General features: G+C 67.5%; 60 protein-coding genes (2 of these 60 running past the window's edge). 21 read left to right on the top strand and 39 right to left on the bottom strand.

Annotated elements, in window-relative coordinates; translation table 11 throughout:
- The 5 genes from A5708_RS14995 to A5708_RS14975 form a co-directional block, all read right to left on the bottom strand.
- Positions 1–1,004 carry the 5' portion of a cytochrome P450 gene (locus A5708_RS14995; RefSeq protein WP_065029376.1) on the bottom strand. 217 nt of this gene lie to the left of the window's left edge, so the window shows 1,004 of its 1,221 coding nt (coding positions 1–1,004); its start codon is at positions 1,002–1,004; its stop codon lies off the left edge, out of view.
- 17 nt (positions 1,005–1,021) lie between these two features.
- Positions 1,022–1,726 (bottom strand): NIPSNAP family protein, encoded by a 705-nt coding sequence (locus A5708_RS14990; RefSeq protein ID WP_065029375.1) that lies wholly within the window; start codon positions 1,724–1,726, stop codon positions 1,022–1,024.
- 3 nt (positions 1,727–1,729) lie between these two features.
- Entirely contained in the window at positions 1,730–2,293 is a 564-nt protein-coding gene (locus A5708_RS14985; RefSeq protein ID WP_065029374.1) for a hypothetical protein, read from the bottom strand.
- A 161-nt stretch (positions 2,294–2,454) separates the two neighbouring features.
- Positions 2,455–3,624 carry a CaiB/BaiF CoA transferase family protein gene (locus A5708_RS14980; protein WP_065029373.1) on the bottom strand — a complete coding sequence of 390 codons (1,170 nt, stop codon included), beginning with the start codon at positions 3,622–3,624 and terminating at the stop codon, positions 2,455–2,457.
- A gap of 64 nt (positions 3,625–3,688) precedes the next feature.
- Complete coding sequence (locus tag A5708_RS14975; protein ID WP_065029372.1) at positions 3,689–4,609, bottom strand: NmrA family NAD(P)-binding protein; 921 nt, start codon at positions 4,607–4,609, stop codon at positions 3,689–3,691.
- Between the two features lie 90 nt (positions 4,610–4,699).
- On the opposite strand from A5708_RS14975, the gene A5708_RS14970 reads away from it, so the two are divergent.
- The gene (locus A5708_RS14970; RefSeq protein WP_065029371.1) at positions 4,700–5,188 is read left to right on the top strand and encodes a winged helix-turn-helix transcriptional regulator; all 489 of its coding nucleotides are present in this window, start codon (positions 4,700–4,702) and stop codon (positions 5,186–5,188) included.
- Between the two features lie 36 nt (positions 5,189–5,224).
- A complete protein-coding gene (locus A5708_RS14965; RefSeq protein ID WP_065029370.1) occupies positions 5,225–5,911 on the top strand; it encodes a DUF427 domain-containing protein in 687 nt (228 codons plus the stop codon).
- Here A5708_RS14965 and A5708_RS14960 read toward each other — a convergent pair.
- From A5708_RS14960 to A5708_RS14950, 3 genes are read right to left on the bottom strand one after another with little or no spacing between them, the layout of a single operon-like run.
- Positions 5,895–7,070, bottom strand: a complete 1,176-nt coding sequence (locus A5708_RS14960; RefSeq protein ID WP_065029369.1) for an acyl-CoA dehydrogenase family protein — start codon at positions 7,068–7,070, stop codon at positions 5,895–5,897. The two genes, A5708_RS14965 and A5708_RS14960, sit on opposite strands and share 17 nt — an antisense overlap.
- Before the next feature lie 18 nt (positions 7,071–7,088).
- Positions 7,089–8,009, bottom strand: a complete 921-nt coding sequence (locus A5708_RS14955; RefSeq protein WP_065029368.1) for an LLM class F420-dependent oxidoreductase — start codon at positions 8,007–8,009, stop codon at positions 7,089–7,091.
- A 5-nt stretch (positions 8,010–8,014) separates the two neighbouring features.
- Entirely contained in the window at positions 8,015–8,905 is an 891-nt protein-coding gene (locus tag A5708_RS14950; RefSeq protein WP_065029367.1) for an acyl-CoA thioesterase, read from the bottom strand.
- A gap of 131 nt (positions 8,906–9,036) precedes the next feature.
- Between A5708_RS14950 and A5708_RS14945 the strand changes: the two genes are divergently transcribed.
- The 4 genes from A5708_RS14945 to A5708_RS14930 all read left to right on the top strand — a co-directional run bounded on the left by A5708_RS14945 (position 9,037) and on the right by A5708_RS14930 (position 11,858).
- On the top strand, positions 9,037–9,522 hold the full coding sequence (locus A5708_RS14945; RefSeq protein ID WP_065029366.1) for an SRPBCC family protein: 486 nt from the start codon (positions 9,037–9,039) through the stop codon (positions 9,520–9,522).
- A gap of 73 nt (positions 9,523–9,595) precedes the next feature.
- Positions 9,596–10,414 carry an SMP-30/gluconolactonase/LRE family protein gene (locus A5708_RS14940; RefSeq protein WP_065029365.1) on the top strand — a complete coding sequence of 273 codons (819 nt, stop codon included), beginning with the start codon at positions 9,596–9,598 and terminating at the stop codon, positions 10,412–10,414.
- Positions 10,415–10,429: 15 nt separating this feature from the next.
- Positions 10,430–11,260, top strand: a complete 831-nt coding sequence (locus A5708_RS14935; RefSeq protein ID WP_065029364.1) for a thioesterase family protein — start codon at positions 10,430–10,432, stop codon at positions 11,258–11,260.
- A 52-nt stretch (positions 11,261–11,312) separates the two neighbouring features.
- On the top strand, positions 11,313–11,858 hold the full coding sequence (locus A5708_RS14930; protein ID WP_065029363.1) for a TetR/AcrR family transcriptional regulator: 546 nt from the start codon (positions 11,313–11,315) through the stop codon (positions 11,856–11,858).
- Here the strand turns inward: A5708_RS14930 and A5708_RS14925 are convergent.
- The 4 genes from A5708_RS14925 to A5708_RS14910 all read right to left on the bottom strand — a co-directional run bounded on the left by A5708_RS14925 (position 11,855) and on the right by A5708_RS14910 (position 15,927).
- Positions 11,855–13,195 carry an FAD-binding oxidoreductase gene (locus A5708_RS14925; RefSeq protein WP_065029362.1) on the bottom strand — a complete coding sequence of 447 codons (1,341 nt, stop codon included), beginning with the start codon at positions 13,193–13,195 and terminating at the stop codon, positions 11,855–11,857. The genes A5708_RS14930 and A5708_RS14925 overlap by 4 nt on opposite strands.
- Positions 13,196–13,254: 59 nt before the next feature.
- Positions 13,255–13,860 carry a DNA-3-methyladenine glycosylase I gene (locus A5708_RS14920; RefSeq protein WP_065029401.1) on the bottom strand — a complete coding sequence of 202 codons (606 nt, stop codon included), beginning with the start codon at positions 13,858–13,860 and terminating at the stop codon, positions 13,255–13,257.
- 208 nt (positions 13,861–14,068) lie between these two features.
- A complete protein-coding gene (locus tag A5708_RS14915) occupies positions 14,069–14,809 on the bottom strand; it encodes a glucose 1-dehydrogenase (RefSeq protein WP_007769272.1) in 741 nt (246 codons plus the stop codon).
- A 17-nt stretch (positions 14,810–14,826) separates the two neighbouring features.
- Positions 14,827–15,927: a diacylglycerol kinase gene (locus tag A5708_RS14910; RefSeq protein WP_065029361.1), complete on the bottom strand. Its 1,101-nt coding sequence runs from the start codon at positions 15,925–15,927 to the stop codon at positions 14,827–14,829.
- Positions 15,928–16,039: 112 nt separating this feature from the next.
- On the opposite strand from A5708_RS14910, the gene A5708_RS14905 reads away from it, so the two are divergent.
- Complete coding sequence (locus A5708_RS14905; protein WP_065029360.1) at positions 16,040–16,930, top strand: alpha/beta hydrolase; 891 nt, start codon at positions 16,040–16,042, stop codon at positions 16,928–16,930.
- Here the strand turns inward: A5708_RS14905 and A5708_RS14900 are convergent.
- Positions 16,927–17,562, bottom strand: a complete 636-nt coding sequence (locus A5708_RS14900) for a TetR/AcrR family transcriptional regulator (protein WP_065029359.1) — start codon at positions 17,560–17,562, stop codon at positions 16,927–16,929. The two genes, A5708_RS14905 and A5708_RS14900, sit on opposite strands and share 4 nt — an antisense overlap.
- A gap of 158 nt (positions 17,563–17,720) precedes the next feature.
- Here A5708_RS14900 and A5708_RS26855 point away from each other — a divergent pair, with 158 nt between their 5' ends.
- Positions 17,721–17,846: a hypothetical protein gene (locus A5708_RS26855; protein ID WP_003874194.1), complete on the top strand. Its 126-nt coding sequence runs from the start codon at positions 17,721–17,723 to the stop codon at positions 17,844–17,846.
- 27 nt (positions 17,847–17,873) lie between these two features.
- On the opposite strand, the gene A5708_RS14895 is transcribed toward A5708_RS26855, so the two are convergent.
- The 4 genes from A5708_RS14895 to A5708_RS14880 all read right to left on the bottom strand — a co-directional run bounded on the left by A5708_RS14895 (position 17,874) and on the right by A5708_RS14880 (position 21,549).
- A complete protein-coding gene (locus tag A5708_RS14895) occupies positions 17,874–19,298 on the bottom strand; it encodes an NAD(P)(+) transhydrogenase (Re/Si-specific) subunit beta (protein ID WP_065029358.1) in 1,425 nt (474 codons plus the stop codon).
- Positions 19,295–19,624: an NAD(P) transhydrogenase subunit alpha gene (locus A5708_RS14890; protein WP_065029357.1), complete on the bottom strand. Its 330-nt coding sequence runs from the start codon at positions 19,622–19,624 to the stop codon at positions 19,295–19,297. Before A5708_RS14890 ends, A5708_RS14895 begins: the two co-directional genes overlap by 4 nt.
- Complete coding sequence (locus A5708_RS14885) at positions 19,625–20,731, bottom strand: Re/Si-specific NAD(P)(+) transhydrogenase subunit alpha (RefSeq protein WP_065029356.1); 1,107 nt, start codon at positions 20,729–20,731, stop codon at positions 19,625–19,627.
- A 356-nt stretch (positions 20,732–21,087) separates the two neighbouring features.
- On the bottom strand, positions 21,088–21,549 hold the full coding sequence (locus tag A5708_RS14880) for a DUF1348 family protein (protein WP_065029400.1): 462 nt from the start codon (positions 21,547–21,549) through the stop codon (positions 21,088–21,090).
- A 116-nt stretch (positions 21,550–21,665) separates the two neighbouring features.
- Between A5708_RS14880 and A5708_RS14875 the strand changes: the two genes are divergently transcribed.
- A complete protein-coding gene (locus A5708_RS14875; protein WP_065029399.1) occupies positions 21,666–22,886 on the top strand; it encodes an acyl-CoA dehydrogenase family protein in 1,221 nt (406 codons plus the stop codon).
- On the top strand, positions 22,879–23,703 hold the full coding sequence (locus A5708_RS14870; protein ID WP_065029355.1) for a tyrosine-protein phosphatase: 825 nt from the start codon (positions 22,879–22,881) through the stop codon (positions 23,701–23,703). Before A5708_RS14875 ends, A5708_RS14870 begins: the two co-directional genes overlap by 8 nt.
- Positions 23,704–23,730: 27 nt before the next feature.
- On the opposite strand, the gene A5708_RS14865 is transcribed toward A5708_RS14870, so the two are convergent.
- The 7 genes from A5708_RS14865 to A5708_RS14835 all read right to left on the bottom strand — a co-directional run bounded on the left by A5708_RS14865 (position 23,731) and on the right by A5708_RS14835 (position 31,531).
- Positions 23,731–24,594: an SDR family oxidoreductase gene (locus A5708_RS14865; protein WP_065029354.1), complete on the bottom strand. Its 864-nt coding sequence runs from the start codon at positions 24,592–24,594 to the stop codon at positions 23,731–23,733.
- Positions 24,595–24,649: 55 nt separating this feature from the next.
- Positions 24,650–26,074 carry an aldehyde dehydrogenase family protein gene (locus A5708_RS14860; RefSeq protein ID WP_065029353.1) on the bottom strand — a complete coding sequence of 475 codons (1,425 nt, stop codon included), beginning with the start codon at positions 26,072–26,074 and terminating at the stop codon, positions 24,650–24,652.
- Positions 26,075–26,237: 163 nt separating this feature from the next.
- Entirely contained in the window at positions 26,238–27,803 is a 1,566-nt protein-coding gene (locus A5708_RS14855) for an LCP family protein (RefSeq protein WP_065029352.1), read from the bottom strand.
- Between the two features lie 111 nt (positions 27,804–27,914).
- Positions 27,915–28,856 (bottom strand): class I SAM-dependent methyltransferase, encoded by a 942-nt coding sequence (locus tag A5708_RS14850; RefSeq protein WP_065029351.1) that lies wholly within the window; start codon positions 28,854–28,856, stop codon positions 27,915–27,917.
- A gap of 27 nt (positions 28,857–28,883) precedes the next feature.
- Complete coding sequence (locus tag A5708_RS14845; protein ID WP_065029350.1) at positions 28,884–29,825, bottom strand: class I SAM-dependent methyltransferase; 942 nt, start codon at positions 29,823–29,825, stop codon at positions 28,884–28,886.
- A 75-nt stretch (positions 29,826–29,900) separates the two neighbouring features.
- A complete protein-coding gene (locus tag A5708_RS14840) occupies positions 29,901–30,536 on the bottom strand; it encodes a TetR/AcrR family transcriptional regulator (RefSeq protein WP_065029349.1) in 636 nt (211 codons plus the stop codon).
- Positions 30,537–30,538: 2 nt separating this feature from the next.
- Positions 30,539–31,531 (bottom strand): pirin family protein, encoded by a 993-nt coding sequence (locus A5708_RS14835; protein ID WP_065029348.1) that lies wholly within the window; start codon positions 31,529–31,531, stop codon positions 30,539–30,541.
- 252 nt (positions 31,532–31,783) lie between these two features.
- Between A5708_RS14835 and A5708_RS14830 the strand changes: the two genes are divergently transcribed.
- Positions 31,784–33,739, top strand: a complete 1,956-nt coding sequence (locus A5708_RS14830) for a chloride channel protein (RefSeq protein WP_231117916.1) — start codon at positions 31,784–31,786, stop codon at positions 33,737–33,739.
- A gap of 9 nt (positions 33,740–33,748) precedes the next feature.
- Here the strand turns inward: A5708_RS14830 and A5708_RS14825 are convergent, their stop codons facing one another.
- Positions 33,749–34,297 carry a Dps family protein gene (locus tag A5708_RS14825; RefSeq protein ID WP_065029347.1) on the bottom strand — a complete coding sequence of 183 codons (549 nt, stop codon included), beginning with the start codon at positions 34,295–34,297 and terminating at the stop codon, positions 33,749–33,751.
- A gap of 87 nt (positions 34,298–34,384) precedes the next feature.
- A complete protein-coding gene (locus A5708_RS14820; protein WP_065029346.1) occupies positions 34,385–35,296 on the bottom strand; it encodes a DNA-3-methyladenine glycosylase family protein in 912 nt (303 codons plus the stop codon).
- 60 nt (positions 35,297–35,356) lie between these two features.
- Between A5708_RS14820 and A5708_RS14815 the strand changes: the two genes are divergently transcribed.
- The gene (locus A5708_RS14815) at positions 35,357–35,758 is read left to right on the top strand and encodes a nuclear transport factor 2 family protein (RefSeq protein WP_065029345.1); all 402 of its coding nucleotides are present in this window, start codon (positions 35,357–35,359) and stop codon (positions 35,756–35,758) included.
- Here the strand turns inward: A5708_RS14815 and A5708_RS14810 are convergent.
- From A5708_RS14810 to A5708_RS14795, 4 genes are all read right to left on the bottom strand, one after another.
- Positions 35,752–36,132, bottom strand: coding sequence for a DUF427 domain-containing protein (locus tag A5708_RS14810; RefSeq protein ID WP_065029344.1), 381 nt, complete (start codon positions 36,130–36,132; stop codon positions 35,752–35,754). The two genes, A5708_RS14815 and A5708_RS14810, sit on opposite strands and share 7 nt — an antisense overlap.
- Before the next feature lie 45 nt (positions 36,133–36,177).
- Positions 36,178–37,005 (bottom strand): class I SAM-dependent methyltransferase, encoded by an 828-nt coding sequence (locus tag A5708_RS14805; protein ID WP_065029343.1) that lies wholly within the window; start codon positions 37,003–37,005, stop codon positions 36,178–36,180.
- Between the two features lie 78 nt (positions 37,006–37,083).
- On the bottom strand, positions 37,084–38,103 hold the full coding sequence (locus A5708_RS14800) for an NAD-dependent epimerase/dehydratase family protein (RefSeq protein ID WP_065029342.1): 1,020 nt from the start codon (positions 38,101–38,103) through the stop codon (positions 37,084–37,086).
- Positions 38,100–38,606: a nuclear transport factor 2 family protein gene (locus tag A5708_RS14795; protein ID WP_065029341.1), complete on the bottom strand. Its 507-nt coding sequence runs from the start codon at positions 38,604–38,606 to the stop codon at positions 38,100–38,102. Before A5708_RS14795 ends, A5708_RS14800 begins: the two co-directional genes overlap by 4 nt.
- 128 nt (positions 38,607–38,734) lie before the next feature.
- On the opposite strand from A5708_RS14795, the gene msrA reads away from it, so the two are divergent.
- Positions 38,735–39,250, top strand: coding sequence for a peptide-methionine (S)-S-oxide reductase MsrA (msrA, locus tag A5708_RS14790; protein WP_065029340.1), 516 nt, complete (start codon positions 38,735–38,737; stop codon positions 39,248–39,250).
- A 189-nt stretch (positions 39,251–39,439) separates the two neighbouring features.
- Complete coding sequence (mdlC, locus tag A5708_RS14785; protein WP_065029339.1) at positions 39,440–41,053, top strand: benzoylformate decarboxylase; 1,614 nt, start codon at positions 39,440–39,442, stop codon at positions 41,051–41,053.
- Positions 41,054–41,336: 283 nt separating this feature from the next.
- On the opposite strand, the gene A5708_RS14780 is transcribed toward mdlC, so the two are convergent.
- Positions 41,337–42,653, bottom strand: coding sequence for a cytochrome P450 (locus tag A5708_RS14780; RefSeq protein ID WP_065029397.1), 1,317 nt, complete (start codon positions 42,651–42,653; stop codon positions 41,337–41,339).
- A 143-nt stretch (positions 42,654–42,796) separates the two neighbouring features.
- On the opposite strand from A5708_RS14780, the gene A5708_RS14775 reads away from it, so the two are divergent.
- Together A5708_RS14775 and A5708_RS14770 are read left to right on the top strand one after the other, a co-directional pair.
- Complete coding sequence (locus A5708_RS14775) at positions 42,797–43,414, top strand: TetR/AcrR family transcriptional regulator (RefSeq protein ID WP_065029338.1); 618 nt, start codon at positions 42,797–42,799, stop codon at positions 43,412–43,414.
- 105 nt (positions 43,415–43,519) lie between these two features.
- The gene (locus tag A5708_RS14770; protein ID WP_065029337.1) at positions 43,520–43,732 is read left to right on the top strand and encodes a TOBE domain-containing protein; all 213 of its coding nucleotides are present in this window, start codon (positions 43,520–43,522) and stop codon (positions 43,730–43,732) included.
- 28 nt (positions 43,733–43,760) lie between these two features.
- Here A5708_RS14770 and A5708_RS14765 read toward each other — a convergent pair whose 3' ends face one another.
- Positions 43,761–44,648: an alpha/beta fold hydrolase gene (locus A5708_RS14765; RefSeq protein ID WP_065029336.1), complete on the bottom strand. Its 888-nt coding sequence runs from the start codon at positions 44,646–44,648 to the stop codon at positions 43,761–43,763.
- A gap of 29 nt (positions 44,649–44,677) precedes the next feature.
- On the bottom strand, positions 44,678–45,841 hold the full coding sequence (locus A5708_RS14760) for a sulfotransferase family protein (protein WP_231117917.1): 1,164 nt from the start codon (positions 45,839–45,841) through the stop codon (positions 44,678–44,680).
- Positions 45,842–45,944: 103 nt separating this feature from the next.
- Between A5708_RS14760 and A5708_RS14755 the strand changes: the two genes are divergently transcribed.
- Positions 45,945–46,520 (top strand): TetR/AcrR family transcriptional regulator, encoded by a 576-nt coding sequence (locus tag A5708_RS14755; protein ID WP_065029334.1) that lies wholly within the window; start codon positions 45,945–45,947, stop codon positions 46,518–46,520.
- Complete coding sequence (locus A5708_RS14750; protein WP_065029333.1) at positions 46,517–47,620, top strand: DUF1214 domain-containing protein; 1,104 nt, start codon at positions 46,517–46,519, stop codon at positions 47,618–47,620. The genes A5708_RS14755 and A5708_RS14750 overlap by 4 nt, the downstream gene beginning before the upstream one ends.
- Here the strand turns inward: A5708_RS14750 and A5708_RS14745 are convergent.
- Genes A5708_RS14745 through A5708_RS14730 form a run of 4 tightly spaced genes read right to left on the bottom strand, consistent with a single transcriptional unit; the run spans position 47,617 to position 51,496 of the window.
- The gene (locus A5708_RS14745; protein WP_065029332.1) at positions 47,617–48,666 is read right to left on the bottom strand and encodes an LLM class flavin-dependent oxidoreductase; all 1,050 of its coding nucleotides are present in this window, start codon (positions 48,664–48,666) and stop codon (positions 47,617–47,619) included. The two genes, A5708_RS14750 and A5708_RS14745, sit on opposite strands and share 4 nt — an antisense overlap.
- A complete protein-coding gene (locus A5708_RS14740; protein WP_196772644.1) occupies positions 48,666–49,190 on the bottom strand; it encodes an SRPBCC family protein in 525 nt (174 codons plus the stop codon). Before A5708_RS14740 ends, A5708_RS14745 begins: the two co-directional genes overlap by 1 nt.
- 44 nt (positions 49,191–49,234) lie before the next feature.
- Complete coding sequence (locus tag A5708_RS14735; RefSeq protein WP_065029330.1) at positions 49,235–50,350, bottom strand: fatty acid desaturase family protein; 1,116 nt, start codon at positions 50,348–50,350, stop codon at positions 49,235–49,237.
- Between the two features lie 42 nt (positions 50,351–50,392).
- Positions 50,393–51,496 (bottom strand): ferredoxin reductase, encoded by a 1,104-nt coding sequence (locus tag A5708_RS14730; RefSeq protein WP_065029329.1) that lies wholly within the window; start codon positions 51,494–51,496, stop codon positions 50,393–50,395.
- A gap of 70 nt (positions 51,497–51,566) precedes the next feature.
- On the opposite strand from A5708_RS14730, the gene A5708_RS14725 reads away from it, so the two are divergent.
- A complete protein-coding gene (locus A5708_RS14725) occupies positions 51,567–52,241 on the top strand; it encodes a TetR family transcriptional regulator (protein WP_065029328.1) in 675 nt (224 codons plus the stop codon).
- A 34-nt stretch (positions 52,242–52,275) separates the two neighbouring features.
- Here A5708_RS14725 and A5708_RS14720 read toward each other — a convergent pair whose 3' ends face one another.
- Together A5708_RS14720 and A5708_RS14715 are read right to left on the bottom strand one after the other, a co-directional pair.
- The gene (locus A5708_RS14720) at positions 52,276–52,629 is read right to left on the bottom strand and encodes a hypothetical protein (protein ID WP_065029327.1); all 354 of its coding nucleotides are present in this window, start codon (positions 52,627–52,629) and stop codon (positions 52,276–52,278) included.
- A 64-nt stretch (positions 52,630–52,693) separates the two neighbouring features.
- Entirely contained in the window at positions 52,694–53,299 is a 606-nt protein-coding gene (locus tag A5708_RS14715) for a GNAT family N-acetyltransferase (RefSeq protein ID WP_065029396.1), read from the bottom strand.
- Between the two features lie 51 nt (positions 53,300–53,350).
- On the opposite strand from A5708_RS14715, the gene A5708_RS14710 reads away from it, so the two are divergent.
- Together A5708_RS14710 and A5708_RS14705 are read left to right on the top strand one after the other, a co-directional pair.
- Positions 53,351–54,445 carry a F420-dependent hydroxymycolic acid dehydrogenase gene (locus A5708_RS14710; protein ID WP_065029326.1) on the top strand — a complete coding sequence of 365 codons (1,095 nt, stop codon included), beginning with the start codon at positions 53,351–53,353 and terminating at the stop codon, positions 54,443–54,445.
- Positions 54,446–54,495: 50 nt separating this feature from the next.
- A protein-coding gene (locus A5708_RS14705) for a GAF and ANTAR domain-containing protein (RefSeq protein WP_065029325.1) crosses the window boundary here: on the top strand, positions 54,496–54,861 show its 5' portion. The gene runs 336 nt beyond the window's last position; 366 of the gene's 702 nt are visible here — the first part of the coding sequence; its start codon is at positions 54,496–54,498; its stop codon lies off the right edge, out of view.

The raw sequence follows: 54,861 nt of genomic DNA, 5'->3' as shown, positions 1-54,861 counted from the left end.
GGTTCGGGGTATTCCCGCTCGTCGCGGTTGGCCGACGCGAGCAGGGTGATGACGCGCTGGCCCGGATTCAGGGTCTGGCCGTGAATCTCGAAGGGCTTGCGCACCGTTCGGGCGAACCACTGCGCCGGCGCACAGAATCGGATCATCTCGTCGCGCGCGACGAGCACGTTGTTGTCCAGGTCGGCGCGCACGGCGGCCAGTTGGTCGGGCCGCCGGCTGAGCTCCCAGAGTCCGTGCGCGACGATTTTGGGCACCGTCTCGGTCCCCCCGATGAAGATGCACAGCATCTGGGTCGCCACTTCCATGTCGTCGAGGGCACTGCCATCGGGCAGGTGATAGCCGAGCAGGCCATCGACCACGTCGAGCGGTGCCCCGGACGGATCGGCGCGGCGGCGCTGCACCGCGGGCAGTAGATACTCGAAGTAGTTGGGCCGCGCCTGGCCGGTGTCCACGCCTTCGCCGGGCTGCGCAAGGCTGCCTGCGTTGACCGTCGCGAGAACCTGCGGCGCGAGATCCGTGGGGATACCGCACAATTCGCAGACGATGGCGGCCACCACGATGCCGCCGTAGTCCTGGGTCAGGTCGAACGAACCGCCCGGGAGCAGGGCGTCCAGGCGTTCGGTGGCGAGCGCGCGGATCCGGCCCTCCAGGTCCGTGACCGACCGTGGCCGGAACGGGCGCGAGTGGGTGCGCCGGATCTCGCCGTACAGGTCCGCGTCGAACATGGCGTGAAACGGCAGCGGATGAAGCGGCGGATCGTCGACCGGGCCGCTGTTGTGTTGCGCGAGAACCGATGCCGGTGGCAGTGTGCCTTCCGACGCGACGAACGTGCCGTTGTTGACTTCGAGTACCTTCCAGATGTCCTCGAAGCGCGACAGCGCGAAGGTGTCCCACTGCGGCATGTAGTACACCGGGTGGTGGTCGCGCAGGATCCGGTAGTACGGCAACGGATTCGCCATCACCGCCGGGTCGAAGGGGTCGTAGTGGAAGTCGGTCATGTTCATGGGGTTTCGTCGCTCCGTCATTGCAGTGGCGATGGCGGGAGGGCCTGCAGAATGGAGTCCTCCCAGCCGTCGCGCAACGCGGGAGCCACGCTCATCCACGTGACGATCTCGGCCGGTGGGCTGTCCTTCCAGGACGGATAGTGTTCGGCGAAGCAGTCCCAGCCGCCGTCCAGCGCCCAGTAGTGGATGACTTCGTTGTAGCGGAAGGTCGTGGTGAACGAACCGAGCCAGCGCTTGCCGGTACGTTCCGACCACGGAACGTAGAGCCGCTCCAGTTCGCGGATGTAGTCGTCCTGACGCCCCGGCTTGGTCTGCATGATCTCTTGAATCACCAGCGGTGCAGTGAAATTCGCGTCACGAAGCTGGGCGAGCGTCTTGTTGCTGGGGCCGGGGTACATGATGCGGCCCTCGCCCGAGGCGCCGATGTCGGCCAGGAACGCCGACCATTTGCCGGACGCGGCCTCGTGGCTGCCGCCGCGGGCCTGGGCGGCGCCGATCCTGGCGTAGTCGGCGAATCCGTCGATCTCCCAGATGACCGTCACCTGTGGCCAGTGACCGTTGTACGGCGTGGATTCCCAGATCGCGAACAGCCGGGCGCCGAGTTGCTCCATCATCGGCTGATAGGTGTCGGCGAAGATTTCGGTGAAGCGGTCGCTTCGTCCGGATCCCAGCGAGATCGTCTCGTGCAAGTAGAGCAGTGTGTGGCCGAAGTATTTCTTCATGGGCTAGTCGAGCCGGATCAGCTCTGAGTCGGCCCCCGAGCCCACGTCGCACAGCAGCGTCTCGGTGGCGTCGACCGTCGCGCCCGGAATGCCCGCCGCCGCAAGCGCATAGCCCTTGAACATCCGCGCCGCGCCGCTGAGGAGGTGCTGCGCCCGGGTCGTCGCACGGTTGACGCCCAGAGGCCATCCCTCACCCCACAACGCGACCTCGATCAGCCGGTTGTCCAGCGATGCGAACACCGCGTCGCGCACGCGGGCGTCGGCTGTGAACACCTCGGCGCCGACGGCCAGGCTGGTCGAGCCCGTCCCCAGCACGGCGAGCTCCGGCTCGAGCTCGGCTGCCCGCACCCCCAGGATCCGCAGCGGCCGGGTGTCGCAGCCCCGCGGCAGCAGCACGGTCACTTCCCAGCCGGCCATGGCCCGGTCGTAGAGCCAGCCGCCGGCCGATTGCACGACGTCCACGGCATTGGCCGCGACGACGTCGAGCCGGTAACGCAGACCCTCGCCGTTCGCGCGGGTTGCCTTCGCGGCGCCGGTCTTGCTGATGTCGAACGTCGGAGCGACCATCGATCCATTCCTCACCACCACCCGCCGCCGGTCGGCCGGCGGGTCTCAAGCGCTTGTCATGGGCTTTCCCAAGGGCTGGAGCCGCGTCACGCCTCGGGCGATGCGGCTCACCGGACAGCGTGACACTTCTGACGAAATTTGTAAAGGTCCCCAGCCGCCCCTCAGGACCCGCGGCGCGCCTCGAGGTCGGCCAGGACTTCCTCGGTGTGCTGCCCGAGTTCCGGTGCCGCAGAACGCGGTGCCCACGGCGTCCCATGGAAATCCGCGGGTGTGGCCACCATCGGCACGGCGGCGTCGCCGTCGGGGACGTCGACGATGCCGCCCGCGGCGTGGAACTGTTCGTCGGCGACGACGTCCTCCAGGGTGTTGATCGGTGACCAGAAGAAATCCGGTTCGCCGGCGAAGACCTGCGCCCACTCGTCGAGGGGCCGCGTCGCGAAGATCTCGTCCAGCGCAGCGATCAGCACCGTCGAGTTGACGGCGCGGGCGCGGGCATCGGCGAACCGGGGGTCGTCGCGCCACTCGGGCCGGCCCACCGCACGACACAGCGCCGGCCAGTGCCGCTCGGGCTCCAGGCCGACGATCCAGAACCGCCGCCCATCGGCGGCGGCGTAGTTGTTCATGCACGGGTTGCCCATCGTTTCGCGCTGGCCGATCGCGATCGGCTGCCCGCTCATCAGATAGGTGTTGAGGTCGAAGCTGACGGTGTAGGCGCCCTGCCGGTAGAGCGAGGTGGTCACCAGTTGGCCCGTCCCGGTGCGTTCGCGCGCGAGCAAGGCCGCGCACACCGCCGCGGCCATCGTCATCCCGGCGGAGTGGTCGCCCATGCCGCCGCGCTGAAACGGGGGCGTGTCGCCGGGACGGGTGAGCAGGTGAGCCACCCCGGCCCGGGACCAGAACGCGGCGACGTCGAACGCGGCGCGGTCGGCGTCGGGCCCGTCTTCGCCGTACCCGGTGATGAGCCCGTAGACCAGCCGCGGGTTGGCGGCCGACACCGTCTCGAAGTCCAGCCCGAGGCGCCGCAGTGCGCCGGGGCGCACGTTGGTCAGGAAAACGTCTGCGTTGGTGAGCAATTCGAACGCGGTCCCCCGGCCCTCGTCGGTACCCAGGTCCAGCACGACGCTGCGCTTGGACCGGTTATCCATCTCGAACGGCGGGTTGAGGCCCAGATCGCAACCCAGCATCCGGCCGAACATGCGCGCCGGATCGCCGGTGGGCGGTTCGATTTTGATCACGTCGGCGCCCCAGTCCGCCAGGATGCCGCCGGCGGCGGGTCCGGCCACCCAGACCCCGAGTTCGACGATCTTGACGCCTGCTACCGGTCCCGCCATGGGTAAGTTCCTACCCTGTCGGCGCGCCGGGGCGCACGCATCCCCCCGATTCGGCGGTGCGTGCTCAGCTGGCCGCGCGCTGGTCGCGCACCGCGAAGGTGCCGTCGTGGTCGAAGGCGGCGCGGTTGGCGTCGACGTAGTCGCCGACGGTCATCGGTTTGTGCCCGCTGATCACCTCGACCAGGTTGTTCTCTCCCGCGAAGACGCCGTCCTGGTAGTCCTGCGCGACGCTGCTGATGTGCTGGACGAAGAAGTCCGGTCGGCCCTGCGACGTGAGCGCCGCGGCGAAGGCGGGGATGCCGATCGGCTCGTAGCGGACGGCGATGCCGAGCGCATCCGACATCTGCTCGGCGATGCGGTAGTGGTCGAGCTCTTCGGCGCCCACCAGAGGATAGATCTGCCGATCGTGCGGGGCCGGGTTTTGCAGAATGGCGGCGATGACGCCGGCCTGGTCGCGCCCGGCGATGGGAGCGTGGCGCCCGTTGCCGAAGGGCAGCCGCAGCACGCCCCCGTCGCCGCTGCGCGCCCACTGCCACTTGAGCCACTCGGCGAAGAAGGTCGGGCGCAGATGCGTGGTGCCGAAGGCGAACCGGTCCAGCAGTCGCTCGGCGATCCAGTGCTGCTGGGCGGCATGGCTTTTCGCCTCGCGGCGCGCGGAGATCTGCGACATGTTGACCACCGCCCGCACGCCCGCCTCGCTGGCGGCCTGGGCGAAGATGGCCGTGGCCGGCAGCAGGCTGCCCGGGGCGATCGGGTAGCAGAAGTAGGCGGCGCTGACGCCGGTCATCGCCGAGCTGACGGCGTGGAAGTCGAGCAGATCGCCTTCGACGATCTCGGCGCCCAGGCCGGCCAGCGCCTTGGAGCGCTGGTCGCTGCGGTGCACGAACGCGCGTACCCGGTGCCCGGCGTCGAGCAGCATCTCGACGGTGGGCGCACCGGTGTTGCCGGTCGCCCCGGTGATGAGAAACAGCTGATCCGATGACATTCTCTTGACTCCTTGCTGACTAACGATGGCGTTAGTAAGATACAAGCACGATACGCTGGATAACGCAAGCGTTAGCCAAAGGGGAGAGCGATGGAGTTCGAGAACCGGCTGCGGGACCGCCGGCAGTGGTCGATCGGCGAGGGCTGCTCGATGTCGAAGGTCCTCGAACTGCTGAGCACCAAGACCGCCTTTCAGGTTGTCCGCGAATTGTTCTTCGGCACAACGCGGTTCGAGGATTTCACGGAACGCATCGCGGCGTCGGCGCCGGCGGTGTCGCGCGCACTCAAGCAACTCGAGACGGCGGGCATCGTCGCCCGCGTTCCCTATCAAGAGCCGGGGCAGCGCGCTCGCGACGAGTATCGGCTGACCCAGGCCGGGGAGGACTTTCTGCCGGTGTTCATGTCGCTGGTGCAGTGGGGAGACACCTACCTGCAGGACGGCCCCGCCCCGCTGGCGTTCGTCGACGCCGACACCGGCCGGACCGTCGGGGTGCGCGTGACGACCGACACCGGCGCACCGGGAAAGCGCTCCGCCGACATCCGGATCCGCCGCGCCACCCCAGCCGGGGGCCGCACATGATTGGGTAGACCGGGGGCAAGCAACCGGGAGGAACGCATGACTCTGGTGGCCGGGCGTGGTCCGCTCAGCAGCGATCCCGCGGGGCGCTTCTCGCCCCCGATACCCGACGGCGTCGTCTACGTCGAACCGCATCCCCGGCGTGTGCAGGCCGTCAAGGACGGCCGCGTGGTGATCGACACCGAACGCGCGCTGATGGTGCACCGGCGCGGCCGGCCGCTCAGCTACGCCTTCGCGGCCGGCGAGGTCGGCGACCTACCCAGCGAGCCGGAACCCGAGGCACCCGGTTTCGTCCAGGTGCCCTGGGACGCGGTCGACGCCTGGCTGGAAGAGGGGCGCAGGCTCGTGCACTACCCGCCCAATCCCTATCACCGGGTCGATTGCCGTCCGACCCAACGCCGGCTGCGCGTCCGCGTCGCCGGCACCACGCTGGTGGACACCGACGACACGGTGATCGTGTTCGAGACCGCGCTCGCCCCGAGGCTCTACGTCGATCCGGCACACGTGCGCACCGATTTGTTGCAGCAGTCCGAGACGGAGAGTTACTGCAATTACAAGGGTTTCGCGACGTATTGGTCGTTCGTCTCGGGCGAGGACGTCGTCTCCGACGTCGCGTGGTGCTATCCGGGCCCGCCGCCGGAAAGCCTGCCCATCAGGGGATTTCTGAGCTTCGACGAAACCCGCGTCGAGATGTCGGCCGAGCTGCCGGTCAGCGGCCGTAGCTAGGCCGCCCGAGCCCCAGCTCGTGCTGGGCGATCATGTTGCGGAACACCTCCATGGTGCCGCCGTAGATGCCGGCGGGCACGCCGTGCCGGAAGATGAACTCGATGGCGCCAGCGTCGGCGGAACCCGTTGTGTCGGTGGGCAATGCCGAGGCCGTGCCCAGCAGGTCCATCAATTCCTGGGAGACGTCACGCATGGTCTGGATGAGCGCCACCCGTCCGTACATTCCGGGAGTGGACATGGCCGCCTCGATGCGGGCCATGCTGCGCCCGAGCCGGTATTTCGTCGCGTCGTCGTCGATCGGGCGCCGTCCGGCCGCATCGGGTGTGGCCAGCACCGCCGCTACCCCGTCGGCCGCCTCGGCCATCAGGTGGCCGTGTTCTGACAGCATCGAAATGTTCTGCAGGCCATGGTCTTGCGGGTCGGTGATGCCGTGTTCGGCGTCGAGGGCGAACCGCATCACCGTCCAGCCGCCGTTGACCTCACCGATCCGGTAGAGGTCATCGACACGCACATCGCTGTAGTACACGATGTTGGTGCGGTCACCGTCCACCGTGCGGATGCCCTGGATCTCGATGCCGTCGGAATCCAGCGGCACCAGAAACATGGTCAGGTTCTTGTGTTTGCGGCCCTGGGGATCGGTGTTGGTGAGCAGGAAGACGTACTTGGCGTTCTGCGCGTTCGAGGTGAACATTTTGGAGCCGTTGATGATCCAGCCCGATCCGTCCCGCACGGCGCGGGTCTTGCAGGTGGCGACGTCGGAGCCGCCTTCGGGTTCGGTGTAGCCCAGGCAGAGCCGTATCTCTCCGGACAGTACGCCCGGCAGGATCGCGTCGGCGAGTTCGGCCTTCCCGAATTGCTTCACCAGCCGCGCGACGACCGCGGTGGTGCCCCAGTGGAACCAGGGCGTGTGCGCGCGACCGATCTCGAGGTGGAAGATTCGCCGTCGCACCGGATCGAATCCGCCCTCGGCCTGCTGGTACCAGTCCGACGTCAGGTAACCCGCCTCGCCCAGCGCCAAATGCACTGGCTCACTGAAGTTTTCGCCGGTCTCGCGATCACGGCTACGAACTTCGTCCGTGACGTGTTCGGCCATGAAGGCCCTGGTCTCATCGAAGAATTTCTGATCCTCGGGCGAGAGTTCGACGCGGGAGAAGTCCATGAGACGTCTTCGATCTGACTAGGCCGCGTCGACGACCAGGGTGCGGAACCGGTCGAGGGTCTCTAGCGCGTGCGTGATGCTGTCGCCGGGCAGGTGGATGCTGACCCACGTCACGCCCAGCTTCTCCAGCTTGTCCAGACCCTCGAGGTAGGCGTCGGCGTTGAAGTCGTCGCTCGCGGGGCTGCCGCCCTCGAAGTTCGTGAAGGTGATGTCGATGCCCGACCAATCCCGCTGCGCCGCATCGCATCTGCGCCGCAGATCGTCGATGCCGGCGGTGAGCTTGTCCAGCGAGTCGATGACGGCCGTGCCGGCCGTCTTGGCCAGCTGCGGCGGTGCCGGGAACGGGCACCAGCCGTCGCCGTACTGGGCCACCCGCTGCCGCGATGACGACGTGTTGCCGCCGATCCAGATCGGCGGATGCGGATCGCTCACCGGCCGGGGATGCGCGGTGATGCCGCGCGCACTGAAGTGCTTGCCCTCAATAGAGATATCGTCGCCGGTCCAGATGGCCCGGATCACCTGAAGGGACTCCTCGAACAACTCGGCGCGCTCGTCGAAGCTCACCCCGAGGGCCGCGAACTCGCGCTTGAGGTAGCCCACGCCCACCGCGAGCGTGAAGCGCCCACCGGAGAGCAGGTCGAGGGTTGCTCCAGACTTGGCCACCACGAACGGGTTTCGGTACGGCAGCACCACGATGTTGGGGATCAGCCGCAGCGTGGACGTCGTGGCCGCCGCGAAACCCAAGGCGACAAAGGGGTCCAACGCGTCGTGCCCGCCGGCCTCCAGCCATCGCTGCGAGGGCGCCGGATGATCGGTGAAGCCGAAACCGTGGATCCCGGCCGCCTCGGTCGCCGCGGCCACCTTGCCGATTCCGTCCCCGCTCACCAGCTGCGGGTTGTACGGATGACTGTGCATCGGGTGGGTGATGGTGAACCGCATGGCCGTTAGAACCGCGCGCGCGAGTCGATCGCCGTGTCGCTGGTGCGCAGCGGGCGGATCAGCGCCTCCTGGGCGAACGACGCCAGCAGGTCACCCTCTTGCGCGTGCACGGTGCCGCGCACGTACGACATGCCCGCGCCGACCTGGGTGCTCTCGTGCGTGTAGAGCAGCCATCCGGTCCAGTCCACCGGTTCGTGGAACGCGACGGAGATGCTCATCGGTGCGGTCGACACGGTCAGGTGCGCCTGGGCGGTGCCGATGCCCTCGTGCGCCCGCATCGTGGTGGAGATGCCCAGATGGCCGGTGAAGTAGGCGAGCAGGGCCTTGGCCAACTCGTCGCGGGTGGGGATCGGGTCGTAGTGCAGCCACGCGTAGAGCTCCGGCGGCCCGACCTCGTCGGGGCTGTTGACGTCGACGACATCGACGAGGCGCAGTTCGCGGCCCACCATCGGCATCGGCGAGTGGTTGGCGTCCGCCGGGGCGGCCACCTCGGGACGCGGCAGGTGGTGGCGGATCACATCGTCGGTCGGGACGTCGGCCAGCACGGTGATACTCAGGCAACGCCGGCCGTTCTGGTGCACGGCGACCACTGCCGTGGCGGTGGACCGGCCCTCGGACACGACGTCGACGACGAGTTCGATCGGCGGACCGACGACCACCGCGCGGGAGAACACCGCGTGCGCCGAGCGCACCGACTTGTCGGGGAATCGCTTCGCCACCGCGACGATCGCCTGCGCGAGCACCTGGGTGCCCTCCACCACCTGGCGTTCGTCGCCCCCCGCGATGCCGGTCTCACCGGTGAACTTGTCGTCTCCGTCGTCCTGCACGTCGAACAGATCCAGCAGGCCCTGCACGGTCCATTCGGTCTGCGCGGATTCCTCAGACGCCTTCGTCAACCCACTCCACCTCTCGCGCTCGCGGCTCCGCGCTCAGCGTGACACTTTGAGTAGGATTTGTAAAGCTCGGCTAATAAGACGACGGCCCCGCCGATCGACGGGACAGCGGAACGCACAGGGAGGCAACACCATTGGGCATCGTGACCACCACTTCGGAGACCGCGTTCACGCAGTCCGCCGAGACGGTATACGACTTCGTGACCAACCCGCAGAACTGGACGAAGACCTACCCCGGCAGCGCGCACATCGGCAAATTGCCGGAGCTGCCGCTGAAGGTCGGCGACACCTGGGAGGAAGCCGGTCCCGACGGCGACCGCGTCTTCAGCTGGCAACTGGCCGCCGCGGTGCGCCCGACGCTGTTCGTGTTCACCTCGATCGGCCGGCTGGGCCACGACCGTACCGGCGGTATTTTTCAAGGCGGGATGGAGGGCCGCATCACGGTCTCCTACCACTTCACCAGGCCCGGGCAGGACATCACGCTGTTCTCCCGGACCATGACGATCGAGGCATACAAGCACGCCCCGCTGCCTGACCAGCTCTTCTTGCAGGCCAATCCGGCCAAGATCGACGCCTACCACGAGGCCGTGGCGCGCGAGCTCGCACGATCGGCAGATTGACACCGGTACCCGCGGTGCATGACACTTTTTCGGTGTTTTGTAAAGCGGACCGATTTGCCGAAGGCGGGGACGAATGATTCCCGAGCCGGTGGCCAACGGATTCTGCTTCGGCGAGGGCCCGCGCTGGTTCGAAGGCCTGCTGTGGTTCTCCGACATGCTGGGCGAGGCCGTCCACACCGCGACCATGGGTGGCTCGCTGACCACCCTGCCGCTGCCCGGTCATTCGCCGTCGGGCCTGGGCTTCCGGCCCGACGGGTCGCTACTCATCGCCTCGACCGAGGACCGGCAGGTGCTGCGCTATGACGGCGAAACCGTAACCACCATCGCCGACCTCGCCGACCTGGCGCCGGCCAGCCTGGGCGACATGGTCATCGACGACGCCGGGCGTGCCTACATCGGCTGCCAGGCCTTCAGCGGTGGGGTCATCCTTCGCCTGGACCCCGACGACGGCGCCACCGTGGTGGCCGAAGACCTCGACTTCCCGAACGGCATGGCGATCACCCCGGATCGCAAGACGCTGATCGTCGCCGAATCGACGGGCCGGCGGCTGAGCGCGTTTTCCATCGCCGACGACGGCGCACTGGCCGACCGCCGGGTTTTCGCCGACGGCCTGGACGGCCCGCCCGACGGCATCGCGCTGGACGCCGAGGGTGGGGTGTGGGCGTCGATGACGTTGGCCCACCAGTTCGAGCGGATCGTGGCGGGCGGCACCGTGACCGAGCGCATCGACATGGGCGACCGGGTCGCGATCGCGTGCGCCCTCGGCGGTCCGCAGCGCCGCACGCTGTTTCTGTTGTCGAGCACGGAGGCCTATCCTCAGCGCCTGGTCGGCACCCGGCTTTCCCGGCTGGATGCCGTCACGGTGACCACTCCCGGCGCCGGCCTGCCCTGATCCGAAAGGTTGACGATGACCGACGCCTACTACGAGCTGATCGACTCGACAGGTGACGACGCCGGGTTGGGCGAGAAGTTCCGGGCGACCGATCTGGCGCGCGGTACCTGGTCGGCGGCCATCCAGCATGGCGGTCCGGTGTCGGCACTGCTGGTCCGGGTGCTGGAGCGGTGCGAGCAGCGCGACGACACGCGCCTGTCCCGGGTCGTCATCGACCTGTTGGGCGGGGTGCCGGCCGAGGGCGATCTGTGGGTGCGTGCCGAGGTGCAACGCCCCGGCAAGCAGATCGAGTTGCTCAATGCCGAGATGCTGGCGCCCGGCCCCGACGGCACACCGCGGCCGGTCGCGCGCGCGAGCGGTTGGCGGCTGCAGCACCAGGACACGGAACCGATCGCGCACGCCCCGACGCCACTGCCCCGGCCCCGGGTCGAGGCCGTCGACCGCAACCTAAAGGCGCGGGACTGGGACCGCAATTACGTGCACAGCCTTCAGTGGCTGTGGCTGACCGAGCCGCTCAGCGAGGGGCCCGGCGAATCCTGGATCAACCCAACCGTCGACCTGGTCAACGGCGAATCCATGACGCAGCTGGAACGGCTGTTCGCGGTGGCCGACTGCGCCAACGGCATCGGCAGCAAGCTCGACATCACCAAATGGACCTTCCTCAACACCGATCTGGCCGTGCACGTATTTCGTGTTCCCGACGGCGACTGGATCGGCATTCGGGCGGAGACCAGCTACGGGCCGGACGGCATCGGGACGACCATCGGCACGTTGTTCGACGAGCAGGGCGCGGTCGGCGCCATCCAGCAGTCGGTGCTGGTGCGCCGGCGCCCGCCTCGGGCCTAACGTGGGAGCGAATGACCATGACACCTCGGCGACACTTCGTAAAGTTTGAATCATGAGCCAGCCGGCCCGGGCGACGACGATCGCCGAAACCGACACCTCGACGCGCCAGCGCATTCTGGCGGCCACCGCCGAGGTGCTCGGCCGCAACGGCAAGACCAAGCTCAGCCTGTCCGACGTCGCCACCCAGGCCGGCGTCTCCCGCCCGACGCTGTACCGCTGGTTCGCGTCGAAAGAGGAGCTGCTGTCGGCGTTTTCGAGCTACGAGCGCCAGATCTTCGAAAGCGGTCTGGTGAAGGCCACCGCGGGCCTGAAGGGCGTGGACAAGCTGGACGCGGTGCTGCGGTTCATCGTCGAGTACCAGCATTCGTACTCCGGGGTGCGCATGGTCGACGTCGAGCCCGAGCACACCATCGCCCAGTTCTCCTGGGTCATCCCGCAGATGCGCGAGGGCCTGCAGCGCCACCTGCCCGGGCCCAACGCGGCGGTGAAGGCGGCGACGGTCATCCGGATTGCGATATCGCACTACATCGTGCGAAGCGATGACGCCGAGCAGTTTTTGGCGCAGCTGCGCCACGCGGTCGGTATCAAGGCCAGCTAGTCGAACAACACCGCGGCGTTGAGATAACCCGTCGGGTCTAGCGCGGCCTTGACCGTGCGCATCGCGGCGATGTCGGCGGGCCCGCGGGACATGGCGAGGTAGGGCCGTTTGCGGCTGCCGACGCCGTGTTCGGAGCTGACGTTGCCGCCGGATCGCGCGATGAGGTCCATCATCGGCTCGTACAGCACCCGCTCCCGGTCGGCCGGGCAGCGCAACACGTTCAGGTGCAGGTTGCCCTCGCCGATGTGACCGAACAGCACCGGCAGCGCGTCGGGGGCATGCGTGTGCACCAATTCTACTGCGTGCCTTTCGAATTCGCTGATCGCCGACAGCGGCAGCGAGACGTCGAACTTCAGCGGCGGCCCGTACACGCCGAGCACCTCGGCCAGCGATTCGCGCACCTGCCACAACCGTTGCTGGGCAGCAAGATCCACGCCGACCGCGGGATCGGCGCGCATCGGCACGTCGTCGAGCAGCTCGGCCAGTCGCTCGGTCTGGTCGTGATCGGCGGCCAGTTCCACCAGCAGCAGCCACTCGCCGGCGACCGGGGCGCCGACGCCGCGGTGCTCGGCGGTCAGCGCGGCGGCCCGGCCGTCGATCAATTCCAGGGCCGCGATGCCGTCCACGTCGCGGAAGGTGCGCCCGGCGGCCACCAGCGCCTCGAGGTCGGCGAACCCGCAGATCGCCGTCACCCGGTGCGTCGGGGTGGCGTGCAGCCGCAGGTCCAGCTCGGTGATCACGCCCAGGGTGCCCTCGGCGCCGACGAACAGCGCCGGCAGGTCGTAGCCCGTGTTGTCCCGGCGCACCCGGCTGTGCCGCCGCAGCAGCGTGCCGTCGGGCAGCGCCACCTGCACGCCGACCACCTGCTCGCCCATGTTGCCGTAGCGGACCGTGCGCAGGCCGCCGGCGTTCGTCGACGCCATCCCGCCGACGGTCGCGGTGTCCCGGGCCGCCAAGTCCACGCCGAACACCAAACCTGCCGCGGCCGCGGCCCGCTGCACCGCCGCCAGGGTGGCTCCGGCGCCGGCCTCGATGCGGCGCTCCACCGTGTCGACGTCACCGACGGCGTGCAGCCGCTCGGTGGACAACAACACGTCGTCGTGCTCGGGAACGGTGCCGGCCACCAGCGAGGTCCGACCGCCCTGCACCGTCACGTGCGCCCCGGCGTCCCGGCACACCCGCAGCACCGCCGCGACCTGCTCGGCCGAGCCCGGCCGCACCAGGGCGCTCGCCGTGCCCCGGTACCGGCCGGTGTGGTCGACGCTGCGCGCCGCCAGCACGTCGGGGTCGGTGACGACGTGGCTCGATCCGACCAGGCTCGCCAGATTGCGCAGCATGACCGCGGTTATAGCACCGCGGGCGCGCGTCGCTCACACCGGCCGCGAGTTGCGCGGCTTCAGCCCGACGGGGGCGGCACCGCGCGGAAACACCCTTCGAAATGGCCGTTCTCGATCCCCACGGTCTGCATGAACGAGTGGGCGACGACGGGACCGACATGCCGAAATCCAGCCTCTCGCAACGCGCGGGCGAGCTGATCGGACTCCGGGCTGGTCATCCGGCCGTCGGCCCAGCTCCGCAACCGATGGTGGTGGCGGGGTTGGTGTTTCCAGGCCAGCTGCGCCAGTGGGTGTTCGGACAGCAGGCGGGCGTTGTGCAGCGTCGCCTCGATCTTTCCGCGATTGCGAATGATGGTGGTATCGACCATCATTCGCTCGACTTCGTCGTCGGTCATCGCGGCCACCGCGGCGGGGTCGAACCCGTGAAACGCGGCACGCAGGTTGTCCCGCTTGTCGAACACGATTCCCCAGGACAGGCCGTTCTCGAAATAGGTCAGCACCAGCACCTCGAACAGCTCGGCCTCGTCGCGCGTCGGCCTGCCCCACTCGTCGTCGTGGTAGGCGATCAGGTCGCGGCCCGTCTCGCTGGCCCAGCGACACCGGACGATGCCGTCGGCACCGGACACCACGGTCGGCGGGTGTGACGGCACATCCACGCCGGCCATGGCCTTCACCGCGCTTATCCCTTCGACCGGCCCCGTTACGGTTTATCTTGCGCTGCCGCGAAATATCGATGACCGGGCATATACATCATTGCCCGCCTCTGCGCGACAACTGGTCACGCTCGGGAGTGACCGGCACCTCAGCCGGTTGTCGCTCGGAGGCGGGCAAAAGCAACATTCCCTCCGCGAAGGAAAAGCACCCCGCGGCGCCCTAGAACTCCTTGTGATTCACGTCGGTGACCAGACCGCCGTCCATCACGTACTCGCTGCCGGTGGAGTAGGACGACTCGTCGCTGGCCAGGAAGAGCACGAACGTCGCGACCTCCCGGACCTCGCCCGGACGCCCGAGCGGGATGGTCACCATGTCCTCGGGCAGGTGGGCGGTCATCGGAGTGCGGATGAAGCCGGGGTGCACCGAGTTCACCCGGATGTTGTGCGGCGCCAGCTCCAGCGCCGCCGACTTCGCCAGGCCGCGCACACCCCACTTGGACGCGACGTAGGGGTGCACCATCGGCGCGCCGCGCAGGCCCTCGATGGACGACACGTTGATGATCGAGCCGCCCCCGGCGGCGATCATCGGCTCGACCGAGGCCCGCATGCCCAGGAACGTCCCGGTCAGGTTGACGTCAATCACCTTCTGCCACTTGGCCAGATCGAAACTCTTCAGCGGGCCGAGCGCGACGGTGCCGGCGTTGTTGACCAGCACGTTGAGCTTGCCGAATTCGCCGACCGCGGTGGCGACGGCGGCGTCCCACTGGTCGGGCTGGGTGACGTCGAGGTGCACGTAGCGCGCGGAGTCGCCGATCTCGTCGGCCAGCGCCTTGCCCTGGTCGTCCAGGATGTCGCCGATTACGACCTTGGCGCCCTCCTCGACCAGCAGCCGCGCGTCTTCGGCTCCCATGCCGCCTGCGCCACCACTGATCAGCGCTACCTTGCCGTCTACCCGACCCACGTGGGTCTCCTTTCGATTTAGGTGGTCACCAAAGTGCTTGGTGCGTAAAGGCCTTTGCCCGTTACCAGCGGCAAGTCAAGTGTGGTCCGGATGCCCGGCGGCGCCGCGATCACGGCGGGGATGGCGTTGACGACGCGGCCCGCGGCGCCCGCGATCGCCGCGTGGTTGTGGTCGCCCTTGCGGCTGCTCGGGATGATGTCGACCGCATACGACGGCTCGCCGGTGATCTCGACGCGGTACGACCCGTCGCCGGAGGCGGGCTGGGGCAGGTCCGGGCGCAGGTCCGGCCGCAACCGGGTGACATGCTCGATGACGATGGCGGGATGACCCTTGACCATGCCGCGGATCTCGAACTGCAGCACGGCCACGGTGCCCTTGGCGACGTGGCCGATCGCGATGTCGAAGTCCTCGGGCGCGGGCTCGCGCTGGTAGGACTCGGTGATCTCGTCGACCTCGATGCCGAGGCCGGCCGCCAGCTGGCGGATCGCGGTGCCCCAGGCGATGCTGAGGATGCCCGGCTGCAGCAGCATCGGGATTTCATCCATGGGCTTGGCGAACCCCATGTAGTCCATGACCTCGGTCCCGTTGTACGACGCGTAGTCGTGAATCTCCATGCAGCGCACCTGCTCGATGCGCTGACAGGTGCCGGCGAGCGCGAACGGGATCAGGTCGTTGGCGAACCCCGGGTCGACACCGCTGATGAAGATGCTCGAATTGCCTTGCTTGGCAGCGTCTTCCACGCGGGCGATGTACTTGTCCGGCATGACGCCCCACGGGTACTGCAGCAGGCCCGGCGATGAGCCGACGACGTTGATGCCGGCGGCCAGGATGCGCATGACATCGGCCATCGCCTCTGGCAGCCGGGTGTCGCCCATCGCGCAGTAGACGACGCAGTCCGGCTTGGCGGCGATGATCGCGTCCAGGTCGTCGACGGCCGTGACGCCGGTGACGACACCCGTGTCCAGGCCGACGCCGCACAACTCACCGGCGTCCGTGCCCACCTTTTCCGGCGTCGAGACGCACACCCCGGTCAGCTCGAACTGGGGGTTGGTGATGAGTTCGGCGAGGGCCAGCCCTCCGACATTCCCGGTACCGACGTGCGCGACGCGGATCGCCATGACAGTCTCCGTCCCTGAAACCCTGGACAACTTTTCTAGACAGTAGTCCATAAATTTTGGGCAGCATACCTACCCGACGGGACGCGGCCCGCGGGGGCAGAATCAATCGCTGATGACACCACGCGAAGACCTCCAATTCGCCTCCGGCGACGACCTGATCAGCGCCTGGCTGTACCGCCCGCCGGGCGACGGGCCCGCACCACTGCTGGTGATGGCCCACGGCCTGGGCGCGGTGCGCGGCATGCGCCTGGACGCGTACGCGGAGCGTTTCAGCGCGGCCGGCTACGCCTGCCTGGTGTTCGACTACCGCAACTTCGGCGACAGCGAGGGTCGGCCGCGTCAGGTGCTCGACGTCGGCATGCAGCTCGCCGACTGGGCCGCGGCCGTCGCCTACGCCCGCACCATCCCGGGGATCGACCCCGACCGGATCGCCTTGTGGGGCACCTCTTTTGCCGGCGGCCACGTGATCGCCACCGCGGCCCGGCTGCCGGGCATCGCGGCGGCCGTCGCCCAATGTCCCTTCACCGACGGCCTCGCGTCGGCGCGCACCATCACCAACCCGTTGATCGCCGCACGCATCACCGCGCGGGCGGTGCGCGACCTGCTCGCGCGCCGACGGGGCCGGCCGCCGGTGATGGTCGCGACAGCCGGCAAGCCCTCCGAGGTCGCGTTGATGAACACGCCCGACGCGTACGCGGGCTACCTGCGGCTGGTGCCCGACGGGCTCGAATTCCGCAACGAGGTCGCGGCCCGAATCGCGTTGCAGGTCTTCAGCTATCGCCCCGGCCGCTCCACACCGGAGATCACCTGCCCGATCCTGTTCTGCGTCTGCGAGGCCGACTCAGTGGCCCCCGCGGGGGCGACGCTGCGGCACGCTGCCAAAGCGCCCCGGGGTGAGGTCAGGCTGTATCCCGAGGGACATTTCGCGATCTACGTCGACGACGCCTTCGACCGGGTCGTCGCCGACCAGCTCGCGTTCCTCGACAAGCACCTGCGCGCTTAAGGTCCCAGCGGGGACGTCGTGCGGATGGCTTCGTCGCGGATCAGCCCGCGCAGCAGCGCGGTGCTGAACTCGGCGGCGATCTCCTTCGCCGAACGCCGGCCGCTGGGCCGCAGCCAGCGGTAGCTGCCCAGCGTCATGCCGATGTAGCCCAGCGCCAGCACGTGCGAGTCGCACGGGTAGAACTCGCCGTTGGCGATCCCGCGGTCGATCAGGCCGTGCACGTGGTGGTAGACCTGGGCTTCCTTCTCGCGAACCTCGGCCACCTGCTCGCTGGTGAACCATTCGGTGATGTAGGGCGCCTCCTGGAAGTACACCGCGGCCCTCTCGGGATCGCTCGCGATGCCGGTGAGCAGGCGGATTGTGTATTGGTAGAGCGCCTCGCGCGCCGTCCAGGACGGGTCGTCGTGCACGGCGGCCAGGGTGCCCTCGGCGGCCTGGCGGTAGATGTCGTACAGGATCAGCGACTTGCTGGCGTAGTAGTGATAGACGGTCGCCTTGTTCAGGCCGATCACGTCGGCCACGTCGTCCATCCGGGTGCCGTGATAGCCGCGCGCCGCAAACAGCTTGGTGGCGACCGCCAGCAGCTCTTCGCGCCGGGTCAGCCCATTCGGGGTGATGCTGTCGGTGGGCATCTGTTCTCACTATCGTCGGTACGGCCAGGCCAGGGCCGGTTCGGCCAGAATAGCTATCAATCAACTGGTTGGACAGTTTATGCAAAACGCCGGGTGTCACGTGCAGCCGTGTGCGACTAGACTCCTCATCGAACGAGATGAGTCGAGAGGTGGGGCCGATGGATCCGAGTCCGGATTACGACGGAAGCGACGAGATCGAGTTCTTCATGCGGTACCTGACCTGGGGATTGCGCGGGGTCACCGACGGAAACGGGTACCCGCCGCCGGCGTACCCGCCCGTCTAAACGCCCAGCGCAGAGGCGCTTTCGCCGCTACAGCGCCTTGAGTTCCTCGGCGACCTCGGTCACCGATTTCTTTGCGTCGCCGAACAGCATGCTGGTGGCCTCGCCGTAGAACAGCGGGTTGTCGATGCCGGCGAAGCCGGAGTTCATCGACCGCTTGAGCACGATCACCGACTTGGCCTTGTCGACGTTGAGGATCGGCATGCCGTAGATCGGGCTGGACGCGTCGTTGCGGGCCGCCGGGTTGGTGACGTCGTTGGCGCCGATGACGATCGCGACGTCGGTGCGTCCGAATTCGTCGTTGATGTCGTCCATGTCCTTCATGGCGTCGTAGTCGACCTCGGCCTCGGCCAGCAACACGTTCATGTGCCCGGGCATCCGGCCCGCCACCGGGTGGATCGCGTACTTCACCGTCACACCCTTGTTCTCCAGCAGGGCCGCCATGTCCTTCACGGCGTGCTGGGCCTGCGCCACGGCCAGGCCGTAGCCGGGCACCACGATCACCTGGTTGGCATAGGCCATCTGGATCGCGGCGTCGGCGGCCGAGGTGGCCTTGACGGTCTTGTCGCCGGCGTCGCCGCCGCTGGGTGCGACCCCGCCACCGCCGAAGCCGCCGGCGACGATGGCCGGGATCGAGCGGTTCATCGCCTTGGCCATCAGGTTGGTCAGGATCGAACCGGACGCACCGACGATCATGCCGGCCACGATCATCGCGGTGTTGTTCAGCGCCAGCCCCGCGGCCGCGGCCGAGAGCCCGGTCATCGCGTTGAGCAGCGAGATGACCACGGGCATGTCGGCGCCGCCGATGGGCAGCACCACCATCAGGCCCAACACACCCGCGGCGGCGAGCAGCCCGATCATCCACCACAGCGGCGCCCCACCGCTGCCGGGATGGGCGTGCAGACCGATCACCACCGCGGCGGCCACGGCGCCGGCCAGCAGCAGCAGGTTGATCGGCTGCTGGGCCCGCCCGAAGCCGATCGGCGATCCGGAGATGATCTCCTGCAGCTTGCCGAACGCGATGATGGATCCCCAGAACGAGATCGAGCCGATGATCGCGGCGAACAACGACGCCACCACGATGTGCACGGTCGGTGACTCACCGTGCTGGAAGGCCGAAAAGCCGCTTGTCTCAATGAATTCCGAGAGCGCGATCAGCGCGACCGTGCCACCGCCGACGCCGTTGAAGAAGGCCACCAGCTGCGGCATCGCGGTCATCTTGGTGTAGCGGGCCGGCGGGACGCCGAGCACCACGCCCACCACCAGGCCGGCGATGATCAGCACCCACTGGTCGGTGTGGCGGATCTTGATCAGGGTCGCCGCCACCGCCAGGGCCATACCCACCGCGGCGATCAGGTTGCCCCGCACCGCCGTCTTGGGCCCGGTCAGGCCCATCAGGCCGTAGATGAACAGGGCGAACGAAATGATGTAGAGGCCGATTACCAAGTAATTCATTTGGCCGCCGGCTCCCCACTCTTCGCGGGCACGGGTTTCTTCTTGCCCTTGAACATCCCCAGCATCCGGTCGGTGACGATGAACCCACCGATGACGTTCAGGGTTCCGAACACCACCGCGACGAACAGGATGATCTGCACCGCCAGCGAGGGGTGCTCGACCGAGCCGAACACCACCAGCGCGCCCAGCACCACGATGCCGTGGATGGCGTTGGTGCCCGACATCAGCGGCGTGTGCAGCGTGTTGGGCACTTTGGAAATGACGGCGAACCCGACGAATCCGGAGAGCACCAGGATCGCCAGGTTGGCCAATAGCTCGTCGTACATCTAGGAGTCCTTCCGATCCCGCGTCACACACGAGTCCGCGATCACTTCGTCGTCGAAGTCCGGCGCCAGCTTGCCGTCGGTTAGCAGCAGGTCCAGCAGCGCGGTGATGTTCTTGCTGTAGAGCTCGCTGGCGTGCTCGGGCATGGTGGCCGGCAGGTTCAGCGGCGAGGCGATGGTGACGTCGTGGCGGACGACCGTCTGCCCGGGCTCGGTGAGCTCGCAGTTGCCGCCGGTCTCGCCGGCCAGATCCACCACCACGCTGCCGGGCTTCATCGCTTCCACCGCGGCCGCGGTGACCAGACGCGGCGCCGGGCGTCCCGGGACCAGCGCCGTGGTGATCACGACGTCGAATCCGCTGATCGCCTTTTCCAGCGCCTTCTGCTGCTGGGCGCGCTCCTCGTCGGTGAGCTCTCGGGCGTAGCCGCCCTCGCCGGCGGCTGTGATTGTTTCTGAGATGCCTAGCTCAAGCCACTGCGCGCCCACCGAGCGCACCTGGTCGGCCACCTCGGGGCGGACGTCGTACCCGGTGGTGCGCGCGCCCAGCCGCTTGGCCGTCGCCAGCGCCTGCAGCCCGGCCACGCCGACGCCGAGCACCAGCACGGTCGCCGGCTTCACGGTGCCCGCCGCCGTCGTCAGCATCGGGAAAAACCGGGTGGACTCCGAGGCCGCCAGCAGCACGGCCTTATAGCCGGACACGTTGCCCTGCGACGACAGCGCATCCATCGCCTGGGCTCGCGAGATCCGCGGGATGGCCTCGAGCGCGAACGCCTGCACGCCGGCCTGCTTGAGGGCGCCGATCGAATTCTCGGCGTTGCGCGGCGCGAGGAAACCGATCAGCGTCTGCCCACTGCGCAGCTTGGCGACCTCGGCCTGGGTCGGCGGCGCGACCTTGACCACGACGTCGGCGGCCCACGCGTCCCCGATGCTGGCCCCGGCCTCGGTGTAGAGCGCGTCGGGCAGCAGGGCCCGTTCGCCCGCACCGGACTCGACCACCACCGCCACGCCGCTGCTCACCAGCGACGCGACCGCCTTCGGCACCAGCGCGACCCGCCGCTCGTCGGCCCCGGATTCGGCGACCACTCCTACCGTCGTCTGCGCATTTGTCATGGCGCGTACATCTACTTTCCGTACTTTCCCGTACTGTCCCTGCCGATGGGCGTGGCGCCGGCTCGGCCGCGCGCTTCGCTACCTTAACCAGGTTTCACCATGGACGCGCGAACGGCTCCGGGCCACCGGGGCGGGATACCCCCGCCCCGGGCGATCGACGCTCCGGCCGATGGTTCGCCGCCACCGGGCGATGCAGTAGCGCCCACGCCGTTGTGACGTCACAAGACGACGTTGTGCGCTGGGCTTGATTGCGCGCCTCCTCCGCACCCGGCTACGCCGGCCGCATCGTCGCCACGCGGGCTTGATTGCGCGCCTCCTCCGCACCCGGCTACGCCGGCCGCATCGTCGCCACGCGGCTACCAGAGCGGGATCTCCTGGCCATGTTCGGACTCGGGGCGGGGCCCGAAGTAGCGCCGCTGCGATTCGTCGATGGGCACGTCGTTGATGCTGGCCTCGCGGCGCGCCATCAGTCCCGACTCGGTGAACTCCCACAGCTCGTTGCCGTAGCTGCGGTACCACTGGCCGGACCGGTCATGGCACTCGTATTGGAACCGCACCGCGATGCGGTTGCCGTTGAAACTCCACAGGCTCTTGCGCAGCGAATAATCCAGCTCGCGCTCCCACTTGCGAGTCAGGAACGCGACGATCTCGTTGCGGCCGATGATGCGCTCATCCCGATTGCGCCAGTGCGAATCGACTGTGTAGGCCAGGCTGACGCGTTCAGGATCGCAGCTGTTCCATGCGTCCTCGGCCGCCTGCACCTTCTGCAGCGCGGATTCGTGGGTGAACGGAGGCAACGGGGGGCGGGATTCACTCATGCCGTCCATCGTGCCGCCCGCTCCTGCGCGTTTTCACCGCGGCGTAAGCATCGCGCTGACGACCGGAAACGCGGCGACTCGACACGTGTCCTATCGTGACGGGCATGGACTTCGCGATGTCGGCCAAAGCCATCGACTACCACAAGCGACTGTCCGACTTCATGACGGAATACGTCTTTCCGGCCGAGGCCGAATACGACAAATACCGCGAGGAAGCCGGCCCCAACGATCACACGGTTCCCCCCGTCATCGAGGAACTCAAAACCAAGGCCAAGGCGCGCGGCCTGTGGAACCTGTTCCTGCCGGCCGAGTCGGGGTTGACCAACCTCGAATATGCCCCGCTGGCCGAGCTGACCGGCTGGAGCCTGGAGCTCGCCCCCGAGGCGGTCAACTGCGCGGCCCCGGACACCGGGAACATGGAGACCCTGCACCTGTTCGCCACCGAGGAACAGCGCAAGCAGTGGTTGGAGCCGTTGCTGGCCGGCGAGATCCGCAGCGCCTTCTCGATGACCGAGCCGGCGGTCGCGAGCAGCGACGCCCGCAACATCCAGACGGCCATCGTGCGCGACGGCGCCGACTACGTCATCAACGGGCGCAAGTGGTGGACGTCGGGCGCGGCCGACCCACGCTGCAAGATCCTGATCGTGATGGGGCGCACCAACCCCGAGGCCGCGAGTCACCAGCAACAGTCGATGGTGCTGGTGCCGATGGACACCCCTGGCGTGAGCGTGCTGCGCTCCACGTCGGTGTTCGGCTGGCAGGACCAGCACGGGCACTGCGAGATCGTCTACGACAACGTCCGGGTACCGGCCACCAATTTGCTCGGGGAGGAGGGCGGCGGTTTCGCCATCGCCCAGGCCCGGCTCGGACCGGGCCGCATCCACCACTGCATGCGTGCGCTCGGCGGGGCCGAACGCGCCCTGGCGCTGATGGTGCACCGCGCGAACAACCGGATCGCCTTCGGCCGGCCGCTGGCTGACCAGGGTCTGGTGCAGCAGGCAATTGCCAAGTCCCGCAACGAAATCGACCAGGCTCGGCTGCTCTGCGAGAAGGCGGCGTGGACGATCGACCAGCACGGCAACAAGGCCGCGCACCTGCTCGTCTCGCAGATCAAGGCGGTGGCGCCGCAGGTGGCCTGCGACGTCATCGACCGCGCGATCCAGGTGCACGGTGCCGCCGGCGTCAGCGACGACACGGTGCTTGCCCGCCTCTACGGCTGGCACCGCGCCATGCGGATCTTCGACGGGCCCGACGAGGTGCACATGCGGACCATCGCGCGCACCGAGATCGGCCGCGAACAGTCGACCTTCGCCGCGGCGGTCACACCGAATGACTGAGGCGCTGCGAGAACTGTCCGGCGCGTGGAACTTTCGCGACGTCGCCGACGGCGCGCCTGCCCTTCGGCCCGGGCGGTTGTTCCGGTCCGGTGAGCTGAGCCGCCTCGACGACCAGGGCCGCACCACACTGCGCGAATTGGGCATCACCGACGTCGCCGACCTGCGCGCGAACCAGGAAGTCACCAAACGCGGTCCGGGTCTGGTTCCGGACGGCATCGAGATCCACCGGCTTCCCCTACCCGACCTCGGCGACGATCAGCCCAGCGACGACGACGCGCCGCACGAGACCGCGTTTCGGCGGTTGTTCGAGGGCGACGCCACTCAATCCGACGAAGAGGTCAACGAGGCCGCCATCCGGCACATGATCGACGAGTACCGGCAGTTCCCCACCCGCAACGGCGCGCAACGCGCTGTGCGGCAGGTCTTTTCGATGCTGGCCGCCGGACGTTCAGTGCTCACGCACTGCTTCGCGGGAAAGGACCGCACGGGTTTCGTGATCGCCACCGTGCTGGAAGTGCTCGACGTGGATCGCGACACCATCGTCGCCGACTACCTGCGCAGCAACGCCGCGGTACCGCAACTGCGCGACCACATCTACGAGATGATCCAGAAACGGTCTGACGTCGAATTGACCCCGGAGGTCGTCACGTTCACCAAGGCCCGGCTGGCCGACGGTGTCCTCGGCGTGCGTCCCGAATACCTGGACGCCGCACGCCAGACCATCCACCAGGAATTCGGTTCGCTGGACGCCTATCTGCGCGACGCGGGTGTCAGCGAGGCGGACGTGGAACGTCTGCGCGGCGAGCTGCTCGCCTGACTCGCTGACCACCCGGTCGCGACTGGCTTACCCCAGCTTGAAATCGGCCTGCTTCGCCGCGGACAGGTCGGTGATCTCGCCCCACTGCGAGGCGATGTCCTCCACCGTCGGCGGCTTGTCGTAGTTGACGCCCTTGTTCTGGAACAGCGCCACCCGCTGCACCTTGCCGCCACCGACCACGAAAACCGAAGCGCTGTTGGGGTTTTCCTCGGTGCACAGGTAGGCCACCACCGGGGCGACGTACTCGGGCGTCAGCTTCTCCAGCACTTCCTTGGGAAGGATGTCCTCGGTCATGCGGGTCGCCGCGATCGGGGCGACCGCGTTGGCGTGGATGTTGTACTTCGCCCCCTCCAGCGCCAGGCTGTTGATCAGGCCCACCAGGCCGAGTTTGGCCGCGCCGTAGTTGGTTTGGCCGAAGTTGCCGAACAGCCCGCTGGTGGAGGTGGCGACGACCACGCGGCCGTAGCTCTGCTCGCGGAAGTGCGGCCACGCGGCGCGGATGACGTTGTAGCCACCGTAGAGGTGCACCTTGAGCACGGCGTCCCAGTTCTCGAAGGACATCTTGTGGAATGTGCCGTCACGCAGGATGCCGGCGTTGCTGACCACGCCGTGCACGGCGCCGAACTCGTCGAGCGCGGTCTTGATGATGTTCTCGGCGCCCTCGGACTCGGCGACGCTGTCGTAGTTGGCAACCGCCCGCCCGCCGGCGTCCTTGATCTCCTTGACCACCTCGTCGGCCATGTTGTGGCCGGCGCCGGTCCCGTCACGCGAACCGCCGAGGTCGTTGACCACGACGCTGGCGCCCTCCTTGGCGAGGGTCAGGGCGTAGTCACGGCCCAGTCCTCCACCGGCTCCGGTGACGATGATGACGCGATCCTGCACTCCGGGCATAAGTTTCCTCTCTATTCCGAAAAACTCGTTCTAGCAATCGATTTGAAGCAATGTGTCAGAACATCCGGCGAGCCATCTTGAAGGCTCGCTCGGTGTACGGAGGGTAGATGAAGCTCGACAGGTCCGGCCGGGTGGGTTTGGTCAACACCGATTTGCGGTGACTGAACTCTTCGAAACCCCACTTGCCGTGGTAGGCGCCCATTCCCGATGCGCCGACACCACCGAACGGCAGCTTGGCCGTCGACACCTGGAAGGCGACGTGGTTGACCAGCATGCCGCCGGCCGGCACCTCCTTGATCACCCGCTCGCGGGTCTCGCGCCGCTTGGTGAACAGGTAGGCCGACAGCGGCTTGGGCCTCGAGTTCACGAAACGTATTGCCTCGTCCAGGTTTTGGACTGTGATCACCGGCAGCACCGGGCCGAAGATCTCGTTTTGCATCAGCGGGCCGTTCGGGTCGGGATCCACCACGACGGCGGGCTGGATGCGCAGGCTCGACGCGTCGCAGGCCCCGCCGACGGTGACCTTGCCATCGCCTCCGGACAGGTAACCACTGATCCGGTCGAACTGGCGCTGATTGACCACCCGCATGCCGTCCGGCTTGTCGGAGGTGAATTTCGTGATGGCGGCACTGATCTTGTCGACCAGTTCATCGCGAATCGTGGCGTCCGCGAGGACGTAATCGGGTGCGACGCAGGTCTGTCCGGCGTTGAGCAGCTTCATCCAGGCGATCCGCTTGGCGGCCACCTCCACGTCGGCGTCCGCCGCGACGATGACCGGGCTCTTGCCGCCGAGCTCCAGGGTGCACGGGGTCAGGTGCGGCGCCGCGCCCTCGTAGACCTTGCGGCCGATCTCGGTGCCGCCGGTGAACAGCACGCGGTCCAGGCCCTGAGCGATGAGTTCCTGGCTCGTCGCGCCGTCGCCCTCGACCACCGCGATGGCGTCGTTGTCGAGGTACTTGGGCACCAGCTCGGCCATCACGTGCGCGGACGCCGCAGCGATCTCCGAAGGCTTGAGAATGACGGCGTTTCCGGCGGCGATCGCTCCGACCGCGGGGCCCAGCGTCAGGTAGTACGGGTAGTTCCAGGCGCCGATGATCAACACGGTGCCGTAGGGCTCGTACTCCACCCAGCCGCGGCCGGGCAGCTGCGGCAGCTCGAGCAGTTGATACTTGCGGCGCGTCCACCGGCGCACCCGCTTCGCCGCGTATTTCGCTTCACCGGCCGTGGTGGCGATGTCGGCGATGTAGGCCTCGAACGGGCTGCGGTCCAAGTCTTCGGCGAGTGCCGCGGCGAGCGCGGCCTCGTTCTCCTCCATCAGCTTCACCAGTTGCAGCAGCTGGCGCTTGCGCCATTCGATGTCGCGGGTGCGTCCGGTGGCGAAGGTCTGGCGCAGCCGGGCAACCGTGGCGGGGATGTCGGTCGGTGCGGTCCCGTTCGTGGAGTTCGATGTCTTCGATGCAACCGATTCGGTGGTCATCATTGTCCTTCCCGAGCAGGGTCCCGCCGCATGGCGGCCGCTCGTCGGTGATAACCGCGATACTAACCATCCGGTTGGGAGAGCAATAGGAAGGATCCGGCCAACGCCGATCTCGCCGGGTCGGATCGTCCCGGACCTCGGCCCGCACCCGCGATGACCGCCGCGGTTACTTGACGCAGGGGACGTTCGCGGCGGTCATCTGGCTGAGGTCGGTCGGTGCCGGGGCGCGGTCGCCGGCGCCGGTGGCGGCCACGGCACTCACCTGCCCGGACCCGGACGGATCGGTCGTCGTACCGGGGTGGGCCAGGTAGTCCCCTGCGGGGAACTGCGTTCCGACGGTCAGTCGCACCGTGCCGGCGGCCACGGCGCTGTTCGCCGTCGCCGGCAGGTGCAGTTCATCGGCCAGGACCTGCGCGGCCCGGTCGGCGCCGGGGCCGTACTCGATGACGCTGTCGTCGGCCGGGGTCGCCGCGGTCGTGGCGCTGCCGCGGGTGAAGCCGCGGCCGGCGAAGGCCTCCTCGATGGCGCCCGCGAGCCCGTCCCGTGAGGTGGCGTTGACGACGTCGAGAATCGCGGGTTCGGCGAGCGCCGGCGGTGGCTGGGTGGACGGTGATGCGGCCTCCAGCGCCACCGGTGTGTCCGACATGAAGCGCTCGTTGACGATGCGTCGGATGGTGGGCAGGTCGACCTGGTTGATGTCGGACCCATTGGCGTCTTTGCCGAAGCCGGCGATCGGCAGGGTGTAGAGCGACAGCGGCCGCTCGCTCAGTTGCGAGGCGCGCGAAGCGAATTCCATGATGTCCAGCCCGTCGTCGACGGCGACGTTGTCGCGGGCGACCTGCAGCAGCTTGCGCAGCCCGCTCACGCTGGACAGCGCACCGCCGCTGCGAGCCGCCTTGACCAACGACACCAGAAACGCCTGCTGTCGCCGGGTTCGGTCGAAATCTGTAAACGAGCCGTCGTTTTCGTCACGCCGCTGCCGCACGAAGGCCATCGCGTCCGCGGCGTCGATGCGCTGGACCCCTTGGTGGAAGTCCGCACCCGAATAGCTGTCCCGCGTGTCGGCGTTGAGGCACACCGTGATCGGCTCGACGGCCTTGGCGATTTGAAAGAACGCGCCGAGGGTGACCTCGACGAAGTGGTCGACCGAGATGCCGAGAAAGTCGTTGACGGCATTGATTTCGGCTTTGCGGCCGGCCTCGCGCGCGGTCTGCTCGCGAGCCGTCAGGTTGTTGGCGCCCGCCCCGCCCGAATTCCCGGCCGCCTGCGAATTCAGCGACTGCTGGTAGGCCAGCCCGTATGCCTGCTTGATCTTGCCGGCGCAGACCGATCCCGGGCAGCCCGGCAACTCCGCGTAGTCGTCACGCGGAATCGATATCGCGGTGATCGGCCCGTCGCCGTCCGAAATATGCACAACAATAAGGACATTGGCGTTGTAGCCGCCCGAACTCTCGTCGCCGGCGTGCAACGCCTCGTAGACGTCTTGGGGCAGCGGCTTACCGTTCTGGTCCAGCCGGCTGTCCAGACCCATCAGCAGAATGTTCTGGTTGCCGTCCAGCGTCGTCGCCGCGTTCGGCAACGCGTGCGAAATGATGATCTTGCCCAGCGCGGTGTGATAACCCGTCCAACCCATCCCGGTGATCGCCATGACGGCGGCCGAAGCGACGGCGGCCACGAACCGGCCCTTTCGCAGCGCCCATCGGTGCGATTGATCGGATCCGCCACTGGCCATAATGAATGACCATTGTCCCCGACGACCAGGCGAATTCCCGGTAACCGGGACCGCGAGCCAACGGTTGGCGCGCGACGGGTCCACGCGGTCAGGCGCGTCGCAGCCGTGGCTTTACCGCCGCTCGGCGACCACGAAGTCGGAGAAGGCGTCCCGGTCCTCATCCACCTCGGAACTCTGCACCCCGCGGCCCAGGCGGTGCATCTCGTCGATCGAGTTCTGCGCCGTAGCGCGCCAGCCGTTTTCGTTGAGCCAGTCGGCGAGGTTCGCGCGGTGCTCGTCGCGGTACATCAACTCGCCGACGTCGACGGTCTCCTCCAGCCCGAGCTGCTCGGCCACCTTCTTGAACCGTTCCCGCATCTGCTGACGCCGCTCCTCGGCGTGCATCGGTGCGGTTTCGGCGGAGACGCGGCTGCCCGCCGGGCTCAGCTCGCCGATCTGGGTGAACAGTTTGTCCTGTGCCTCGGCGGGCAGGTACATCAGCAGACCCTCGGCCAGCCAGGCGGTCGGCTGGGCCGGGTCGAATCCGGCGGCGCGCAGCGCGGCGGGCCAGTCTTCCCGAAGGTCGATCGCCACCTCGCGACGATCGGCGGACGGCTTGGCGCCGCTTTCGGCCAGCGTGGTCGTCTTGTAGTCCAGCACCTGAGGCTGGTCGATCTCGTAAACCGTGGTGCCGGCCGGCCAGTCGAGGCGGTACGCCCGCGAGTCCAGTCCCGACGCGAGGATCACCACCTGCCGGATCCCGCTGGCGACGGCGTCGGCGAAGTACGAGTCGAAGAAGTGGGTCCGCACCGCCTGATAGCCGCGCATGTGCTGCATGCGGGCGGCGGACTCTTCATCGATGGCTTCGATCTTGGCCACGACGTCCGGGTCGAGCATGGCCTCCCACAGGACTTCGGCACCGGCGTTGTTGACGAGCAGCCGGGCATAGGGGTCGCGGATCAGCGCGTCGGGCTGTTCGGTCTCGATCGCCCGGGCTGCGGCCACCATGACCGCGGTGGTGCCGACGCTGCTCTTGATGTCCCAGGTGTCGTCGTGGGTACGCAGTGAACTCATGGCGGTGCTCCTTGGATGAATGCTCGGTCAGGCGGTGGGCTTACCGAGACGCGCCCGCAGCAGCGTGCTGCGGACCGCCTCGTCGGTCAGGTCGTCGGGCACCGGACGGCCCAGCCGGGCCATCTCGTCACGGTTGCTCACGCTGTGCACGTGCCAGCCGTGGTCGGCCAGCCATGCGGCGGCGTCCGAACGGTCCGGCTCGTGGTAGGTCAGCGCCTGGACGTTGACGTCCAGTCCGAGCCGGTCGCGCATCCGCAGCCAGCGCTGCGAGTTGCTCCGGGAATTCATGCCGAACATCTCGATGGCGATCTGGCTGTCCGGCGCGCTCAGCGCGGTGACCATCTCGAAGAGCCGGTCCTGAGCGTCGCTGGGCAGGTACGGGAGCAGCCCTTCGGCCAGCCAGGCGGTCGGTTGGGTGCGGTCGAATCCGGCGGCGGTCAGCGCCGCGGGCCAATCGTCACGCAGGTCCACCGCGACGGGGTGCCGGATGGCGGACGGCACGGCGCCGTGCTGCTGCAGGATGCCGGACTTGTACTCCAGCACCTGGGGCTGGTCGATCTCGTAGACCGTGGTGCCGGCCGACCAGTCCAACCGGTACGCCCTGGAGTCGAGCCCGGCGGCCAGGATGACGACTTGCCGGATGCCCGCGCCGACGGCGTTCGCGAAGTACTCGTCGAAGAAGTGGGTGCGCACGGCCTGGTAGTCGATTCCGCATCGGTGGGAGCGCTGTCCGTGCTCGTCACCGTCGAGCCAGCCCAGCTCGGGGTCGGCCAGCCGCGCCCACGCGGGGCCGGCCGACGAGACCAGCAGGCGGGCGAAGTCGTCGCGGATCAACGGCTCGGGTCCGGCGGTTTCCGCGGCGCGCGACGCGGCGACGCCCAGCGCGGTGGCGCCGACGAGTTCAGTGATGGTCCAGCTGTCGCCGGCAGACCGTACGGAAGGCGGCAACGAGGCATCCAGATCAGTCATATCCCGACCATGATACCGGGATAAGTTAGTTAGCCTATACGCTTTGTGCGCAACTTCACTGCGCGCCGACGGGCGCTAAGCCTCCGGCTTCCGGAGCGCGCCTTCCAGGAGCTGGCGCATTACCCCGACGAGTGCCAGCAGGTTTTCGGGACTCGATACATAGCCCGCATACAAGCCCACCCCGCAGACGAGAACGAGCAGCGCCTCGGCCAGCACCGTCGCGTCGACGTCGGTGACTATTTCGCCACGCTCGATCGCCTGGTTGATGAGACGCAGCAGGAATTCCCGACTGATGCGTATGGAATCGTTATCGGTTCCCGTCAAATCCGGATGTCGCTGCGATTCGAGCACACCGCTGATGAGAAACGCGGATCCGGCCGGGTTCTTGGAATTGGCTCTGGTCGCTTCGGAGATGAATGCCGTCAACTGCGCCACCAGCGTGGTCTCGCGTTCGGCTTGTTTGATGCCGGCCCCGATCACGAATTCGTTGGTGTCATCCAGCACTTCCCGATAAAGCGCCCGCTTGCTCGAAAAATAATGGTTGATCGCCGGCCGGGTCAGGTCCGCGCGCGCTGCAATGGCCTGGAACGTCGCGCCGTCGTAGCCACGTTCACTGAAGACCAAACGAGCAGCTTGGATGATCCGCTGCCGGGTCTCGTCAGCCTTCGCGGCAGGCGGCCGTCCGGGCCTGCGGTTCCCCCGTGGAAGCATTGCTAGAGTGTGCCACCCCCGTGGTGCGGCATTAGCGCATTTGGCGGAATGCTGCCAAATTTTCCGGCTTGGTAGTCCTCGAGCGCCTCGATCAATTCCGCACGGGTGTTCATCACGAAAGGCCCGTAGTGGAATACCGGCTCGCGAATCGGGCGACCGCCCAGAAGCAGCAAATCAATGGCGCCGTGGACTGCTGTCTGGCCGGAATCCTGGACTTGCCGGGCTCCCATGGTGATCCGATCGCCGGGGCCCAGGACCGCCAGCTGGCCCTGGTGGATCGGATGAGCGACCGGGCCGACGTACCCGCTGCCGGACAACACATAGACCAGCGCGTTGAAGTCACGCTGCCATGGGATGTTGAGCTGGGCCCCGTTCTCGATTGTCGCGTGCGCCAGAGTTATCGGGGTGTGCGTGACGCCCGGGCCCCGGTGTCCGTCAATGTCGCCGGCGATGATGCGGATCAGCGCTCCGCCGTCCTCGGATGCGAGCAACACGGTGTCGCCGCCTTCGATGGACTGATACCGCGGGGGTGCGAACTTGTCTTTCTTGGGCAGGTTCACCCAGAGCTGGACGCCGTGGAAGAGCCCGCCGCTGTCGACCAGCTCGGCCGGCGGTGTCTCGATGTGCAGGATGCCGGAGCCGGCCGTCATCCACTGTGTCGCGCCGTCGGCGATCAGGCCGCCACCACCGTGCGAATCCTGGTGCGCGAACTTCCCGTCGAGCATGTAGGTGACGGTCTCGAAGCCGCGGTGCGGGTGCCAGTCGGTACCCCGGGGCTCCCCTGGCTGGTACTCGACCTCGCCCATCTGGTCCATGTGCACGAAGGGGTCCAGCGCGACCGTACCGACTCCCGCGAAAGCGCGCACCACCGGGAAACCCTCGCCTTCGTATCCACGCGGGCCGGTGGTGATCGATCGGACGGGCCGCTCGGTATCGGCGGGGCCGGGGCCGCTGACTCGTGGCAACGTCAGCGTGTTGGCCGTAACTGCAGGCATCTGGCCTCCTCATATAGTGGATGTCCGATATAACCGGACCGTGGTCCACTTATTCCCGACAGGAGCGGGCAGGCGGCCGATGGTTCGATAAGGCAATATTTGCTGACGTAAATAGTCGTCCCGGGCGCGGGTACGGGGAACGTACGGTGCGACTCCACATGGTTCGACACCGCGAAGAGAAGACCGCCGGGGAGGGTGACGGGGATGGAGCAGGACAAATCGGCCGATGATCCGGCCCGCACACGGAGAACGGTGTCCGGTTCGCTAGGACAGGTCGCAAGCTGGCTGCGGGCGAACCAACTGGGGTTGTTCTGCGTTGCGATCGTGGTGGGAGTCGGCGCCGGGCTCGGCGCCGTGGCTTTCCGCTACCTGGTCTTCGGCTTCACCTGGCTGGCGACAGGGCACGACGAGTTCGGCCAACAGGGTTGGGTGGCCAGCGATCACCTACCTTGGTTGGGGGTCGGGTTTTACGCCGTCATCCCCGTCATCGGCGGGTTGCTCTACGGGCCGCTGATCAGCAGGTTCGCGCGAGAGGCGCGAGGCCATGGCGTGCCGGAAGTCATGATCGCGGTCGCGGAGAACGGTGGCCGCATCCGGCCCCAGGTTACGGTGGTGAAGGCGCTGGCCTCGGCGCTGTGCATCGGCTCCGGTGGCTCGGTCGGTCGGGAAGGACCGATTGTGCAAATCGGCGCCGCACTGGCGTCAAGTTTCGGTCAATGGGTGCGGATGCCGGAGAACCGGCTGAGGGTGCTGGTCGCCTGCGGCGCCGCCGGCGGCATCTCAGCGACATTCAACGCTCCGATCACCGGCGTGTTCTTCGCCGTCGAACTGATCCTGCGCGAACTCTCCGTCGAAGCGATCTTCACCATCATGCTTTCGGCGATGGTTGCCGACGTGATCGCTCGCGTGTTCTTCGGCTCCGCCCCCTTCCTCACCCAGCTCCCGGAAGGCATTGAACTCGATCACATCGCCAACTATTTGTTGGTCGCCCTTCTCGCGGCGATCGGCGGGCTGCTCGGGATCGTCTTCAAGAACGTTCTGTACAAGACCGAGGACGTGTGCGACCGGCTGTGGGGACGCCGAGCGGGCTGGGCGCGGCCGGCGGTCGGGGGGATCGTGCTTGGCCTACTGCTGCTCGCCGTGCCCCAGCTGTACGGAGTCGGCTATCCGGTCATGTATGCCGCTTTCGCCGGCCACTACGCCCTGTGGTTTCTGGTGGTCCTTGCCGCCGGCAAGATGCTGGCGTGCGGCTTGACCATCGGGATCGGCGGCTCCGGCGGCGTGTTTGCTCCGTCATTGTTCGTCGGGGCTACATCGGGCATGGCCTTCGGGCTCATCGTGCAGCACCTCATCGGCACGGCGGTGGGGCACCCCGCGCTGTACGCCATTGTGGGCATGGGCGCGGTGTTCGCTTCCGCGGCGCGGGCCCCGCTCACGGCGCTGGCCAGCACCGTCGAAATGACCGGCGACTTCACCCTCACCTTGCCAGTCATGCTGGCCGTCGCCGTCGGAACCACGGTGTCACGCGGGCTTTCCTACGGCACCATCTACACCACCAAGCTGCTGCGCCGGGGCATCGATATCGACCGCGCCACCCCCACGCACGCCTTCGCGGGCCTGACGGTCGCCCAGGCCATGCACCCGTTTACCGCACCACTCGAGCTGACAGACCCGGCGGCTGACGACCCCCGCGACTGGACCACATTGCTCGGGCCCGTGACGCGGATCCGGCAACCCCAAGCCCTGTTTGCCAACGACAGCCTTGCCCAAGCCCTGCGGCAGCTCGTCCTATACGGCCGCGATGGCCTGCCGGTGATCGACACCGACGCGCGGCGCGTTCAAGGGTGGCTGACCAACCAGAACGTGCTGCGCGCGGTCGGCGCCTATGTCACGGATCTCGAACCGGGCATCACCGCCGACCGTCAGGGCGACCAGTGGGCCGATTCGGCAGCCGAGACCGAACACGATCCGCGAAGTCAACTCGACGGGTACTGCATCGTCGAGCACACCCTGGCGCCCGATTCGGGCGCGGTCGGGCGCAAGCTGCACGACCTCGAATGGCCTCCCGGGCACCTCCCGGTATCGGTGGTGCACAAACGACGGCTCGTCGATGCCCAACCTGCCCTGCGACTCGCGGCAGGCGACCGGGTCAACGTTCTGGTGCCGAAGAATGGTTCACGCAGTCCCGACGTGGAGCTCCGCCCGTAGGACAAACGGTCAAGATTTGCCACGAGCGCTGCTGGCAGCGTCCTTCTCGGTGCTCTTACCTTTGTGCGCCAGCTCGCCGCCGGCGCTTTCCAGGTGCGCCCGGACGAACCATTGGAATTTCTCCAACTGCCCCGCCTGGCCGATCAGCAGGTCTTGGGTCACCTGGTCGAGTTCGTCTGTCTCCTCGATGTATTGGCGAATGTCCTCGATGACGCCGGTGTAGACGAGGTCCAGCGCGGCCAGGTGCGCCTGGACCGTGTCGCGGCCGACCGAATAGTCGTCCCACGAGCGATCCTTGATGATGGCGCCAGGGGTGCCTTGCGGCGAAGCACCAAGGGCCGCAATGCGTTCGGCCACATCGTCAGCGAATCCGCGGACTGCGTCCACCTGCGGGTCGATCATCTCGTGCACGCCGATGAAGTTGGGGCCAACCACGTTCCAGTGAATGTGCTTCAGCGTCAGATGAAGATCGTTGTAGGTGCTCAGTTGCTTTTGCAGCAGCTCGGTGAGCCGCGCCGCCTGCTTGTCGGTCAATCCCGGAATTGTGAACTGAGTCATCGCTTCTTTCCTAGCTTCCTTCCATGGGTTCACACACGGTTACTGCCCCGTTGGGTACCCGATGGCCAGGCTGAAAAACGCGACGGATCAAAGCGAGTGGATTTGCTGCACTGGCAGCCGCGGCCCGCGGCGGGGCTCGTATGCCAGTCCGCTGACTTCGAGCAGCCGCACCACGCGCTGGCGGTGGGGCCGCATCGGTTCGAGCAGTTCGAGCATGCCCGCATCGTCGACGGGCCGGCCCAGCAACGTCCAGCCGATCATTTTGGGAATGTGGTAATCGCCCACCGACACGGCGTCCGCGTCGCCGAGGGCCCGTTGTGCGGTCTCGGCGGCCGTCCACTCCCCCACCCCCGGCAGCGACATCAATGCCTCACGCGCCTGCACCGTCGGCCGCGACACCAGCCGCTCCAGCGACGGGGCCCGCCGCGCACAGGTCACCACGGTCTGCGCCCGTCGCGGGTCGACGTTGGCGCGGTGAAACTCCCACGACGGGATGTGCCGCCACACCTGGGCCGGCGGCATCACCCGCATCCCCTCCGGCGCTGGGCCCGGAGCAGGCGTCCCGTACTTCGACACCAGCACCCGCCACGAACGAAACGCGTCGGCTCCGGGCACCCGCTGCTCGATGATGGCCGGGATCAGGGCCTCCAGCACCTGCCCGGTGCGGCCCAGGCGCAGGTGCGGAACCCGTTGGTAGGCGGCGGCAACCGTCGGATGCCGCGGCACGAAGTCCGAGTCGTCGTCCTCGAAACCCAGCATGGCGGGCAGCATGTCGAGGAACTCCTGCGCGCCGCTGCCCCACGCCGCAGCGTGCGCGGCATTGGGCCCGACGCGGCTGATCCGGGCCGTGACGGGTCCGCTGGGCAGCAGGCTGGTGCGCCAGATCGAGCCGTCACCGGGAGCCCGGAAGCACGGATCCCCGCGGCCGCGGCGAAGGGGCGCCAACGTGTGCCCGAAGCTGACCGCTCCGGGAAACGCGACCGTGCGCGCGGTCTGCACCTGATGACTCCCCGACTGCTCTGATTGACCGTGAACTGTGTCCCCAGTCAATATTGCGTTGTGATGACGCCGTTCGATGACCCGCAGGGCGAACTGGCCTGGATGTTTTTGCAGAGCACCAGCGACGGCGGCGATCTCGACGAGGGCTTCGCCCTGCTCAGTGACGACTTCACCTACTGGACGCTCTACACGCGCACGCCCTGCGACAAACACGTACTCAGGCGGTCGATCGAGCAACGCAAACGAGACCTGGAACTGACCATCGACCTGGTGCGCTGCGTCAACGAGGGAGAAACCGTTGTCGTGGAGGCCCAAGCGACCGGCACCGCATCCAACGGCGTCGAGTACGACAGCCCGTTCGTGTGCATCTTCGACACCCGCGACGGGCTGATCGTCTCGATGCGCGTGTACAGCGACACCCGTGCGGCGGCGGCCGCGCTTCCCGGGTGGATTCCCTACTGAGCCGAGATGCTGATGTCGGCCTTGTTGGGGTAGAACGCGACGTGCCCGGCAATCTTTTCCACCGCCGGATACGGCTGCTCGTAGGTCCAGATCACGTCGTCGACGGTGTCACCGGCCGAGGTGGTCACGCTGTAGTAGCTGGCGTTTCCCTTGAAGGGGCAGTAGGTGCTGGTGTCCGTCCGGGTGAGCCGGTCCTGCACCACGTCGGCGATCGGAATGTATTGCACCGCAGGCAAAGTGGCTTCGCGTAATTCCAGCGCGGCCGTGGTGTCGGCGACGAGCTCGCCGTTGACGCGTACCTGCACCCGCCCCTTGGTCGGCTCGATGGTGATCGGGTGCCCGGCGCTGGGTTCTTTGATTTCCGGGTGGGCCATGGTTCCTCCTCAAACGCCTTACCGTTGTGCAACGCGCGTCCGCGGTCAAGGCTTCCCGTCCGGCGGACCGAATGCGTAGCGGTGGTATTGCGACATGTTCGCCACCGCGCGAACCTGCGACATGACCTTGCCCAAGGCTCGGGATGAGCGGGGCAACTGCGCGAAGGTGTACGACTCAAACCATCGTTCCCACGCAAGCAGCCGCACCCCGGGCACCGCTTCGATGATGTCGTCGGGCCCGTTGATCGCCCAGCACAGCGTGGCTCCGGAACGTCGCACCACGGTGTTCAGCCATTGCGACTCGATCCCGAGCCAGTTGAACGCGTCGAACTGCAGCTCGCCAGAACCGAACCGGGCGACAACCCTGCGCAGTAGAGCGGTGCCGTCCTGCTCGGTGAGATACATGGTCAGCCCCTCCCCGATCATCAGCGTGGGACGGTCGGTTGGGATTTCCGCCAGCCATGCCGGGTCGGTGACCGAGGCGGCGACGACGCGATAGTGATCGCGGCTCGGGTAGAGCTGGGTTCGCAGCGCCACGACCTCGGGGTAGTCGACGTCGTACCACTGGACGTCCGGGCCCGGCTGCAAGCGGAAGAATCGGCTGTCCAGCCCGCAGCCCAGGTGCAGCACGACCGAACGCGGGTGCGCGGCAAGGAATTTGCGCGTCCATTGGTCGAAGTGCGCCGACCGGGTGGTCACCGACGGCGCCCGCCGCGGTGTGATGGTCGTTTTCTTCCAGTCGTAGTCGATGCGCTCGACGATCTCCTTCGCATACCGATCGCCCAGGATCGGTTTCGGGAAATCGGCGTCCAGCGCCTTCGCGTAGAACGTCGCCAGCATGGTCTGGGGCGCCCCGCTGAGATCCACGGGCACTCGCGCGGTGGTCACACCGCGAGGCTAGTCCCACACCCAGCGCCCACGGCGCGTCCTGAACGGCGGTCGGCGTGGTGTTCAGCCTGGAGTTGTGCTCCTGCCTTTGGCATCTCGGATCGCGGCCCAGAACCGGGCAGCCTCGCGGATGGATTCCTCGACCGGGCGCGGCTGCCAGCCCAATTCGCGGACGGCCTTGCTGTGGTCGACGGGCGCTTCGGCCCGCATCATGCGCACCGACGCAAGGCTGAGTTCGGCGTCCTTGCCGGTGAGGCGCGCCCGCAGGTTGCCCAGCGCGCCCATCGCGTACAGCACCGGGACGGAGATCGAGCGTCGCGGCGCCGGCACACCAGCCTCGTCGGCGGCGATTCCGACCACCTCTTTCAACGGGATCATCCGCTCGGAGATCAGGTACCGCTCGCCGATGCGCCCGTGTTCGGCGGCCAGGATCATCGCGCGGGCGGCATCGGTGACACCGACGACTTCCAGCTGGATGCCCTCCATCGTGAAGGGCAGCTTGCCGAAGACCGCACCGGCGATGAACGCGCCGTGCGGGGTGCGGCCCCAGTCGCCGCTGCCGTACGTCGTCGACACGCACATCGCCACCGCGGGCAGCCCGGCCTCGGCCACATAGCGCATCACCAGGTTCTCGGCCTGGACCCGGGACCGGACGTAGTCCGACAACCCGCGGGCGCCGACGATGTCCTCCTCGGTCGCGACGTGTCCGTGGCGCCGGCCCACGGTCGCGTAGGTGCTGGTGAAGACGAACCGGCGCAGGTCGGGTTGCGCGACGGCCACGTCGAGAACGTTGCGCAGCCCTTCGACGTTGGTGCGAAACAGCGGCGCGGTATCGCGCAGCCAGGCGCGGGTGTCCACGACGCAGTAATAGACGTCATCGACACCGTCCATCGCCTCTTGCACCGTGGCCGTGTCGAACACGTCGCCGTGAAACCGGGTGAGCTCGAGATCGTCGATCGATCGGGTGTTCGCAGCCTCGCGCACCATGGCCCGCACCTGGTGGCCCTCGGCGACGAGTTGGCGGGTCACATGCGAACCCAGAAAACCGTTGGCGCCGATAACCAGCTTGGGGTTGGTGCTCACTGGGCGCCTCCGTACTGCTCCATGAAACGCGCGGCTTCTTCGTCGAGCGTGCCGAGTTCGGCCGCCTTACGGCACCACTTCAACGTGGCCTGCACGAAGCGCAGCGGGTTGTAGATGTCTTCCTGCTGACGCCACAGGCCGTCGCCGGCGTAGGTGATGATCGAGATGTTCGTCGCGCCGATGACGGTGCCGTCGCCGGGATCGCGCATCGGGTTGTCGAGTTCCATGATGATGCGCCCCGTGGCCTCGTCGATCACCGACCACAGCGACGGGAACGCGACCATGTGGCTGCCGGGAAAGCTGCCCATCGTCTTGCTGATCCACTCGCGGACCTCGGCGCGGCCGTGCATGGTACCGGCCGCGTGCTCGATGTACACGACGTCGGGTGTGTAGTGCTGGACCCACGCGTCCCAGTCGTGCGATTGCGCGGCCGCATCGACGGTCGCTTCGAATTTCTCGAAGGCGGCGGCCAGTTCGCTACGCGAGAATTGCGGGCTGTTCACGCGAAAACTAGAACACGTTCTACCGCGGTTTGTCGAGAGCTTTGCCTCGTAGGTGTGGCCGCCGGAAAAGATCAGGATAATCGGAGGGAGATTGCGACCGAGCGGCCAGAGCGAAACGAGGCAATGACATGACCAACACGCAAAAGGCTATTCTCGCCGGCGGCTGCTTTTGGGGAATGCAGGAACTGATCCGCAAGCAGCCGGGCGTGGTTTCGACCCGGGTCGGTTACACCGGCGGCGACGTTCCCAACGCGACCTACCGCAACCACGGCACCCACGCCGAGGCGATCGAGATCGTCTATGACCCGGCGGTCACCGACTTCCGCACGATGCTGGAGTTCTTCTTCCAGATCCACGATCCGACAACGAAAGACCGGCAGGGCAACGACCGGGGACCCAGTTACCGGTCGGCCATCTTCTATCTCGACGACGAGCAGAAGCGGATCGCGCTGGACACCATCGCCGACGTCGAGGCGTCCGGGCTGTGGCCCGGCAAGGTGGTGACCGAGGTCAGCCCGGCCGGCGACTTCTGGGAAGCCGAGCCCGAGCACCAGGACTACCTGCAGCACTATCCCAGCGGTTACACCTGCCACTTCATCCGCCCGGGCTGGAAACTGCCGCGCCGGGCGACCGCGGACCAGTAGCGACGCGGGGCTCCTCCTCGGCATCGGCACTGTGCGGCGCCACCGTCAACGGCCGGCAACGATGTCGCTGACAACATCGACATCGCGATCCGGCAGGCGCAAGATCTAACCCATCGGATGCAGTGCGCGCCAGCGTGGGTGCGCTTTTCATATGCGTGAAAAGTCCGCTCGCGAAGGGAACTTGGGCTGATGTCGTCTTCACCTACCGTCTGGGATGTCACCTACGATCTGCTGCGCTCCTTGGGATTGACGACGGTGTTCGGCAATCCGGGATCGACCGAGCAGACATTCCTCAAGAACTTTCCCGACGACTTCAGCTACGTGCTGGGGCTGCAGGAGGCGTCGGTGCTGGCCATGGCGGACGGGTTCGCCCAGTCCACCGGCAAGCCTGCGCTGGTGAACCTGCACACCGCGGCGGGTACCGGCAACGCCATGGGCAGCCTGATCGCGGCGTACAAGAGCAACACCCCGCTGATCGTCACGGCGGGCCAGCAGACTCGCGAAATGATGCTCTGCGAACCATATTTGACGAACACCAGCGAAACGCAGCTGCCCTTGCCGTGGGTCAAGTGGGCATATCAGCCCGCCCGCGCCGAGGACGTCCCGGCGGCGTTCATGCGGGCCTATACCGTCGCGGTACAGCCACCCGCCGGCCCGGTGTATCTGTCAATCCCCCTGGATGATTGGGAGAAGCCGGCGCTGGGCCCGGCCGTGATTCGCACGGCGAGCCAGCGGTGTGCGCCCGATGCGGAGCGCCTCCGGGCCTTCGCCGATCGCATCAACCGGGCGCGGCGGCCGCTGCTCGTGTTCGGGCCCGAGGTCGACCGGGCCGGCGCCTGGGACGCCGCCGTTGCGTTCGCCGAGAAGGTCAACGCGCCCGTGCATGCCGGCCCGCTGCCGGACCGGTTGTCGTTCCCCGAGGATCACCCGCTGTATCAGGGCATCCTGCCGATGACCATCGCCGAGGTGACCGAGGCGTTGCGCGGGCATGACCTCGTCGTGGTGGTCGGCGCGCAGGTGTTCCGCTACTACCCGTACGTGGCCGGGGACTATCTGCCCGAAGGCACCGACCTGTTGCACATCACCGCCGATCCGTGGCTGACGGGTGCGGCGCCGGTGGGCGACAGCTTGTTGAGTGACACCCTGCTGGCCCTGCAGGAGCTGACACCGTTGATCGAAACCGGCTCCGGCCGGTCAACACCCAGGCCGCTCGACCGGACGCCGGGAACGGTGGAGCCGGCGAGCACCCCGCTGACGCCGGCCCAGGTGTACTCCGCGTTGAACACGGTGAAGCCGCCCGAGGCGGCACTGGTCAACGAGTCGACGTCGACAATGGCCGAGCAGGCGCGCTGGCTGCCCACGGTCCGGTCGAACTCGTTCTTCGCCACGGGCAGCGGAGTCATTGGGTGGGGCGTGCCGGGCGCGGTCGGCGTCGCGCTGGGCGATCGCGTCGCGGGCCGCAAGCGTGTCGTGGTGGCGACGATCGGTGACGGGTCGTTCCAGTATTCGATCCAGGCGATCTGGACGGCGGCTCAGCACAAGCTGCCGATCGTGTTCGTCGTGATGCGCAACGGTGAATACGCCGTCTTGAAATCGTTTGCGTTGCTTGAGAAGACACCGGGGGTGCCGGGCCTGGATCTGCCCGGTCTGGATATCGAGTCGTTGGCTACGGGCTTCGGCTGCCACGCCGTCACGGTGGGCGATACCGAGCAGCTGGTGAAGGCGTTCAACGCCGCGCTTTCCGCCGATGGGCCAACCGTCATCGTGGTGCCCACGAAACCCCAAGTCGCACACCTGGGCTGAGCGACCGTGCGCGCAATAGAGATCGCCCAAACCGGCGGTCCCGAGGTGCTCGACTGCGTCGAGCGACCGATACCACAACCCGGACCACGGATGAGATCCCGCGCGCGGCGGTGGGGGTTCGGCCGAGCGCGCCGCACAGGCCCTGTAGGTTCGCCCCAACACGGGGGGCCAACGGCTGCGCACGATCGAGCAGCGGACGAAACGTCCGGTCACCGAACCGCGCCCGGCGGCGGATCTGTGTGTCGCGTTGGGAAACCAGCCGCCGGGTCGCAAAACCGAAACGCTAGCGCCGGCGCATCACGATCCGGCCGCCGTCCTTCGGGGTGAACGCAACCCCGCGGCAATGCCACGGCTCGCCGGGCGCGTCCGTGGCCTCAATAGTCAAGCGGCGCAACACCGTCCGGAGCACCACGTCCATCTCCATGTTGGCGAACGCCGCCCCGACACAGCGACGGGTGCCGCCACCGAACGGGATCCACGACAGGGCGGACGGTTTCGTGTCGATGAAGCGTTGCGGGTCGAACCGCCCGGGATCGGGGAACACCTCGGGGTTGTCGTGTATCTGCGCGATGCCGACGATGATCGAATAGCCGCGCGGGATCACCCATTCGCCGAGCTGGAAGGTGTCGGGATAGACGTGGCGACCGGCGAAATCGATGACAGTCCTTGCCCGTTGGACCTCCAGGATCGTCGCCTGGCGCAGCTCGTTTCCGCCGTTGTCGGCCTCCTCGACGAGCGCCTTGAGCAGATCGGGGTGCCGGCTTATCCGCTCGAACGCCCAGCCCAGGGTGGATGCGGTGGTTTCGTGCCCGGCGGCCAGCAGGGCCAGGAGCTCGTCGCCAATCTCCCTGTGTGACATGGCCGCACCGTCGTCGTAGGTGCTGCGCAGCAGCAGCGCGAGCACGTCGGTCCGCTCGGCGAAGTCTGGGTCGGCCCGCTCCGCGGCGATCAGCTTCTCGATGACGTTGTCGTATTGGCGCCGCCACTTGTCCAGCCGCCCCCACGGCCCGAACCGGGGGTAGCGCTGCGGCTTCGGCAGCGCCGCAAGGCGTGAGCCCAGGGTGACCCACGGCGGGATGAGCCGGCGTAGCTCGTCGAGCTCGGCGCCTTCCGCGCCGAAAACCGCGCGCAGGATCGCGTTGAGCGTGATTCGCATCATCGGCGGCAGCGTCGCGAATGAGCTGCTTTCCGGCCAGCCGGCCATCTCGCGCAGTGTCTCTTCTTCGATGATGCTCTCGTAGTTCTTCATGCTCTTGCCGTGAAATGGCGGCGCCAGCAGCCGTCGCCGCCGGCGATGGGCGTCGCCCTCGAGTCCGAACACCGAGCCGGAGCCGAACAGCCTGCTCAGATTGGGCTGGATGTTGCCGAGTTCGTCTGGGCTGGTGGTGAAGATCTGCTTGGCCAGCTGTGGGTCACTGACCATAATGACGGGCCCCCACATCGGCAGGCGCAGCGTGAAAACGTTGCCGTAACGGCGTGACAGTCGTCGCATCATCGTTCGTCGCGACATGGCAAAGCCCATGCCCTGCAACAGCTTCGGGCTTCGGGCCGCGGGAGGCAGGTGGACCTCGGTCGGCGGGGCGGCGACTTGTTGGCTCATGACGATGGCTTCTCCCAACATCTGCCCCGGGCACCGGGGTGGTACGGCGATGTACCGCAGCATCTTGTGAGTACGGTACTCTGAAGTACCAGGCCTGACAAGATGCCGCACTCACCGAAAGGGGCGCCCGCGTGACACCAGCGGTGACCGCGCCGGCCGCCGACGCGGCGGCGGGTGATACGCCCGCCGAGCCGGATCCTTTTCGGCAGCGGTTGCTCGACGGTCTCGCCACCTCGATCGGCGAGCGCGGCTACCGCGCCAGCACGGTCGCCGACGTCGTCCGCTCCGCGCGCACCTCCAAGCGCACCTTCTACGATCACTTCGCCGGCAAGGAAGAGTGCTTTCTCGAGCTGCTGGCCGTCGACATCGAGAACCTCGGCGCCAAGATCACGGCCTCGGTCGATCCCGAAACCGATTGGCACGTACAGATCCGTCAGGCCGTCGAGGCCTATGTCGGATACATCGAGGCCCGACCGGCCATTACATTGAGCTGGATCCGCGAACTGCCCTCGCTGGGTGCGGCCGCTCGCCCGGTCCAGCGCCGCGGGCTGCAGTTGCTGACCAGCCTGCTGATCGACCTCAGCGCCAGTCCCGGATTCCGGCGCGCCGAGCTACCCCCACTGACGGCGCCGTTGGCCGTGATCCTGTTGGGCGGCCTGCGGGAGCTGACCGCACTTGCGGTCGAAGACGGTAAACCGGTCCGAGAAATCGTGGAACCGGCCGTGGATGCATCCGTAGCTCTGCTCGGCCCGCGCCACTAGGCTCGTACGTCCGCGTAAGTGAAAGTCTCACAAGCCATTCCGGCGCTGGCCCGGTAGAGCTAGGCTCACCGCAGACCCACCCGTTCCGACTTGGAGGATCCTGCGATGCGGCTCTCGACTCGAAACCAGCTCAGGGGGACCATCACCGAGGTCGAACTCGGCACCGTGATGGCAGTGGTGAAGGTGACGCTCGACGGCGGCGATCAGGTCGTCACGTCGTCGGTCACCAAGGATGCCGCGACCGACCTCGGCCTCAAGGTCGGCCAGACTGCGACCGTGTTCATCAAATCGACCGAAGTCACCATCGGCGTCGACTAGCGTCGGCACCGAAAAGCCTTCACCTGCTTTATTTTGCGGCGAGAAACGCGCGCACCCGGTCCAGGACAAGATCGGGACGCTGGTCGACGATCCAATGGCCGACGCCGTCGACCAGCTCGACCTCGAAATCATCGATGTGATCGGCATATCCGTCGGTGAGGTCCGCCGTGATCACGGGATCTTTCGTTCCCGTCAGCCAGCGGACCGGGACGTCGACGCGAGCATCGTTGTACTGGCCGCGCATCCATTTGCGCATCTCTTTGGTTTGGAAGCTGCGGTACCACCGCGAACCCGCCTCCGCGTGGCCGGGCTGTTGCATGCACTCGATGTACATGCGGGTGTCGTCCTCGGGCAGGGTGTAACCACCGCCGACCCATGACCCGAGCATTCGGACGAACCGGGAGTCGGGATTGCTGATCACCCGCGGACCGATGACCGGCAGCGAAATCGGGATCTGGTACCAGAACCGCCAGATGTTGCGCAGCGTCGACAAGCTCGGCTTCGCCCACGGCGCAACGGTATTCACGCCGAAGAATCCGGTCACCCGCTCCGGATGGCGCAGCATCATGATGAAGGCGACCGGTCCGCCCCAGTCGTGGGCCACCAGCTTGACCGTCGCGACGTCCAAGCGGTCCAGCACCCCGGCCAGATCGTCGGCCATCTCGTCCTTGGTGTAGCTGGTGCGTGGCGCCGAACTCCAGCCCGAACCGCGCAGGTCCGGGCACAACACCCGGTAGCCGTCGGCGGCCAGCGGCCCGATCAGCTCGCGCCATTCCCACCAGTTCTGCGGGAAGCCGTGCACCAACATCACCGCCGGCCCGCTCGCCGGCCCGGCATCGGCGACGTGGATCGTCACGCCGTTTCCGAGATCGACGTATCTGTGTTCCACACCGTCCAGCGCGGGCATAGTGACCATGGATTCAGAACGTAGCGGCTTCGAAAGGCTTAGGCCAGAAACCGCTCGACATACGGTGCGAAGCGCTCGCGCAGCGCGGCCTCGGTCAGTCCGAACATCTCGCACGACGTCTCGACCTGCCCGTGCCGGCCGCGCCGGTGGCTCGCCAGGTAGTCGGTGACGGCGGTGCGCGCTTCGTCGGTGAACGGTTCGCCGGCCAGGGCGTACACCTGCTCGGCGACGCCGAGTTCGTCCACCATGAAGTCGTTGAACCGCACGTCGATCGAGCGCTCGGGGCCGATGGTGTCGCGGTCGCGGACGAGGGCGCTCAGCATCTGATCGAGGCGGTCGATCCAGGACCGCGCGATCTGTTCGACCGGCACCGGCGAGCGGTGCATCCGCGCCGAGTAGGTGATCATCGCGATCATCGACAGCGCAACCGGCACGGGGTCGCGGTGGGTGAACACGACGATGCTGTCACCGAATACGCGGTCCAGCACCGGCACCTGCTCGAGGTGCTGCGGGGACTTGAGCAGCCAGCGGCGCCCGCCGCGCAGGAACTGCATCGCCTTGAGTTGAGTGGCGAGGTATTCGTAGTGCGGCGTCTGGTCGTGGGCCCGGTAGTAATCACGCCAGCGGGGCACCTCGCCGAGCGTCTCGAAGAGCATCGTCGAGAGGTCGTTGGCCAGCAGCTGGATTTCCTCGTGGACGTGATCGGTGGTCATCTCGTGCATCAGCGCGAAATGCGGCATCACCATGTTGACCACCCCGACCGCGACGTCCATCCGCGCTCGGCGCGGATCAGGGTCGGCGCCAACCTCATTCGGCAGCGGGAAGGGCTCGTTGCTTTCCCAGTACGGCATGGTGCGGAAGGTGGGCGGCGCGGCCAGGAGGTTGTGCAGGTGCGTGGTGCCGGTGCGGGGCAGCCCGGCGATCACCACCGGCGAGCGCAGTTCGATGTCGTCGATCTCGGGATGCCGGTGCAGTAGGTCGGTCAGAAGCAGCCGGTTCTTGAGCAGCTGCAGCAGCTGCCCGTAGAAGTTCACCACTCCGGCGTCGTGCAGCCCGTCGATCTCGCGCAGCGCGGCGAGGTAGACGTCGAGTCGCTCCCGGTAGTCGTCGGGCCCGAAATCGTTCAGGCCGGTGTCGCCCCTGGCCTGCGCGTGCAACGCGTCGGCATCCAAAGGGCATTGCGGGGCCATCGTGGCCATCATGTCGAGAATCTGCTGGCCCTCGGCACTGAATTGAGGCAGGGGCAGGTCTTCGAGACGGACTGAGTGAACGTTCACGGCGACTTATGTTACTCTGAGTTTCGTAATGGTTGTAGACTTTGGTCGACCTCGTGATCCGCGTATCGACGGTGCGGTGCTCAGCGCCACCGTCGAGCTTCTCGCCGAGACGGGCTACGCCTCGCTGTTGGTCTCCGCCATCGCCGAACGAGCCGGCACCAGCAAGCCCGCCATCTACCGGCGCTGGCCGAGCAAGGCGCACCTGGTCCACGAGGCGGTGTTCCCGATCGGCGCCGCGACGGAGCTTCCGGATACCGGGTCGCTGCCCGAGGACCTGCACGAAATGGTCAGTCGTTCAATGGCTTTCCTGAGCACACCGCCCGCCCGGGCGGCGCTGCCGGGACTGGTCGCCGAGATGGCGGCGGACCCGACGCTGCACTCGGCGCTGCTGGAGCGGTTCGCCGACGTCATCGGTGGCGGGCTCACCGAGCTGCTGCAGCGGGCCGTAGCCCGCGGCGAGGTCCGCCCCGGCGTGACCGCCTCCGAGCTCACCGAGGCCATCGCCGGCATCACGCTGATGGGCCTGCTCACCCGCCCCGACGAGCTCGACGACACCTGGGTAGACCGCACCACCGCATTGCTCCTGAAAGGAATCAGCGCATGACGCACGAATCGACGACCGCGTGGAATGAGCTGCTCGCCACCCTCGGCGCCCTCGACCGCGGCTTCCTCGAGGGTGACCGGGCGGTCACCGACGACCGCCACGTCGCCGACGGCTACCGGATGCTGGCCACTACGCTGGGCGTCGCGCTCGACACCTATCTGTTCCCCGAGCCGGGTCGGCCACAGTTCGTCGCGGTGAACACCCCGTTTCGCCGGGACCGCCGGTGGGGCGGCGACAACACCGACGCCTACTACTTCCTCTGCCCGATCGACCCGAAGCGGCGCTATCGCGTCAGCGGCAACAGGGGCGACAGCGTGTACTTCTCGGTGACCGCCTATAACGAGCCCTCGCCCGGCGCGTGGTCGGACCGGGTCGTGTCGATAGTCCGGGACACCGATCTGGACATCGATGCCGACGGCAACTTCAGCTTCGAGTTCCCCGCCACGCCCGACGCGGCGGTGCTGATGACCCGTGACTACCAGGCCGATCCGCTGACCGGCCGCCCGGTGGTCTGGAACATCGAGGCCCTCGACGAATCCGACCCGATCCGGCACGGCGACGCGGAGACGGCCGCAAGCCTGCGCGCGGCGGCGACCTGGCTGCGCACCATGTTCGCCATCGTGCCGCTGGCCGTCGGGAACCGGGTCGACGATCAGCACGCGCTCGGCCACGAGACCGCGCATGCTGCAAACGAATTCGCCGAGCCCTATCAGGTGCCGGACGCCAACTTCGGCTGGTCGGCGCGCGATGCGTGCTATGCCTATGGCAGTTTCGTGCTCGACGACGACGAGGCGTTGGTCATCACGCACCGGCCGCCGTCGTGCAGGTTCTGGAACCTGGTGGTGTGGAACCAGTTCATGGCGACGGTCGGCGCGGAGGACGCCCGGTGTTCCCTGAATGGTCACAGCGCCGTCCTCAACAGCGACGGCTCCGTCACGGTCGTCTTGTCCGCCGACAAGACGGCGCACCCGAATTCGCTTACCACGCTGGGCTATCCGCGCGGCAACCTGGCGTTTCGGTGGTTCCTTTCCGACGGCGTGCCGCAGCGGCCCGAGGTGAAACTCGTCAAGTCGGCCGATGCCCCCACCGAGGTCAGCTAGGCCTGGCGGACCAGTTCGATCGCCCGGCCCAGCGTCTCCAGCTTGGCGTCCAGCGTCGCGCCCGCGGGATACAGCCGCACGGTATTCACGCCCGCGTCGCGCCACACCGCCAGGCGCGCGGAGACCATCTCCTCGGTCCCGATGAGGGTGGTGGCCAACACCATCTCGTCGGTCACCAGGCCGGCCGCCCCGTCCCGGTCGCCGCGCTGCCAGCGCTCGCGCACCGCGGCGGCAACGTCGGCCCAGCCCTGCCGGCTGTAGGCCCGGTTGTAGAAATTGGTGCTCGACGATCCCATGCCGCCGAGGCTGAAGGCCAGCTCCTTCTTGCGGCCCGCGATCATGCCCCGCAGCTCGTCTTCGTCTGCGGCGAAGGCGACTTCGGCGCCCTGGCAGATGTCGATGTCGGCGCGCGTACGATTCGCGGCGGCCAGCCCGTCGTCGAGGTGCGAGAAATAGGCGTCGCCGGCGCCCTCGGGAACGAAGCTGGTGCCCAGCCAGCCGTCGGCGACCCGTCCGGTCAACCGCAGCATCGCCGGTGACAGGGCGGCCAGGTACACCGGAATGGGGTGCTCGGGGCGATTCGACAACCGCATGGGCACTGCCTCGCCGCCGGGTCGGGGGATCTCGAATTCCCTTCCGGCATAGGAGACTTTCCCGCCCGAGAACGCCTGCCGCACAACGTCGATCGTCTCGGAGATGCGAGCCAGCGGCCGGCTGAACGAGGCGCCGTGCAGGCCCTCGATCACCTGCGGGCCTGAGGCACCCAACCCGAGCAGGAATCGCCCGTTCGACAGGTTCGACAGCGTGATCGCGGTCTGCGCGACCATCACCGGCGAGCGGGTGCCGACCTGCAGGACGCCGGAGCCCAGCAGCATCCGCTCGGTGCGGGCCGCCAGATAGCCCAGGGCCGATGGCGCATCCGCGCCCCAGGCCTCGGCCACCCAGCAGACATCGAGACCCAGCTTCTCCGCCTCGACGGCCAACGCCACGACCTCAGCGGCCTCGCTCCCGGTACCGGAGAGCTCGACCGTCGTGGCGGTCCGCATCAATGCACTCCGTGTTCGGCCAGCCGTTTGATCGCCGCCAGGGTCTTTCCGATCGCGCCCTCGAATTCGCGCAGCCGCACGAACACGATCTTCTGCTCCTTGTCGGGCATCGACTCGATGGCCACCGACAGACCCGAGCGGCCCGGCCCCATCTGCATCCAGTAGCTCAGGACGGTGCCGCCGTCGCGGGGCGCCAGCCGGAATCGCCACATCGCCGCCGGATCGTCGGGTTGGCCGACGGCCCAGGTGAATTCGTGCGGCTGATCGCAGGCGACGATCTGCGAGGTGCTGCTCCACTGCCCGAACGCGTCGTGCTCGTTGTGTCCGATGAAGCGCGCGCCGACCCGCGGGCCGTCCGAACCCTCCGCCCATTCCACGGCCTTCAGCTCGCTGCTGAACGCGGGCATCAGTGCGATATCGGAGACCAGGCCCCAGACCCGGGCCGGGTCGGCGTCGATCCACGTCGAAGCTTCCACTGTCGGGGTATCCGCATAGCGCGCGCCGGTCCATTCCACGGACCTCATTGTCCCCCTGTCCCGGCGCCAGGCAATGCCCCGGCCGCGTGGATTTACGCGGCGACCGGCTCGGGCTCGGGCGACTTCTCGGCGCCGGCCTTCTGCACCCAGGAGTCCGGGAGGGTCAGCCGGACGATCTTGCGGACGACGGTGCCGAACTGGCGCAGCAGCGGACCGCGGTTGTACGGGATGCCGTAGCGTTCGCAGATCTCCTGCACCTCGGCCGCGATCTCGGAGTACCGGCGGGCCGGCATGTCCGGGAACAGGTGGTGCTCGATCTGGTGCGACAGGTTGCCGGAGAGCAGGTGAAAGAGCTTGCCGCCGGTGAGGTTTGCCGAGCCGAGCACCTGGCGGAAGTACCACATGCCGCGCGACTCGTCCTTGGTCTCCTCGACGGTGAATTCCTGCGTGCCGTCCGGGAAGTGGCCGCAGAAGATGATCATGTACGACCACACGTTGCGCATCAGGTTGGCGGTGAGGTTGCCGGTGAAGACGAACGGCGCGACGGGCCCGGCCAGCAGCGGGAAGGCGACGTAGTCCTTGAGAGTCTGGCGACGGGTCTTCTTCCAGATGGCCCGAAGGACTTCGCGCTTGTCCTCGAGCCGGATCTCACCGGAGCGGATCCGCTCGGTTTCCAGCTCGTGCAACGCGACCCCGTACTGGAACAACACCATCAGCAGGAAGGCGTAGATCGGGTTGCCGAGGAAGTACGGCTGCCACGGCTGGTCGTCGCTCATCCGCAGGATTCCGTAGCCGATGTCGCGGTCCATCCCCACGATGTTGGTGTGGGTGTGGTGCATGTAGTTGTGCGAGTGCCGCCATTGATCGGCCGGGCACGCCGTGTCCCACTCGAAGGTGCGCCCGGAGATGGCCGGGTCGCGCATCCAGTCGTACTGACCGTGCATGATGTTGTGGCCGATCTCCATGTTGTCCAGGATCTTGGACAGGCCCAGCATCGTGGTGCCGGCCAGCCATGCCGGCGGTAGGAACCCGGCGAACAACAGCGCCCGGCCACCGACTTCCAGCGCACGCTGCGTCTTGATGACGCGGCGGATGTAGTCGGCGTCCTTCTCGCCGAGTTCTGCCATCACACGTTCCTTGATGGCGTCGAGTTCACGGCCGAATGCGTCGGCCTGTTCGGGTGTGAGGGTGATCTTGTCGTTCGACATTGCTTGTCCTCCAAGTCTTTTCTCAGCTGTTCCGGATTTCCGTTACAGCGACAGGTCCACGTCACCGACCGGAACGGACACGCAGATCTGCACGTCCTCATCGGGAGCGGTCGAGACCGCACCGGTGACCAGGTTGCGCACGGTACCGGCGGTTTTGCGCCGTGTGCAGGTGTGGCAGATGCCCATCCGGCATCCGTTCTCGGGCGTCAGGCCCGCCGACTCGGCCTGCTCCAGCAGCGACCGCCCGTCATCGACGATGTCAACTCCGCTGTCGGCGAACGTGACTCGTCCACCCGACGGCTTGGCCGGCGCGTCGAAGGCAGGTGGCACGAAGCTCTCGGTGTACGCGTTGTCGCAGTGCGACTGGACGGCCTCCACCAGAGGTGTTGGGCCGCAGACGAATACCGCATCGGGTGACGGCATCGCGGCGGCCAGGTGCTCCGGACCGAACCGTCCGGTGAGGTCGCCGTCGTCGGATCGGGTGTAGCCGTGCAGCACCCGCACCGGGGCCATCGCGGCCAGCTCGTCGCGATAGGGCGCCTCGGCGGGCGTGCGGGCGTAGTGGATGAATGCGATCTCGCCCGGATGGCCCTGGACGACCAGGGTGCGCGCCATCGACAGCACGGGGGTGATACCGCTACCCCCGGAAACGAAGAGGATGCGCTGCGGGCTTTGCGGTCCGCGTGCCGGCAACGTGAAGTCGCCACCGGTGCCGGTCAGACCGACCACCATGCCGCGGTGGGCGTGTTCGTACAGATAGTTCGAGACCAGGCCGCCCTCGTGCCGGCCGATGGTCAACTCCAGGCCGGCCGTCCCTTCGGCATTGGCGGGCGAATAGCAGCGGGTGTGCCGGCGACCGTCGATCTCGACGGTGAGGTTGACGTACTGGCCGGCCTTCAGGCTGTGGGCGGACAGGAAGGTGTCGTTGGGGGTCAGGGCCAGGGTGACGCTGCGCGGGGTGCTCCGGCGCACGTCGGTCACTTTGGCGCGCGACTCGCCCAGGGTCCAGGTCGGCGCCACCAACTCGGTGTAGCGGTCGACGCCGTGTGGACCGGTCAGCAGGTCTAGGAGCTCTGAACCCAACACACGCTGCCGCAGGGTCCGCGCGAGGACTCGGCCAGAAGTTTGAGCGGTTTGAGTGAACATATGTACACCGTGCGGCCGCAACGCCCATGCAGTCAAGGGTTTACTGCCTGGCTGTGGTAGGGTTCACACAGTGAACAGCCGTACTCCTAGCTCACGCGGGCGCGGCTCTGGCCGCGAACGGTCGCGCGAAAGTCAGTCGCGTGAGGAGCGCAAGGAGGCGACCCGCCGGGCCATCATCGCGGCGGCGCTCAAGTTGTTGCAGGACCGCAGCTTCTCCAGCCTGAGCCTGCGCGAGGTGACCCGCGAGGTCGGGATCGTCCCGGCGGCGTTCTACCGGCATTTCGAGTCGATGGAGGCCCTCGGCCTGGTCTTGATCGACGAGTCGTTCCGGAGCCTGCGTGACACCCTGCGTGATGCCCGTGCCGGCAAGCTCGACCCGAACCGGGTGATCGAGTCGTCCGTCGAGATCCTGGTCGCCAGCGTCGCAGACAGGCGCGAACACTGGCGGCTGATCGGCCGCGAACGCAACAGCGGCTTGTCGGTGCTGCGGTACGCCATTCGCACCGAGATCCGGCTGATCACCTCCGAACTGGCCACCGACCTGGCGCGATTCCCCGGGCTGAACAAGTGGACCACCGAGGACCTCAACGTGCTGGCCACCCTGTTCGTCAACGCCATGATCGTGATCGCGGAGGCCATCGAGGATTCGCAGAGCACCGAGGCGACCGAAGACATCCGCCGGCTCGCGGTCAAGCAGCTGAGGATGATCGCGACCGGCATCGCCGGCTGGCAAAGCACACCCTGAGTGCGTCGGCCGCAGTAAACAGCCGAGCACTCACTTACTCGTCGACGACGTCATACAGCGACTCGCCGTCCTCGGGGGTGCCGTCGATCTGGCCGCGATGGGCGCGCCGCGGCTTGTCGTCGACCGGCTCGACGGCATCGGGAACGTCGGGCTCCTCGGCGGCCAGCCGGGAATCGAGGGATTCGCCCTCGCGCTCCTCCCTGGCCGTCACGCCGAACCGGTTGGCCTCGCTCCAGCCCTCAGGGGGGTCGACGACGATGTCGCCGTCGTCGTTGCGCAGCTCGTCCGAGTCGGTGCCTTCGCTCGCGTTCAGGGTGTCACCCGGGCCGCCCTCTTCGGGGAGGTCCGCCGGATCCACCAGGTCGTCCGCCTGGGGGTTATCGCTCATGCCAAAACGGTTGCCCGCGCCGTCGGGGGGTTAAACGCGGGCAGAGCGCCGTTCCGGCTATCCGCTAACGCGGCGGGCGCCACATGGCCCACAGGGTCGGACCACCGTCCGGCAGGGCGATCTCGCGCGTGACCGTGAAGCCGAATCGCTGGTAGTAGGGCACGTTTTCGGGCTTGCTCGACTCGAGATAGGCCGGGCAGTACTCGGCGTCGCAGCGGTCCAGCCGTGACCTCATCAACGCCTGTCCGAATCCCTTGCCACGGACGTCCGGATCGCTGCCGATAACGGCCAGATACCAGTGCGATTCGGCAGGATGCACGCTCTTCATCAATTCCTGGATCGCGCGTCCACGCATCGAGCGCAGGCCGAACACCCGGATGAAGGTCGGGGTCATCGCCAGCTGCGCGCGAGACGCCTCCTGCCACTGGTCGGGCGGATCCCACAGCGCCGCAGCGCCGATACCCGCGTCCGCGCAGGCCACCTCCACGCCCCCGCGGGACAGGTGGTGGTGGCGCGTCATCGTCGCGAACAGGCGGGCCAGGTGCGCGGTCCGCTTGTCCTGATCGGGCATCAACCAGATCATCACCGGATCGTCGTAGAACGCGCGAGCCAGCGTGCGCGACAGCGCGCGGACATCACCTCTGGCTGCCTGCCGGACCTGCGGGGTCATCCGCAACACGCTAGTGCGTGTGAGGCCCGGTGGGACGGGTACGCCGATCCGGTGACCGGCATCTCGCGGCGAGCGTTCGGGCGGGTGGCAGCCGGTGCGGGCATGCTCGGGTCCGTCGGGGTGGCCGACGGATGCGCGAAACCGGCCGGCGACCATGGCAAGTCCAGCGGTCCGCCGCCGGCGGGCAAGGGCGTGGGATTTGTGCTCTCCCACGAACAGTTCCGCACCGATCGGCTGGTCGCACAGGCTCAGGCGGCCGAGCAGGCGGGCTTTCAATACGTGTGGGCCAGCGACCACATCCAGCCGTGGCAGGACAACGAAGGCCATGCGATGTTTCCCTGGCTGACGCTGGCGCTGGTGGGCAGCGGCACCAGCCACATCTCGTTCGGCACCGGGGTGACGTGTCCGACCTACCGGTACCACCCCGCCACGGTTGCCCAGGCGTTCGCCTCCCTGGCGATCCTCAACCCCGGCAGGGTGTTTCTGGGGCTGGGCACCGGCGAGCGCCTCAACGAACAGGCCACTACCAACACCTACGGCAACTACGCCGAGCGCCACGACCGGCTGGCCGAGGCGATCGACCTCATCCGACAGCTGTGGAGTGGCGCGCGAATCTCGTTCTCCGGACACTATTTCCAGACGAATTCGCTGAAGCTGTACGACGTTCCGGCCACGCCGCCACCGATCTTCGTGGCCGCGGCCGGTCCGAAGAGCGTGAAGCTCGCCGGACAGCGCGGGGATGGCTGGATCACGCAGGCCCCCGATGTCACAAACCCAAAACTGTTGGCGGCCTTCGCTGCCGGTGCACAAGCCGGCGGCCGCGACGTGGGCTCGCTGGGCAAGCGCGCCGAACTGTTCGCGGTCGTCGGCGACAACGCCGAGGCCACTCGGGCCGCCACGCTGTGGCGCTTCACGGCCGGGGCGGTCGATCAGCCCAATCCCGTCGAGATCCAGCGCGCGGCCGAGGCCAACCCCATCGACAAGGTGCTGGCCGGCTGGACCGTCGGTACCGACCCGGCTGTGCACATCGAGGCCGTGCAGCGGGTCCTGGACGCCGGCGCCATCCCATTCCTGCACTTCCCCCAGGACGATCCCGTCGTCGCCATCGAGTTCTACCGCACCAACGTCCTGTCGAAGTTGCACTGAACGCCGCGTGGGTTACGCACAGTAGCCAGATCATGCACAATCGGGGTCCTATGGATGTTTCAGACCCGGGCTCCCACCACGAACTGGCCGTGCGGATGGCCGAGCTGGCCCGCGGGATCGCCGCACCGCGCAGCCTCGGGCAGGTGCTGGCCGAGGTGACCGCGATGGCGGTGGAGGTGATACCGGGCGCCGACGTCGCGGGCGTGCTGCTGGTGAAAAGGGGCGGCGAGTTCGAATCGCTGGGCGACACCGAAGACCTGGCGGCGCAGCTCGACAAGCTGCAGCAGGACTTCGGTGAGGGGCCCTGCGCCGAGGCCGCCCTGCAAGAGACGATCGTGCGCAGCGATGACCTGCGCAACGAGCCGCGCTGGCCCAAGTACGCGCCCGCGGCGGTAGAGCTCGGCGTGCTCAGCAGC

It is taken from the genome of Mycobacterium colombiense (assembly GCF_001672755.1).
In the GTDB taxonomy this organism is placed as follows: domain Bacteria; phylum Actinomycetota; class Actinomycetes; order Mycobacteriales; family Mycobacteriaceae; genus Mycobacterium; species Mycobacterium colombiense_C.
This window is presented reverse-complemented; position numbering and strand designations above follow the sequence as displayed.

Excerpts from the sequence above, each read along its gene's own strand:
- A5708_RS14990 (WP_065029375.1), bottom strand. The coding sequence starts at position 1,726 with ATGAAGAAATACTTCGGCCACACACTGCTCTACTTGCACGAGACGATC.
- A5708_RS14985 (WP_065029374.1), bottom strand. The coding sequence starts at position 2,293 with ATGGTCGCTCCGACGTTCGACATCAGCAAGACCGGCGCCGCGAAGGCA.
- A5708_RS14980 (WP_065029373.1), bottom strand. The coding sequence starts at position 3,624 with ATGGCGGGACCGGTAGCAGGCGTCAAGATCGTCGAACTCGGGGTCTGG.
- A5708_RS14975 (WP_065029372.1), bottom strand. The coding sequence starts at position 4,609 with ATGTCATCGGATCAGCTGTTTCTCATCACCGGGGCGACCGGCAACACC.
- A5708_RS14970 (WP_065029371.1), top strand. The coding sequence starts at position 4,700 with ATGGAGTTCGAGAACCGGCTGCGGGACCGCCGGCAGTGGTCGATCGGC.
- A5708_RS14965 (WP_065029370.1), top strand. The coding sequence starts at position 5,225 with ATGACTCTGGTGGCCGGGCGTGGTCCGCTCAGCAGCGATCCCGCGGGG.
- A5708_RS14960 (WP_065029369.1), bottom strand. The coding sequence starts at position 7,070 with ATGGACTTCTCCCGCGTCGAACTCTCGCCCGAGGATCAGAAATTCTTC.
- A5708_RS14955 (WP_065029368.1), bottom strand. The coding sequence starts at position 8,009 with ATGCGGTTCACCATCACCCACCCGATGCACAGTCATCCGTACAACCCG.
- A5708_RS14940 (WP_065029365.1), top strand. The coding sequence starts at position 9,596 with ATGATTCCCGAGCCGGTGGCCAACGGATTCTGCTTCGGCGAGGGCCCG.
- A5708_RS14935 (WP_065029364.1), top strand. The coding sequence starts at position 10,430 with ATGACCGACGCCTACTACGAGCTGATCGACTCGACAGGTGACGACGCC.
- A5708_RS14930 (WP_065029363.1), top strand. The coding sequence starts at position 11,313 with ATGAGCCAGCCGGCCCGGGCGACGACGATCGCCGAAACCGACACCTCG.
- A5708_RS14925 (WP_065029362.1), bottom strand. The coding sequence starts at position 13,195 with ATGCTGCGCAATCTGGCGAGCCTGGTCGGATCGAGCCACGTCGTCACC.
- A5708_RS14920 (WP_065029401.1), bottom strand. The coding sequence starts at position 13,860 with ATGGCCGGCGTGGATGTGCCGTCACACCCGCCGACCGTGGTGTCCGGT.
- A5708_RS14910 (WP_065029361.1), bottom strand. The coding sequence starts at position 15,927 with ATGGCGATCCGCGTCGCGCACGTCGGTACCGGGAATGTCGGAGGGCTG.
- A5708_RS14905 (WP_065029360.1), top strand. The coding sequence starts at position 16,040 with ATGACACCACGCGAAGACCTCCAATTCGCCTCCGGCGACGACCTGATC.
- A5708_RS14900 (WP_065029359.1), bottom strand. The coding sequence starts at position 17,562 with ATGCCCACCGACAGCATCACCCCGAATGGGCTGACCCGGCGCGAAGAG.
- A5708_RS26855 (WP_003874194.1), top strand. The coding sequence starts at position 17,721 with ATGGATCCGAGTCCGGATTACGACGGAAGCGACGAGATCGAGTTCTTC.
- A5708_RS14895 (WP_065029358.1), bottom strand. The coding sequence starts at position 19,298 with ATGAATTACTTGGTAATCGGCCTCTACATCATTTCGTTCGCCCTGTTC.
- A5708_RS14890 (WP_065029357.1), bottom strand. The coding sequence starts at position 19,624 with ATGTACGACGAGCTATTGGCCAACCTGGCGATCCTGGTGCTCTCCGGA.
- A5708_RS14885 (WP_065029356.1), bottom strand. The coding sequence starts at position 20,731 with ATGACAAATGCGCAGACGACGGTAGGAGTGGTCGCCGAATCCGGGGCC.
- A5708_RS14880 (WP_065029400.1), bottom strand. The coding sequence starts at position 21,549 with ATGAGTGAATCCCGCCCCCCGTTGCCTCCGTTCACCCACGAATCCGCG.
- A5708_RS14875 (WP_065029399.1), top strand. The coding sequence starts at position 21,666 with ATGTCGGCCAAAGCCATCGACTACCACAAGCGACTGTCCGACTTCATG.
- A5708_RS14870 (WP_065029355.1), top strand. The coding sequence starts at position 22,879 with ATGACTGAGGCGCTGCGAGAACTGTCCGGCGCGTGGAACTTTCGCGAC.
- A5708_RS14865 (WP_065029354.1), bottom strand. The coding sequence starts at position 24,594 with ATGCCCGGAGTGCAGGATCGCGTCATCATCGTCACCGGAGCCGGTGGA.
- A5708_RS14860 (WP_065029353.1), bottom strand. The coding sequence starts at position 26,074 with ATGATGACCACCGAATCGGTTGCATCGAAGACATCGAACTCCACGAAC.
- A5708_RS14855 (WP_065029352.1), bottom strand. The coding sequence starts at position 27,803 with ATGGCCAGTGGCGGATCCGATCAATCGCACCGATGGGCGCTGCGAAAG.
- A5708_RS14850 (WP_065029351.1), bottom strand. The coding sequence starts at position 28,856 with ATGAGTTCACTGCGTACCCACGACGACACCTGGGACATCAAGAGCAGC.
- A5708_RS14845 (WP_065029350.1), bottom strand. The coding sequence starts at position 29,825 with ATGACTGATCTGGATGCCTCGTTGCCGCCTTCCGTACGGTCTGCCGGC.
- A5708_RS14840 (WP_065029349.1), bottom strand. The coding sequence starts at position 30,536 with ATGCTTCCACGGGGGAACCGCAGGCCCGGACGGCCGCCTGCCGCGAAG.
- A5708_RS14835 (WP_065029348.1), bottom strand. The coding sequence starts at position 31,531 with ATGCCTGCAGTTACGGCCAACACGCTGACGTTGCCACGAGTCAGCGGC.
- A5708_RS14825 (WP_065029347.1), bottom strand. The coding sequence starts at position 34,297 with ATGACTCAGTTCACAATTCCGGGATTGACCGACAAGCAGGCGGCGCGG.
- A5708_RS14810 (WP_065029344.1), bottom strand. The coding sequence starts at position 36,132 with ATGGCCCACCCGGAAATCAAAGAACCCAGCGCCGGGCACCCGATCACC.
- msrA (WP_065029340.1), top strand. The coding sequence starts at position 38,735 with ATGACCAACACGCAAAAGGCTATTCTCGCCGGCGGCTGCTTTTGGGGA.
- mdlC (WP_065029339.1), top strand. The coding sequence starts at position 39,440 with ATGTCGTCTTCACCTACCGTCTGGGATGTCACCTACGATCTGCTGCGC.
- A5708_RS14780 (WP_065029397.1), bottom strand. The coding sequence starts at position 42,653 with ATGAGCCAACAAGTCGCCGCCCCGCCGACCGAGGTCCACCTGCCTCCC.
- A5708_RS14770 (WP_065029337.1), top strand. The coding sequence starts at position 43,520 with ATGCGGCTCTCGACTCGAAACCAGCTCAGGGGGACCATCACCGAGGTC.
- A5708_RS14765 (WP_065029336.1), bottom strand. The coding sequence starts at position 44,648 with ATGGTCACTATGCCCGCGCTGGACGGTGTGGAACACAGATACGTCGAT.
- A5708_RS14760 (WP_231117917.1), bottom strand. The coding sequence starts at position 45,841 with ATGATGGCCACGATGGCCCCGCAATGCCCTTTGGATGCCGACGCGTTG.
- A5708_RS14755 (WP_065029334.1), top strand. The coding sequence starts at position 45,945 with ATGGTTGTAGACTTTGGTCGACCTCGTGATCCGCGTATCGACGGTGCG.
- A5708_RS14750 (WP_065029333.1), top strand. The coding sequence starts at position 46,517 with ATGACGCACGAATCGACGACCGCGTGGAATGAGCTGCTCGCCACCCTC.
- A5708_RS14745 (WP_065029332.1), bottom strand. The coding sequence starts at position 48,666 with ATGCGGACCGCCACGACGGTCGAGCTCTCCGGTACCGGGAGCGAGGCC.
- A5708_RS14740 (WP_196772644.1), bottom strand. The coding sequence starts at position 49,190 with ATGAGGTCCGTGGAATGGACCGGCGCGCGCTATGCGGATACCCCGACA.
- A5708_RS14735 (WP_065029330.1), bottom strand. The coding sequence starts at position 50,350 with ATGTCGAACGACAAGATCACCCTCACACCCGAACAGGCCGACGCATTC.
- A5708_RS14730 (WP_065029329.1), bottom strand. The coding sequence starts at position 51,496 with ATGTTCACTCAAACCGCTCAAACTTCTGGCCGAGTCCTCGCGCGGACC.
- A5708_RS14720 (WP_065029327.1), bottom strand. The coding sequence starts at position 52,629 with ATGAGCGATAACCCCCAGGCGGACGACCTGGTGGATCCGGCGGACCTC.
- A5708_RS14715 (WP_065029396.1), bottom strand. The coding sequence starts at position 53,299 with ATGACCCCGCAGGTCCGGCAGGCAGCCAGAGGTGATGTCCGCGCGCTG.